At 36.4% G+C, this 57,671-nt stretch carries 61 protein-coding genes (1 of these 61 cut by a window edge); 14 read left to right on the forward strand and 47 right to left on the reverse strand.

The window, feature by feature from the left end; genetic code table 11:
• Positions 1-136 precede the first annotated feature (136 nt).
• From ACQKM9_RS10840 to ACQKM9_RS10855, 4 genes are all read left to right on the forward strand, one after another.
• Positions 137-652: a DUF1189 family protein gene (locus ACQKM9_RS10840; protein ID WP_427734370.1), complete on the forward strand. Its 516-nt coding sequence runs from the start codon at positions 137-139 to the stop codon at positions 650-652.
• 60 nt (positions 653-712) lie between these two features.
• Positions 713-1,057 (forward strand): hypothetical protein, encoded by a 345-nt coding sequence (locus tag ACQKM9_RS10845; RefSeq protein WP_427734371.1) that lies wholly within the window; start codon positions 713-715, stop codon positions 1,055-1,057.
• 96 nt (positions 1,058-1,153) lie between these two features.
• Positions 1,154-2,269, forward strand: coding sequence for a flavodoxin-dependent (E)-4-hydroxy-3-methylbut-2-enyl-diphosphate synthase (gene ispG / locus ACQKM9_RS10850; RefSeq protein ID WP_427734372.1), 1,116 nt, complete (start codon positions 1,154-1,156; stop codon positions 2,267-2,269).
• An 18-nt stretch (positions 2,270-2,287) separates the two neighbouring features.
• Positions 2,288-2,860, forward strand: a complete 573-nt coding sequence (locus ACQKM9_RS10855) for a 5' nucleotidase, NT5C type (RefSeq protein WP_427734373.1) — start codon at positions 2,288-2,290, stop codon at positions 2,858-2,860.
• 51 nt (positions 2,861-2,911) lie between these two features.
• Here the strand turns inward: ACQKM9_RS10855 and ACQKM9_RS10860 are convergent, their stop codons facing one another.
• Positions 2,912-3,391: a hypothetical protein gene (locus tag ACQKM9_RS10860; protein ID WP_427734374.1), complete on the reverse strand. Its 480-nt coding sequence runs from the start codon at positions 3,389-3,391 to the stop codon at positions 2,912-2,914.
• Positions 3,392-3,633: 242 nt separating this feature from the next.
• Between ACQKM9_RS10860 and ACQKM9_RS10865 the strand changes: the two genes are divergently transcribed.
• The gene (locus ACQKM9_RS10865; protein WP_427734375.1) at positions 3,634-4,830 is read left to right on the forward strand and encodes an FtsW/RodA/SpoVE family cell cycle protein; all 1,197 of its coding nucleotides are present in this window, start codon (positions 3,634-3,636) and stop codon (positions 4,828-4,830) included.
• 204 nt (positions 4,831-5,034) lie between these two features.
• Here ACQKM9_RS10865 and ACQKM9_RS10870 read toward each other — a convergent pair whose 3' ends face one another.
• The 11 genes from ACQKM9_RS10870 to ACQKM9_RS10920 all read right to left on the reverse strand — a co-directional run bounded on the left by ACQKM9_RS10870 (position 5,035) and on the right by ACQKM9_RS10920 (position 16,647).
• Positions 5,035-6,114: a toxic anion resistance protein gene (locus tag ACQKM9_RS10870; RefSeq protein WP_427734376.1), complete on the reverse strand. Its 1,080-nt coding sequence runs from the start codon at positions 6,112-6,114 to the stop codon at positions 5,035-5,037.
• Between the two features lie 22 nt (positions 6,115-6,136).
• The gene (locus tag ACQKM9_RS10875; RefSeq protein ID WP_427734377.1) at positions 6,137-7,759 is read right to left on the reverse strand and encodes a YceG family protein; all 1,623 of its coding nucleotides are present in this window, start codon (positions 7,757-7,759) and stop codon (positions 6,137-6,139) included.
• A 55-nt stretch (positions 7,760-7,814) separates the two neighbouring features.
• On the reverse strand, positions 7,815-8,627 hold the full coding sequence (locus ACQKM9_RS10880) for an HAD family hydrolase (protein WP_427734378.1): 813 nt from the start codon (positions 8,625-8,627) through the stop codon (positions 7,815-7,817).
• Between the two features lie 10 nt (positions 8,628-8,637).
• Positions 8,638-9,747 carry a cysteine protease StiP family protein gene (locus ACQKM9_RS10885; RefSeq protein WP_427734379.1) on the reverse strand — a complete coding sequence of 370 codons (1,110 nt, stop codon included), beginning with the start codon at positions 9,745-9,747 and terminating at the stop codon, positions 8,638-8,640.
• A complete protein-coding gene (locus tag ACQKM9_RS10890; RefSeq protein ID WP_427734380.1) occupies positions 9,744-11,123 on the reverse strand; it encodes a phosphoribosyltransferase family protein in 1,380 nt (459 codons plus the stop codon). The genes ACQKM9_RS10885 and ACQKM9_RS10890 overlap by 4 nt, the downstream gene beginning before the upstream one ends.
• Positions 11,113-12,279 (reverse strand): HpcH/HpaI aldolase/citrate lyase family protein, encoded by a 1,167-nt coding sequence (locus ACQKM9_RS10895; RefSeq protein WP_427734381.1) that lies wholly within the window; start codon positions 12,277-12,279, stop codon positions 11,113-11,115. The genes ACQKM9_RS10890 and ACQKM9_RS10895 overlap by 11 nt, the downstream gene beginning before the upstream one ends.
• Before the next feature lie 102 nt (positions 12,280-12,381).
• Positions 12,382-13,134, reverse strand: a complete 753-nt coding sequence (locus tag ACQKM9_RS10900) for a TerC family protein (protein ID WP_427734382.1) — start codon at positions 13,132-13,134, stop codon at positions 12,382-12,384.
• Positions 13,135-13,184: 50 nt separating this feature from the next.
• Positions 13,185-13,760, reverse strand: coding sequence for a TerD family protein (locus ACQKM9_RS10905; RefSeq protein WP_427734383.1), 576 nt, complete (start codon positions 13,758-13,760; stop codon positions 13,185-13,187).
• A 37-nt stretch (positions 13,761-13,797) separates the two neighbouring features.
• Positions 13,798-14,382 carry a TerD family protein gene (locus ACQKM9_RS10910; RefSeq protein WP_427734384.1) on the reverse strand — a complete coding sequence of 195 codons (585 nt, stop codon included), beginning with the start codon at positions 14,380-14,382 and terminating at the stop codon, positions 13,798-13,800.
• Positions 14,383-14,414: 32 nt separating this feature from the next.
• A complete protein-coding gene (locus tag ACQKM9_RS10915; RefSeq protein WP_427734385.1) occupies positions 14,415-15,026 on the reverse strand; it encodes a TerD family protein in 612 nt (203 codons plus the stop codon).
• A 385-nt stretch (positions 15,027-15,411) separates the two neighbouring features.
• On the reverse strand, positions 15,412-16,647 hold the full coding sequence (locus ACQKM9_RS10920; protein ID WP_427734386.1) for a transglutaminase domain-containing protein: 1,236 nt from the start codon (positions 16,645-16,647) through the stop codon (positions 15,412-15,414).
• 448 nt (positions 16,648-17,095) lie between these two features.
• Between ACQKM9_RS10920 and ACQKM9_RS10925 the strand changes: the two genes are divergently transcribed.
• The gene (locus ACQKM9_RS10925) at positions 17,096-17,878 is read left to right on the forward strand and encodes a TrmB family transcriptional regulator (protein WP_427734387.1); all 783 of its coding nucleotides are present in this window, start codon (positions 17,096-17,098) and stop codon (positions 17,876-17,878) included.
• 42 nt (positions 17,879-17,920) lie between these two features.
• On the opposite strand, the gene ACQKM9_RS10930 is transcribed toward ACQKM9_RS10925, so the two are convergent.
• Positions 17,921-18,691, reverse strand: coding sequence for a sulfite exporter TauE/SafE family protein (locus ACQKM9_RS10930; RefSeq protein ID WP_427734388.1), 771 nt, complete (start codon positions 18,689-18,691; stop codon positions 17,921-17,923).
• A 163-nt stretch (positions 18,692-18,854) separates the two neighbouring features.
• Between ACQKM9_RS10930 and ACQKM9_RS10935 the strand changes: the two genes are divergently transcribed.
• Positions 18,855-19,070, forward strand: a complete 216-nt coding sequence (locus ACQKM9_RS10935) for a DUF5316 family protein (protein ID WP_427734389.1) — start codon at positions 18,855-18,857, stop codon at positions 19,068-19,070.
• A gap of 34 nt (positions 19,071-19,104) precedes the next feature.
• On the opposite strand, the gene ACQKM9_RS10940 is transcribed toward ACQKM9_RS10935, so the two are convergent.
• Positions 19,105-20,007 carry a TetR/AcrR family transcriptional regulator gene (locus ACQKM9_RS10940; protein WP_427734390.1) on the reverse strand — a complete coding sequence of 301 codons (903 nt, stop codon included), beginning with the start codon at positions 20,005-20,007 and terminating at the stop codon, positions 19,105-19,107.
• A 204-nt stretch (positions 20,008-20,211) separates the two neighbouring features.
• Between ACQKM9_RS10940 and ACQKM9_RS10945 the strand changes: the two genes are divergently transcribed.
• Positions 20,212-21,726, forward strand: a complete 1,515-nt coding sequence (locus ACQKM9_RS10945) for a DHA2 family efflux MFS transporter permease subunit (protein WP_427734391.1) — start codon at positions 20,212-20,214, stop codon at positions 21,724-21,726.
• 357 nt (positions 21,727-22,083) lie between these two features.
• Here ACQKM9_RS10945 and ACQKM9_RS10950 read toward each other — a convergent pair whose 3' ends face one another.
• On the reverse strand, positions 22,084-22,461 hold the full coding sequence (locus tag ACQKM9_RS10950) for a hypothetical protein (protein WP_427734392.1): 378 nt from the start codon (positions 22,459-22,461) through the stop codon (positions 22,084-22,086).
• A gap of 158 nt (positions 22,462-22,619) precedes the next feature.
• Here ACQKM9_RS10950 and ACQKM9_RS10955 point away from each other — a divergent pair, with 158 nt between their 5' ends.
• Complete coding sequence (locus ACQKM9_RS10955; RefSeq protein WP_427734393.1) at positions 22,620-22,880, forward strand: excalibur calcium-binding domain-containing protein; 261 nt, start codon at positions 22,620-22,622, stop codon at positions 22,878-22,880.
• A gap of 51 nt (positions 22,881-22,931) precedes the next feature.
• On the opposite strand, the gene ACQKM9_RS10960 is transcribed toward ACQKM9_RS10955, so the two are convergent.
• Genes ACQKM9_RS10960 through ACQKM9_RS10970 form a run of 3 tightly spaced genes read right to left on the reverse strand, consistent with a single transcriptional unit; the run spans position 22,932 to position 25,006 of the window.
• Positions 22,932-23,372 carry a Fur family transcriptional regulator gene (locus ACQKM9_RS10960; protein ID WP_427734394.1) on the reverse strand — a complete coding sequence of 147 codons (441 nt, stop codon included), beginning with the start codon at positions 23,370-23,372 and terminating at the stop codon, positions 22,932-22,934.
• 21 nt (positions 23,373-23,393) lie between these two features.
• The gene (locus ACQKM9_RS10965; RefSeq protein ID WP_427734395.1) at positions 23,394-24,236 is read right to left on the reverse strand and encodes a metal ABC transporter permease; all 843 of its coding nucleotides are present in this window, start codon (positions 24,234-24,236) and stop codon (positions 23,394-23,396) included.
• Positions 24,233-25,006: a metal ABC transporter ATP-binding protein gene (locus ACQKM9_RS10970; protein WP_427734396.1), complete on the reverse strand. Its 774-nt coding sequence runs from the start codon at positions 25,004-25,006 to the stop codon at positions 24,233-24,235. Before ACQKM9_RS10970 ends, ACQKM9_RS10965 begins: the two co-directional genes overlap by 4 nt.
• Positions 25,007-25,118: 112 nt before the next feature.
• Between ACQKM9_RS10970 and ACQKM9_RS10975 the strand changes: the two genes are divergently transcribed.
• Complete coding sequence (locus ACQKM9_RS10975; RefSeq protein WP_193740480.1) at positions 25,119-25,349, forward strand: hypothetical protein; 231 nt, start codon at positions 25,119-25,121, stop codon at positions 25,347-25,349.
• Positions 25,350-25,424: 75 nt separating this feature from the next.
• Here the strand turns inward: ACQKM9_RS10975 and ACQKM9_RS10980 are convergent, their stop codons facing one another.
• Positions 25,425-26,315, reverse strand: a complete 891-nt coding sequence (locus tag ACQKM9_RS10980; RefSeq protein ID WP_427734397.1) for a deoxyribonuclease IV — start codon at positions 26,313-26,315, stop codon at positions 25,425-25,427.
• Between the two features lie 18 nt (positions 26,316-26,333).
• The gene (locus ACQKM9_RS10985) at positions 26,334-27,632 is read right to left on the reverse strand and encodes a DEAD/DEAH box helicase (RefSeq protein WP_427734398.1); all 1,299 of its coding nucleotides are present in this window, start codon (positions 27,630-27,632) and stop codon (positions 26,334-26,336) included.
• Positions 27,633-27,808: 176 nt separating this feature from the next.
• On the opposite strand from ACQKM9_RS10985, the gene ACQKM9_RS10990 reads away from it, so the two are divergent.
• Positions 27,809-28,573, forward strand: coding sequence for a hypothetical protein (locus ACQKM9_RS10990; protein WP_427734399.1), 765 nt, complete (start codon positions 27,809-27,811; stop codon positions 28,571-28,573).
• 77 nt (positions 28,574-28,650) lie between these two features.
• Positions 28,651-29,631: a 4-hydroxy-3-methylbut-2-enyl diphosphate reductase gene (locus tag ACQKM9_RS10995; RefSeq protein ID WP_427734400.1), complete on the forward strand. Its 981-nt coding sequence runs from the start codon at positions 28,651-28,653 to the stop codon at positions 29,629-29,631.
• Between the two features lie 525 nt (positions 29,632-30,156).
• Here ACQKM9_RS10995 and ACQKM9_RS11000 read toward each other — a convergent pair.
• From ACQKM9_RS11000 to ACQKM9_RS11040, 9 genes are all read right to left on the reverse strand, one after another.
• Positions 30,157-31,278 carry a Nif3-like dinuclear metal center hexameric protein gene (locus ACQKM9_RS11000; protein WP_427734401.1) on the reverse strand — a complete coding sequence of 374 codons (1,122 nt, stop codon included), beginning with the start codon at positions 31,276-31,278 and terminating at the stop codon, positions 30,157-30,159.
• Positions 31,275-31,973 carry a tRNA (adenine(22)-N(1))-methyltransferase gene (locus ACQKM9_RS11005; protein WP_427734402.1) on the reverse strand — a complete coding sequence of 233 codons (699 nt, stop codon included), beginning with the start codon at positions 31,971-31,973 and terminating at the stop codon, positions 31,275-31,277. The genes ACQKM9_RS11000 and ACQKM9_RS11005 overlap by 4 nt, the downstream gene beginning before the upstream one ends.
• Positions 31,974-32,081: 108 nt before the next feature.
• Complete coding sequence (gene cccA / locus ACQKM9_RS11010; RefSeq protein ID WP_427734403.1) at positions 32,082-32,453, reverse strand: cytochrome c550; 372 nt, start codon at positions 32,451-32,453, stop codon at positions 32,082-32,084.
• A 146-nt stretch (positions 32,454-32,599) separates the two neighbouring features.
• On the reverse strand, positions 32,600-33,739 hold the full coding sequence (locus ACQKM9_RS11015) for an acyl-CoA dehydrogenase family protein (protein WP_038186966.1): 1,140 nt from the start codon (positions 33,737-33,739) through the stop codon (positions 32,600-32,602).
• 101 nt (positions 33,740-33,840) lie between these two features.
• Positions 33,841-34,404: a hypothetical protein gene (locus ACQKM9_RS11020; RefSeq protein WP_427734404.1), complete on the reverse strand. Its 564-nt coding sequence runs from the start codon at positions 34,402-34,404 to the stop codon at positions 33,841-33,843.
• A 91-nt stretch (positions 34,405-34,495) separates the two neighbouring features.
• A complete protein-coding gene (gene rpoD / locus ACQKM9_RS11025; RefSeq protein ID WP_193740488.1) occupies positions 34,496-35,629 on the reverse strand; it encodes an RNA polymerase sigma factor RpoD in 1,134 nt (377 codons plus the stop codon).
• A gap of 32 nt (positions 35,630-35,661) precedes the next feature.
• Positions 35,662-37,479, reverse strand: a complete 1,818-nt coding sequence (gene dnaG / locus ACQKM9_RS11030; RefSeq protein WP_427734405.1) for a DNA primase — start codon at positions 37,477-37,479, stop codon at positions 35,662-35,664.
• A 226-nt stretch (positions 37,480-37,705) separates the two neighbouring features.
• Positions 37,706-38,521: a pyruvate, water dikinase regulatory protein gene (locus tag ACQKM9_RS11035; protein WP_427734406.1), complete on the reverse strand. Its 816-nt coding sequence runs from the start codon at positions 38,519-38,521 to the stop codon at positions 37,706-37,708.
• 13 nt (positions 38,522-38,534) lie between these two features.
• Positions 38,535-39,173, reverse strand: a complete 639-nt coding sequence (locus ACQKM9_RS11040; RefSeq protein WP_427734488.1) for a helix-turn-helix transcriptional regulator — start codon at positions 39,171-39,173, stop codon at positions 38,535-38,537.
• A gap of 326 nt (positions 39,174-39,499) precedes the next feature.
• Between ACQKM9_RS11040 and ACQKM9_RS11045 the strand changes: the two genes are divergently transcribed.
• Positions 39,500-40,882, forward strand: a complete 1,383-nt coding sequence (locus ACQKM9_RS11045) for a glycine--tRNA ligase (protein ID WP_427734407.1) — start codon at positions 39,500-39,502, stop codon at positions 40,880-40,882.
• A gap of 329 nt (positions 40,883-41,211) precedes the next feature.
• Here ACQKM9_RS11045 and ACQKM9_RS11050 read toward each other — a convergent pair whose 3' ends face one another.
• The 6 genes from ACQKM9_RS11050 to ACQKM9_RS11075 all read right to left on the reverse strand — a co-directional run bounded on the left by ACQKM9_RS11050 (position 41,212) and on the right by ACQKM9_RS11075 (position 46,437).
• Positions 41,212-42,516, reverse strand: a complete 1,305-nt coding sequence (locus ACQKM9_RS11050; RefSeq protein WP_427734408.1) for an MFS transporter — start codon at positions 42,514-42,516, stop codon at positions 41,212-41,214.
• 16 nt (positions 42,517-42,532) lie between these two features.
• Entirely contained in the window at positions 42,533-43,717 is a 1,185-nt protein-coding gene (locus tag ACQKM9_RS11055) for an acetyl-CoA C-acetyltransferase (protein ID WP_427734409.1), read from the reverse strand.
• Between the two features lie 27 nt (positions 43,718-43,744).
• A complete protein-coding gene (locus ACQKM9_RS11060) occupies positions 43,745-44,488 on the reverse strand; it encodes a 3-hydroxybutyrate dehydrogenase (protein ID WP_427734410.1) in 744 nt (247 codons plus the stop codon).
• Positions 44,488-44,778 carry a hypothetical protein gene (locus tag ACQKM9_RS11065; protein WP_427734411.1) on the reverse strand — a complete coding sequence of 97 codons (291 nt, stop codon included), beginning with the start codon at positions 44,776-44,778 and terminating at the stop codon, positions 44,488-44,490. Before ACQKM9_RS11065 ends, ACQKM9_RS11060 begins: the two co-directional genes overlap by 1 nt.
• A gap of 338 nt (positions 44,779-45,116) precedes the next feature.
• On the reverse strand, positions 45,117-45,764 hold the full coding sequence (locus ACQKM9_RS11070; protein ID WP_427734412.1) for a CoA-transferase: 648 nt from the start codon (positions 45,762-45,764) through the stop codon (positions 45,117-45,119).
• Positions 45,751-46,437, reverse strand: coding sequence for a CoA transferase subunit A (locus ACQKM9_RS11075; RefSeq protein WP_427734413.1), 687 nt, complete (start codon positions 46,435-46,437; stop codon positions 45,751-45,753). The genes ACQKM9_RS11070 and ACQKM9_RS11075 overlap by 14 nt, the downstream gene beginning before the upstream one ends.
• A gap of 122 nt (positions 46,438-46,559) precedes the next feature.
• Here ACQKM9_RS11075 and ACQKM9_RS11080 point away from each other — a divergent pair, with 122 nt between their 5' ends.
• Positions 46,560-47,201: a TetR/AcrR family transcriptional regulator gene (locus ACQKM9_RS11080; protein WP_427734414.1), complete on the forward strand. Its 642-nt coding sequence runs from the start codon at positions 46,560-46,562 to the stop codon at positions 47,199-47,201.
• A gap of 155 nt (positions 47,202-47,356) precedes the next feature.
• Here ACQKM9_RS11080 and recO read toward each other — a convergent pair whose 3' ends face one another.
• The 12 genes from recO to ACQKM9_RS11140 all read right to left on the reverse strand — a co-directional run.
• The gene (recO, locus tag ACQKM9_RS11085) at positions 47,357-48,175 is read right to left on the reverse strand and encodes a DNA repair protein RecO (RefSeq protein WP_427734415.1); all 819 of its coding nucleotides are present in this window, start codon (positions 48,173-48,175) and stop codon (positions 47,357-47,359) included.
• Positions 48,176-48,194: 19 nt separating this feature from the next.
• Positions 48,195-49,106, reverse strand: a complete 912-nt coding sequence (era, locus tag ACQKM9_RS11090) for a GTPase Era (RefSeq protein WP_427734416.1) — start codon at positions 49,104-49,106, stop codon at positions 48,195-48,197.
• Positions 49,093-49,500, reverse strand: a complete 408-nt coding sequence (locus ACQKM9_RS11095) for a cytidine deaminase (protein ID WP_427734417.1) — start codon at positions 49,498-49,500, stop codon at positions 49,093-49,095. The genes era and ACQKM9_RS11095 overlap by 14 nt, the downstream gene beginning before the upstream one ends.
• Before the next feature lie 10 nt (positions 49,501-49,510).
• Positions 49,511-49,873, reverse strand: coding sequence for a diacylglycerol kinase family protein (locus tag ACQKM9_RS11100; RefSeq protein WP_427734418.1), 363 nt, complete (start codon positions 49,871-49,873; stop codon positions 49,511-49,513).
• Positions 49,860-50,348: an rRNA maturation RNase YbeY gene (gene ybeY, locus ACQKM9_RS11105; RefSeq protein ID WP_427734419.1), complete on the reverse strand. Its 489-nt coding sequence runs from the start codon at positions 50,346-50,348 to the stop codon at positions 49,860-49,862. Before ybeY ends, ACQKM9_RS11100 begins: the two co-directional genes overlap by 14 nt.
• Positions 50,349-50,365: 17 nt before the next feature.
• Positions 50,366-52,495 carry an HD family phosphohydrolase gene (locus tag ACQKM9_RS11110; RefSeq protein ID WP_427734420.1) on the reverse strand — a complete coding sequence of 710 codons (2,130 nt, stop codon included), beginning with the start codon at positions 52,493-52,495 and terminating at the stop codon, positions 50,366-50,368.
• 191 nt (positions 52,496-52,686) lie between these two features.
• Complete coding sequence (locus ACQKM9_RS11115; protein ID WP_427734421.1) at positions 52,687-53,643, reverse strand: PhoH family protein; 957 nt, start codon at positions 53,641-53,643, stop codon at positions 52,687-52,689.
• A gap of 2 nt (positions 53,644-53,645) precedes the next feature.
• Entirely contained in the window at positions 53,646-54,770 is a 1,125-nt protein-coding gene (locus tag ACQKM9_RS11120) for a sporulation protein YqfD (RefSeq protein WP_427734422.1), read from the reverse strand.
• A gap of 1 nt (position 54,771) precedes the next feature.
• Positions 54,772-55,014, reverse strand: coding sequence for a hypothetical protein (locus tag ACQKM9_RS11125; protein ID WP_427734423.1), 243 nt, complete (start codon positions 55,012-55,014; stop codon positions 54,772-54,774).
• Between the two features lie 50 nt (positions 55,015-55,064).
• A complete protein-coding gene (locus ACQKM9_RS11130) occupies positions 55,065-55,544 on the reverse strand; it encodes a hypothetical protein (RefSeq protein ID WP_427734424.1) in 480 nt (159 codons plus the stop codon).
• Between the two features lie 34 nt (positions 55,545-55,578).
• Positions 55,579-56,583 carry a flotillin-like protein FloA gene (gene floA, locus ACQKM9_RS11135; protein WP_427734425.1) on the reverse strand — a complete coding sequence of 335 codons (1,005 nt, stop codon included), beginning with the start codon at positions 56,581-56,583 and terminating at the stop codon, positions 55,579-55,581.
• Between the two features lie 20 nt (positions 56,584-56,603).
• Positions 56,604-57,671: the 3' portion of an NfeD family protein gene (locus ACQKM9_RS11140; protein ID WP_427734426.1), read on the reverse strand. 246 nt of this gene lie beyond the right edge of the window; only the last 1,068 of its 1,314 coding nucleotides appear in the window; the start codon falls outside the window, past its right edge; it ends in the stop codon at positions 56,604-56,606.

Genomic DNA, 57,671 nt, shown 5'->3' on the forward strand with positions numbered 1-57,671 from the left:
AATTGTAAGTTATTCTATAAAAAATTTACAATCGCTTAATATTGTTACTTCAATATAGTGTAATTGTTCACAATGCCGACATTTACTAAGTGTTACTAACTCATGGTAAAATAACATAGAAGGAGCATAGCATATTATGAAAATTAAACACTATCAATTATTTCTAGACAGTATATTTCATCCCAAAAAACTAGCTGCATATCGGATGCTGCCGATCGGTAAATTGATTCAATATGTCTTTATATTAATCACATTTATCACTGTGGTTTCTTTTATCCAATTCCTAACGGGTGTCGGCTCAAGCGTTGACACGTCACAGCTTGAAGGTCTAAAAGAATACTTAGATGATATTAAATGGTTAATTTATCCGTTTGCTTTCGTCTTCTTATTCACCATCTCTACTTTTTTAACTTTTCTACGAATAAGTATTTATGGCTTTATAGGATCTATATTATTGAAGATGATGGGACATCGAGGTGAATATCGTCATATTTGGCGTACAACTGCACTCGCTACAACTCTTTCTACTATTCTAACAACTTTCCTATCTTTCACTTCTTTAAAGGGCACAGTTATGACCATCATTTCTATGGTGATTACCGTAGCCTATATCGGTAGTGCGATAACGAAATACCCAAAAATAAAAAAATAATAGAATTGATACGAATGAATCTCTCTCTTGTTCATATATTGAACGAAGGGGGAGATTTTTTTGAAATTATTCTTTTCTGCACTTGGTATTCTATTTATTGCTTTTATCCTGAAAATCGATCTTCTAGAGGGTACAATCCCGCTAGCAGCTTTTTATAAAGAGCCGGTTGTTGAAGAAACATGCGTTGATGTTCCAGATATTAAAACAATCACGGTTCGTACGATACCCGGTGATAACCTACAATCATTGTTTGCTCTTTACCCATCTGAAAGTTCGATGAGCTTCTCCGAACGCTTGGAGCTTTTTTATGAACTAAATCCACATTTACTAAAACAATCATTTAAGCCTGGTGAATCGATTCAACTACCATTCAGTATAAAAAATGCTCATTCATGTACAAATTAAACAATTAATGTTTCTTCCTTGTCATTTTCTTTCGAACACTGCTAAAATAGTGTACAGTGAAGGCTTTATTTTGAGCCTATGAAGGAGAGAGTTTTCATGAATGAAATCGTTCACCGTTCTAACACGCGTAAAGTTCGCGTAGGTGACTTAACAATTGGCGGAAGCAATGAAGTAATTATACAAAGTATGACAACTACAAAAACACATGATGTGGAAGCAACTGTGGCAGAAATTCTTCGTTTAGAAGAAGCTGGCTGTCAAATCGTTCGTGTCGCTTGCCCAGATGAACGAGCAGCTGATGCATTGGCTGAAATCAAGAAACGAATCCATATCCCACTAGTAGCTGATATTCACTTTGACTACAAATTAGCCTTAAAAGCAATCGACGCTGGTGTTGATAAAATTCGTATTAATCCTGGTAACATTGGTCGTAAAGAAAAAGTTGAAGCTGTTGTAAATGCAGCTAAAGCAAAAGGTGTACCAATTCGTATCGGTGTAAACGCTGGTTCATTAGAACGTAAAATCCTTGAAAAATATGGCTACCCTACTGCAGATGGTATGGTTGAAAGTGCCTTACACCATATTAAAATCTTAGAAGACTTAGATTTCCATGATATTATCGTTTCTATGAAAGCATCTGATGTAAACCTAGCTATTGAAGCATATGAAAAAGCATCTCGTGCATTTGACTATCCACTTCACTTAGGTATTACTGAATCAGGTACATTATTCTCTGGTACGATTAAATCAGCAGCTGGTTTAGGCGCAATATTAAGCATGGGTATTGGGAATACAATGCGTATTTCATTAAGCGCTGATCCTGTTGAAGAAATAAAAGTAGCACGTGAACTATTAAAAACATTCGGTTTAGCTTCTGACATTCCGACACTTATTTCATGCCCAACTTGTGGTCGTATTGAAATTGACTTAATTTCAATTGCTAACGAAGTAGAAGAATATCTTCAAACAATTAAAGCACCACTTAAAGTTTCTGTTCTAGGTTGCGCAGTAAATGGCCCTGGTGAAGCTCGTGAAGCCGATATCGGTATCGCTGGTGCTCGCGGAGAAGGTTTACTATTTATGAAAGGTAAAACTGTTCGTAAAGTACCTGAAGAAACGATGGTTGAAGAGCTGAAAATCGAAATCGATAAACTAGCTGAAGAATATTATAAAAAAAGAGATGCTGAAAAAGCTGAGAACACAAAAGCATAGTATACAGGGGGCAATGAAATGAAGAAAAACTATCGTTTTGGTATCGATATTGACGGTACTGTTACGACTCCAGAATCACTTCTGCCTCATATCAACAAAGCCTTTAATGTCAATTTAGCCTTATCAGATATAACGCAATATGACTTAACTGCTGCATTCCCTGTTGATAGCGATGCATTTTTCAAGTGGTTTAGAGAAAATGAGCCTGAAATTTATATGGCTTCACCTATTCAACAGGATGCACAAGCGATTTTATCTGCTTGGCAAAAAGATGTTGAGCTTTATTACATTACAGCTCGCGAGGATAATTCAACAGATGTCACTTATGAATGGTTTAAACAATTCAATGTACCATATGACAAAATTGATATCGTTGGACCTGTCAATAAAGCAATTAAAGCTCGTGAATACGATGTACATGCCTTTTTCGAGGACAAGCATGCAAATGCCGTTCAACTTCACGAGGAATTAGATATCCCAGTGTTATTATTTGATGCTCCTTATAACCGCGAACCCATTCCAAACGGTGTGATTCGTGTAAGTAACTGGCAAGAAGCAAATCACTGGATTAAAAAAGAATTCGGTATTTAAAGACTAAAAGCTAGTACGTATTTTGCGTACTAGCTTTTTTGGTTCCTATTATTAAAAGTCAATAGCTAATAATTCTTTCACTTCTTTATAGAGTGCAGTGTTTTTCTTTGCAGACATATAAGTCATTTCTTTTTTAACAGGATCTTGAAAAAACACAGTTCCATCCTTTAATACATATAATTTATACGTTTTCCCACTCAAATCTGTTGATTTAGAAAGTGCAATAATATAGTTCCCTTGGTTTTGAAGTTCTTTTACATTTGCCGTATCCTCTTCTAATTTCGGCACAATTACTTCCATTAGATTTACTTTTTCTATAAATAATTTTATTATTTTCTTGTCTGTAATCATTTTTCTTGTAGAATCTGTACCGACTCCCTCTTCATTTACACCTTGAACATATAGTGACTGATAATCTTCAGTATCTGGAATCTTTATTTCCTTATTTTCAATTGCCTTATCTTCTTTGCCACAAGCACTTACAACTACTATAGTCATCAATAATAATAATACTATCTTCCATGTCTTCAAGTAGTTTCTCCTCCTCTAGTTGCAATAATATCCTACGATTCTATTTCCATTATTATACTATGGATAGGAAGTGATGTCTTAAAGTCGCGGAAGTTGTAACAAGATTGGCAAACGTTTCTCTATTAATGTTAAATGAGAAATTGTTAAATATATCACCTACTACCTATAATGGTAATTTTAAGGAACTTTTTAACTTAGTAACCGTTCTAAATTCTACACAATAAGGAAAATAGGAGGGCGAAATGAAAAATCAAATGGATTGGCACTTAAATATATATATATTAATACTAGCGATTATTAGTTGTTTATTTATCTACTCAAGTAATACTAATTTCGGCCAATATAGTGGTTCATTTATAGTTAAACAAATTGTTTTCTTTTGTATTGGCTTTGCAATCATGTACATAATTGCTAGTTTAGATTTCGAACAATTAAGCAAAATTTCTTGGTATTTTTATGCGTTGATTGTACTTTTATTAATTGTGTTAATTTTCGCACCTGATAGTATAGCTGCACCTATTAATAATGCAAAATCATGGTATCAAATAAAATTTATCGGTACTTTTCAACCTTCTGAGTTTTTAAAATTTGCATTTTTACTTGTCGTCGCTCAAATCATAGAAATACATAACACAAAGACATTTAAACAAACATACATAACTGACCTATGGCTGTTGGTCAAAATCGGCATTGTCGTCATACCACCCATGCTAATCGTTTATAAACAGCCCGATACAGGCATGATTATGCTTTATATGGCCATGCTTATTCCGATGATTTATTTTTCGGGTATTAAAAGACAACTGTTAGTAGTCATTACATTGATTCCTACTATTATTATTAGTGCTCTAGTAATTATTTACTTTCAATTTAATAGCTTCTATACAGAGAAAATCTTAGGTAACTTGTCACCTCACCAAGTTTCTCGGATTAACGGCTGGCTTCATCCATTTGAATATAGTGATTCTGCCTTTCAAACAAAACAGGGATTATTAGCGATCGGCTCTGGACTATTTGGTGGAAAAGGATACCTAGAGAATAATGTCTACGTACCTGAAAAACATACAGATTTTATATTCTCTACAATTGCTGAAGAATTGGGTTTTATCGGAGGATCCATTGTAATTGTATTGTTTTTTTTATTAATTTATCGAATGGTTTTTCATGCTTTACATGCTAAAAAGCAATATACCTTTCTACTAGCTTCCGGTATCATCGGCTTATTCTCGTTTCAAGTATTTCAAAATATCGGAATGACAATTGGTTTGTTACCAGTGACAGGTGTAACACTACCTTTCCTTAGTTATGGTGGTAGTTCATTATTATCGAATATGATGCTAATTGGTCTAATTCACGTTATAAAAAAATCTTATAGCGGCTATTTGTTCCAAAATACAAATGAAGTGAGAGTGCAATTTGATGCAAAATTCTCCAGATAAAAGGATACTTGTACTATTTAGTTTAGTAAGTTTCTTTTTTATACTATTATTTATTCGATTAACCTATATAATGATTTTCTAACATATAAAAGAGCTATTATTAAAATGTTGACGAATATCGTACTGAATATTTCCCAGAAAATAAAAAAGCATTTCCACTGAGATTTTGGTCTCTTCGGAAATGCTTTTTGTCATTTTTTACTTTTAACTGTTAGATAGAACGCGTTTAGCATCTTCACGAATAGTTTCTAGACGTTTTTTATCTTCTACTCGCTGAACTGCTTGTTCTTGTTTAACTGCTTTGTATTCGTCGATACCTGTTACAATGGTATCCCACATGTTCTCAATCGTTTCCATTTTAATGCTTGAGCTACCAGAACGGCGAGCGATATCTACGCTTTGTTGCATGATGTCACTTGTTACATCTTGTAGCATTTGGTTTGCACGATCTTCAAATGCATTTAAAGAGTCTGCATGTAACTTTTGACGACGTGCATTGACTGCATTAATAATACCCATTTTGAAAACTGGAATTGTTGTTACAAAAGCACTGTTAATCTTAGCAATTAAGTCATTGTTTCCGCGTTGCATTGTTTTGATTTGTGGTGCTGCGATCACCGCTACCATACGCGCTTTTTCAAGGTCATCTACTTTGCGTTCTAATAACTCCTGTACTGTTCTTAAGTTTTCAAGCTCAATACGCGCCATTTGGTTTCCACCACTTACACGTGCTTCACATTCAGGAATGAACGACGTTTTTACTTCATCTAGCTTCATTTCTGCTGCGACAATGTACTTCTCTAACTCGAAGTAATATTCTATATCCTCTTGATATAGCCCTTCCAAATCACGGTTATTACTTTTCAATTCTTCTTCAATAATCATAAACTGCGCATGGATTTTTTCAATTTCTTTACCAAGCGTATTGTACTTACTAAAAAGAGCGTCTACTTTTTGCTTAGCACGTTTGAAAATTTTATCTAACATGCCTGGCTCTTTTGTTAACTCATTTTTGTCGAATTTATTCATTAACTTTTCTAATTGGTTCAACAATTCACTTGATTGATCGAGTTTAGATACGGTCATTGTATCTAGAATTCGGTCAGAGAAACGTGACAGTTTGATTGCAGGTTCTTTACCTAATGATAGTAAATCGATTTGATTTTTAATGTCTATCATCTTCACGATTTTTTGGACTTCAGGTTCTTGACGTAATTGCAATTTCATCTCATTTGCTGTTTGTTCATTTAAACCATCTTTTTCAATAGCAACTAAATCAGTCATTTGTACTCTCCCTACTCACAAGCTATAAAAACTTATGGATGAATTTTTTTATTATTGAATTTGGTTTTACTTTTGGCTCTTGATAAGGTTGGTCAAAAACCATGTGTTCTAGTAAGTGAACGTCAAATATATCTTTTTCCATATACAATTCTATATCTAATTTACCGGTCGGATTATATAAAATGATATCTACACCAAATCGGTTTAAAAAGGCTAGTAATGCCGCGTCTTCTCGAGATAGTTCCCCGTCCATTTGAGAATGGTATAAAACGAGTCGAGGAATTTCCTGTGAATAATCAAAGTTCTGCAGTAAACGTAACAGTTCAATTGGAATCATTGTTGCTGTTTTAAACATAAATAACTGTAAATCTATCGCTTTCTCATGTGCAAGCGGAAGAAGCGAAGAATTTTCACAGCAATCTTTGATAGTATGTGCAATAGCCAGCTGAATGGATTCCTGTAATTGACCATATTGCCACCAATCACTCGCCATCATTTTCACTGGTGATAATTCATTATTCTCCAAACAATGATTGTAATGGAATTGAAAATTTGCTTTACTGCTTTTCATATATGGGAATGCTCTAACAAATTGGCTATTCGAACCTTGTATAAGCTTGTGCATATTCTCCCAATATTCTTCACGATCCACTGAAATACCAGCAATTTTCGCAAAAATAACCGGAATATATATTTGTTCTCCTACAACTTTGAACTCTGGACGCACCATCGCTTTTTCATTGCCATAAATGAAAATATCATCATATGTCGTACGCAATGTAATAGAACGTGGTAAGTGTTCTTTAAACTGCCATGGTTTAAAAACACCCGATTGTTGGTCATGCATTAACTTATCAAAATGTTTACTTGAGCGGTACCCTACAGTTGCTTGTCGTTCACGTAATTTCTCTGGAAAAGGTTGTAATGTTGTCGTCGTTGCATATCGATAGACAACAGACAGCTTCTCCTCAGGATCTAATGCAGAGAACTCATCTGTCCCAGTAGGAGAAAAGATTAAAACATCACACCCAAGCTCCATTAATAATAATAAAAAGTAGCGCTGGCTAATAGTCGACTCCCCGTACCAAACCACTTTAGGAAATTCATCTCCGATATCTAATGACTGTGACCATTTTGCCCAATGGTTTTTAAGCCATTTGATCATATCGATTAAGAACCGTCTAAATTCATTTGATAGTAACCCCGCTGCTTGCTGTTCTTTGAATAATTCGATGATGTTAATCATGGTTAACTGTAAATGCTTATTTATAAAAGTATTTGGATGTTGTGGGATTAATTGATGCCCATACATCATCGCTACCAAACGATTAATAGACAAACCTTTAGGCGTCTCCTGATGAGCCTTTAAGATTGCTTGCACAGCTTGAAAGTCCTTTGGATCAATGTATTTATCTAATTCTTCGCTTAACACATAAATTGAGTCATTTTTCGCCATATCAAATAGTGTATTAAAATAATCATCTTCCTCTACAGGAACACCCAATACACGTACAGCAATTCGACTAAAACGAAACTTAGTATCATCCAATTCATATAGCGATCTATCTTTGCTAGACGTCAAAAACTGCGCTTGCCAATCTGTTGTATCCTTATGTAATATAGGCTCAATTTGCATATTACGCATACAAACTCCTCCTTCCTTAAAGAGTGTGTTTGAACTTATAGCATTTCATTTTCTCTTATAGTGTAACACGATTCACATGCTCTAGAACATCTTGTAATAGCTCTTTCGTGAAGGCTGTACCATTTTCGTTTGAATAGTGGGTTTGCGTTAGTTTTTTTGGCTCCTTATCTTTCATATCACCATGAAGAGGTGTATAAGAGCGGTCTGCCATTGCTAACATATTATAGTCCAATATAGAGTCGCCCGCTGCAAAATGATAGTCAAAGCTATATTTATTCTTGATATACGTAACAGCTGCTTCTTTCGTTAGTACATTAGGAAGCATATAGAGTTTTTTCTTTTGTAACAGTAAATGCCACCCAAGTTCATGTAATTCCTCTTTTAGTTGTTGCAAAGCATCCGCTTGGACATTTTCTAGATGAACGTGATTGACATAAAATAAATCATCAATATATAAAGATCGCTCCATCCAATCGGCATACTTTAAATCTTTCATAATCCGTAGCATTTGTTCATCAGGCACCGAAGAGTCTTCAATGGATTGCCTTAACTGCTTTGCCCATACGAGATCCGGTTTACCATTCTCTAATATTGTCCCCCCATTGCTTGTTATCGCAACAAGCGGGTGTAATTCTTGTATGGAATGAATCCGTTCAAATTGATGTCTTGCACGAGTAGTAACTGGAACAAATAAGGTCTTTTCTCTTACTTCTTTTAGTAACTCCATCGTTTCGTCACACATCCAACTAGTATCTACATCACCTTTACGTTCTATTGCAGTTTTCGATTTGGTAGTAGGATAAAGTGACATCATATGATTTGAATAAATGAGTGTACGATCTAAATCAGATGTAAATAGTATCTTCATATTAACTCCTCTATACTCTTTTAATGAGTCCACAACAAGAATAGGACATATTAGGGTATTCTGCAATTGGAATGCTTTTGTCTTTTGCTAATAATAATACATGTTCTAAATCATCAATACATGTGGGATTAATCAGAATTTTCCACGGCACACGACGCAATAATACTCTAGTTGTTTCTCCGATTCCAGGCTTTATGAGATTGGCATCAGGTATTTCCATTTCTTTTTGAATAGCTTCAACAGCTTTCATCCCAAGCCATGTAGGCGTTGTATCTTCCAACAGACGCTCTACCAGAATACTTCGTACTTCATCGGCTATACGCTGAAAATATACCGATATTTTATCAACATATAAATTGGAAACATCGTCGTTTCTTAACTCTTGGTAGAATTTCGCCCCATGAAAATCCCCTTTTGCCAAAAGATTTGCATTTAGAATAGTACGGCTAACCAGCCCTGAAACCGTAGAATTTAAACAAGCAGATGGAATTAAAAAGTCCTCTCTTGTCCCGTATAATGAAGAACAATGACCTGGATCTGCTAGAACCGCTAAGTCGCTGTCAATTTGAGTACCATGCTTTTCATTAAAAATCACACATGATCGATTTAGCTCTTTTGTGATTGCCCCTTTACCTGTCCAACCATCGATAAACTGAATATTAGCATCAAGATGCTTTTCTAAAATATAGCTGATGGCTGTCTCATCGAAACCTTTCCCACGAATAATTGAAATCGAATAGTGTGGGATATTCTCGTTATAGTGTTCTTGCAAGTAACGCTTAATTAATACACCTATAGGAGTACCCGCTCTCGCTAAACTAACAAGTACTAAATTCTTAAGGCCTTTTTTCATATTTATTTGCTCTGCTACAACACCTACTGCAATAGCAATACGCTTTGCATATACAGCTAACGTTTGATGAAATAAGTTTAAATACTCTTCAGAAGGCTGATATTCAATAGGTAACATTTCCGAATAGTGTGTCCCGGATTGAATTAGTCGTTCACGCTCCTCATTACGCATTTCAAGTGATTGCGTACTTAAATCACGTAATAAAAAGACACAGTCATCCGGTTGATAGCTGCCCATTGGATCTGGTATATATTTTAGGTTACTCATTCAGTTCCCTCCCCATAGTTCATCACGAGGATATATATGTGCTTAATATTCACGGTTTCCAGTTGCTCTATTAGCTCTGTTAAAGCAGCTTTATTAGCTATCCTTTCAACTACTAGGAAAAGTTCAGTATATGGATAGGTATCTAAATTATATAAGAAGTTTACAACGCCATTATTCTCTGGACTATCAAATGCCCATTTTTGCGAAATTGTATAACCTTCATCTAGGGAATGGTAAATAGGGCTACGTGTCGATGATTGGAAATAAACGTCTGACCCCATAAATGATGCTATTCGCATTGGGATATACATAAATTCTCCGGTTCCTACTACAAGAGCTGGACCTGTAGTTCGTAATGAAGTGAGTTGTTCTGCCATTTGTAGTAATTGGACATCAAGTTCATGATGCATATCAGCAGTTAAGCTAAATCGACCTGTACCTTGTAAATAAGGCGCATTATTCACTCTTTGTCGCTCGTCTGTAGATGTATATGAAAGGATATTATTTGATTTGGTATCTAGTACTTGAATACGTGCTTTATTTTCTTTAACATTTTCTAGCTTTTGTTCCACTAATTTTGGTGCACCATGTAACTCAAAATGACCTTGCACAATGGATATAAACTGTATAGTGATGCCCCACTCTTGCTCTAACTGATTAAAAATGTCCTGTTTTTCCTGTGGACGCCAATCTAAAATAGACATAACCGTGTAATGCTGAATATGTGGAAAACGATCATTTAACGTCTTAATAATATTAATCACGGTATTACCTGTCGTCATTTCATCATCCACTAAAACGATACGTTGTGCTTGCTCAAAAACCGCTTCATTTGTTGAATAAACACGGTGACTTGTTGCATGTGAGTGTTCTTCTTCAAAACAGATAATCGGATCAAGCTCATTAATCAATTCTCGTGTCGTATGAATATAAGTAGCATTTGAATTAAAGTTACGGAAAACGGCATGTCCTAAAGCCGTAGCAGTTTCAGCAAAACCGATAAAAAGTGTCTGATGTTGTAAGTTTACCGGCATTTTTGTCACTTGCTCAAGCGTTTCTTGTACATCTACTTCACGCCGTAATGCACGAACTACTAGATTTTCTAACTCATGCATTTCTCCATAAGTCTCTTCCATATAACGCATACTTAGTAATGTTCCTACTAATAGCGGCATTTGAGGTTCAACTGCCAAATGTTTCCCAAGTACTTTACTGACAAAAAGAAAGCCTCTCTTTTTATTAATACGCGTTGCCATTTGAAATAAATCCTCTATGTTGAAATGATATGGATTGTTATCTAATGTTACGGTAATTTCATAGTCACCTAAAATAGGTAGTCTTTGTTCATATTGATCCTTTATCAATTCATTCACCATCCATACTTAATAAAAACGTTGCAAAATCAGCTGATTCATTTAAAACGCCAAAGAATTTTGCTCTCATAAGAATTTCTTCTGCCCAAAAACTATGAGGTTTCATCTCGTTCATCTTATTAGCATATTGACTCTTCAGTACTCCTTTAGAACCGTCATTATGCTTCTTTATACTAAGTGCATCCATATATTCTTCATGTGTAACAGCATAGAGCGCATGGACATATCGAATATGTGATGGATGGATAATCGTCTTTCCTACTATTCCATTTTGTTTATCTAACAATACCTCTTTTACTAAACCATCTATATATTTATCTAAAATTGCCTGACGCTCACTAACAGCACCGTTTTTGATAAATGGGGTTTGTCTTAATGATGGTTTTAATACCCGCTCGTGACTAAAGTATTCCCATACAGGTCCAGAAATTACATAGGCATCGGGTTGTCTCTTAAAAACATTGACGATGTCAGCCATACAATCTCTTATTATTGAAACATCATAAATTGTCGAATCTGCACTACGACGAATACCATATATACCACAGAAATCTGTTGCGCCAATACGTACGTTTAAAACGAACTCTCGATACTGATCTAATAACTGTTTAATTGCTAGCAATTTTTCTATTCGATGTTCCTTGTAAATAATATCCGGTGTTTCTAATATTGGCATACCATAAATTTCCAGATTGAATAACTGCTTAGCTTCAGCTAATAAAGAAAAAAATTCTTGTCCTACTTCGACAGTAAACTTAGGGAAAACATACCCCATTAATACCACTTGTCTATGGCCCATTGCTTGCATTAAGCGACGCAATTGCTTAGGATCTCTTACTCTAATGAAAATAAGAGGGATATTCTCTAGTATAGAACTATCTTGTACATACTTTTCATGAAGTCTATCCATAGCCATCACAACTAATTTTTCAGCTTCTTCAACATCATGATCACCAACAGCATCCTCTAAATCTATTACGAGAGAGGTTAAATCATTGTATTTACGATTTTGAATTACCTCGTCTAACTTTGGTAATGTACCGGGCATATATAAGGTTGCACCTAATGAATAAGCTAACTCTTGTGGATTGTCCCATTTCGTAAAATGTTCTGGTGCTCTATAGAAAATTGTATCTAACATATTTTCAAAATGTCTCATATTGTTCTCTCCAACGCTTTAAAATGGCCTTACAAATTAATAGAAAAAGGCATTCTATGAGTCTAAAATTAGTCGACTAATAGAACGCCTTCATGCTTAGTGTTACATATTTCCAAGCTTTTTCTTATTTCTGAAATGTACAATGAATGTACCTAAGAAAGCAACAATTAAGATAAGGAAGAAAGTTGTATTCTCCATGTGGAAACCGAATACACCTGCAAACATTTTAATCGCAATAATAGCGATTAATACAAAGGCTGTCGTCTCCATCTCAGGAACTTTTTCGATTAATGTAAGGAATACACCAGCAATTGTTCTCATCATTATTATTCCCAGAATACCGCCTAGTAATAGGACCCATACTTGGTCAGAAATCGCAAAAGCAGCTAAAATAGAGTCAATAGAAAATGCAATATCCATTAACTCTACTGAAATGACCGTTGCCCAGAATAACCCAAACACACGTACAGTCCAGCTTTCCTTTTTAAACTCTTTCGCTTCGTCATCTTCTCCACCTTTATTTTTGAAGTGAGAATAGACGATCCATCCTAAATACATGGCACCTAGAACTTTAACAATTGAGAATTTAACAAGGTAAACACCAATTCCTATAAATAAAAATCGGAAAATATAAGCACCGAACATTCCATAAAGAAGTGCTTTTTTTCTTTGTTCTGGAGGCAAATGCTTTACTAGTACAGCTAATACAAGTGCATTATCTGCGGATAATAAGCCCTCCATGACAACTAGAGAGCCGATTAACCCCCATGCTTCAGGGCTTTTTAATACTTCCCCCCACATTTCCCAATCGAAGAATTGAGCGTATGTACCCATTATTTCATTGATTATTTCCAAGTGACTTCCTCCGTTAAAAACATATTAAATTGTATGTCGATTAGCAGAACTTATTGTAGTCCATATACGTTTACTAAAGCTCCTAAGCCACCTTGGTAACCTGAACCTACTGCTGCAAATTTCCAATCATTATTGTGACGGTATAACTCACAGAATACTACAGCTGTTTCAATGCTGAAGTCTTCACCTAAATCATATCGCAGTACTTCACTTTGTGAATCTTCATTTAATAAACGTACATAAGCATTTAATACTTGTCCAAAGTTTTGACGACGAGTGTCTGCTTCATGAATTGTAACAGTTACTACGATTTTGTCGATTTGAGGTGAAATTTTGCTTAAATCCACCAGTATTTTCTCATCGTCACCATCACCTGCACCAGTACGGTTATCTCCTGTATGTGTTACGGATTGATCTGCACTAACTAGGTTGTTATAAAAGATAAAATCTTGTTCGTTACGGCATTTGCCAGATGCATCTAATAAAAACACAGATGCATCTAGGTCAAAATCTTGTCCGCCATCAAATTGCTTTACATCCCAACCTAATCCGATTCCTATATTTTTTAAACTAGGATCATTTTTTGTTAAATCAATTCGTTGTCCTTTACTTAGTTGAATAGCCATTCACTAGACACCCTTTCTAAGTTAAATTCATAGAAGTTTAGTTCACATCTAAACCGTAATCATTACAAAGTGCTGTTAATCCACCTTGGTATCCTGCACCAATCGCATTAAATTTCCACTCTGCACCGTGACGATAGATTTCACCAACAACAACCGCTGTTTCTATACTAAAATCTTCACCTAAATCATAACGTACGATTTCTTCATTTGTATCGGCATTCACTACACGAATAAACGCATTTGATACCATACCAAAGTTTTGACGACGAGCTTCAGCATCGTGAATTGTAACTGTAAACGCAACTCTTTCGATAGATGCTGGAATTTGGTTTAATAATACTTTTGACGTTTCATCATCGCCATCTCCCGCACCAGTTAAGTTATCTCCAGAATGCTCAACAGCACCGCCAGCACCTTTAGTATTGTTATAGAAGACAAAATCTTCTGGAGCAGTCACTTTGCCATTAGCACCTAATAAAAATACTGAAGAATCTAAGTCAAAATCTCCGCCACCATCATACTTGTTTGTATCCCATCCTAATCCAACGATTAGATTAGATAAACCAGGGTTTGTTTTTGTTAAATCTACTTTTTGTCCTTTTTGTAACGAAATTGAAGCCATTTGAAATTCCTCCTAAGTTTTAATATTTTATATTACTGAAATCGATTACAAACTTCGCCTAATTTAGCCTCTGTTGTACCATCACCAATGGCACCAAATTTCCACTCACCGTTATGGCGGTAAATCTCACCTGTTATTAGAGTTGTTAAATCAGCATAGTTATCAGATAAATTATATCGAATCAATTCATTCCTAGTATTAGGTTCAAACACACGAATATATGCATTTTGAATCAAACCAAAATGTTGTTTACGTTTTACACAATCATAAATATTAACAACAAACACAAGTTTATCGTAATCTGCTGGCACAGCTTTTAAATCGATTGTAATGACTTCATCATCGCCGTCGCCATCACCTGTTAAATTATCTCCAGAGTGTTGAACAGATCCACATTTACTTTTTAATTTGCCGAAATAAACGACATCTTGACCATCTTTTAAATGACCGTCTTTTAACATTAATACAGAGGCATCACAGTCAACATTACTACCGCTACCTCCGCCACCAAATAGTCCACCTAATAGACCGCCGCTTTTCCCTTGGCTAACTGGGTCCCAGCCTAAACCAACCATTACTCGATTTAAATCCGCTTTACCCTTTGTTAAATCGACTCTTTGACCTTTTTGTAAATTAATGCCCATAGTCATTCACTCCCTATTTTTAAAAAATCCTCACATATTGCAACCTTAATTTGAAAAGAAAATCATTATAAAATCTAAACTCCTTGTATTTGTAATTATATAACAAATATCAAGAATATTAGTAATAATTTCTTTGAATCAAATTAAATTGTATCCCCAGTAATAGATTTACTATTGGGCTATTGCTTCTGTCACAAATTCACCTTGTTATGTAAAGTATTACTCCGTATAGCAATCATCTTATACGACTTAATACTATATACGATTATAACATTAAATGGTTTCATTTTATTTTTCAAATCCTAGATAAATAAAAAGGAAGATTTCTTAATCTGCTGTCGATTAAGAAATCTTCCTTTTTTTATTATTTCATCATTATTTCGTATTATTCGTGCAATTTCCCAGGAAATAGTTGAAAGAAAAATTGTTCAATATAAGAAAATAGATTGCCGGAATCCTTTTTCTGATCTTCTTCTACAATTTCATTCAAATTAAGAGTTTGCTCTTTCCCATTAGCTGTATAATAGAGTATTTGATCAAGTACTTTTAAATTACTCGACTCTTGCTCATTAATCTTCATTTGTTTTGAACCATCTTTATTAATTTTAGTTAAATACCCCTTTTGATCTTTGTTACTAAAATACAACCAATCTTCAGCTTTCACTAAGTATTTTGCATTTGTATTTGTTATTTTATTTTCGTTACCTGTCTTTGTATCTCTAATATAAATACCTCTGCTACCATCTGACTTAGTATAGTAAACCTTGTCTCCAGACTTCACAAAATCTTCGGTATCTCTTATAAAATTATATGTTGTATCCGAAGCCTTTTGATAATCTTCTGTCACCCATCTGTGATCTTCCGCCAATGCTGAATCAGATAACAAGAAATATTTGCTACTTACTTTACCTGCACGATCTGGTGTAGGGTCATTAAAAGTAGAATCAATATGATACCACTTGCCATCTACTTTCACTAAATTCCATGAATGCGCAACTTGATCGACATACCCTACAACATATCTCACATCGATTCCTGCTGCTTGATATAATTTATAAGCCGCTAATGTATAGCCTTGGCAAACCGCTTTTCCTTCTTTAAAAACAGCATAAGCTGAGTGAGCGCTTGCATGAGTATCCGACCCGTACTTTGTATTTAACACAATATAATTATTAATCGCTTTTACTTTGTCAAAATCACTCATCTTTTCAGATATCTCTTCTTTAATGAAACGTTTTACTTGTGCATCTACATACTGCTCTTGACTCTTTGACGTATGATAAGAAAACGTATAGTTTATAATAGCTGAACTTGAATTATATTGATAATGAATATTACTCTCTTTAAAACTACCTGAGAGATAATCATCAGCAGCTAAAAGTTGTTCCACGACTCCATTTATTTGATCCATTTTTTGCGTAATATTGCCCTTATAAGAGATGGTTAACTTCCCGTCATAATTGTGCATAGCCCTAGACACGGCTGTTTTAAGACCTTTAACAGAGGAAACAGTGACTGCGTCTTTTGCAGCAGATACTTCCAAAACCCTATCACTACTACTTGTTAAGGCCAATATCAATATTAAACTAAAAATCGATAGGTACCAATTTACCTTTCTCAAGTCATCATCACATCCTCTACTTCATAAGTCTACAGTCAATGAATATAATCTTCAATTTTTTAATCGAAAAAATTAAAAGAAGGTCATTACAGAAAGTCCTCATTCCCTATTATATTTTAACCATGTTGAAGTATTCCGGAAAAAGAATGCTAAACAGACTATTTTAATTTTGTATTAAATCAACCTGCATTCATTATTATTTCATATTCACCAATCTCAATGACTAATTTATTTTTTCACCATAACTCTGAAATGATAGGTTAATCTGCATTTAAAAGACTTATTGTTTTACTTAGAAAATATCTATAGAAATAGCACTATATAGTTGGGTACTAAATTTTTATTTCATTCCCTCAATTGTAATACCCCCTATTCATGTTAGGACAAGCAAGTCTACGGACTATTTGATATGATAGTAGCAGAATGACGAATGTACTGAGGTGGTCTTGTGCAAGACATAATACAAAAAATGCAATCGCTTGGCTTTAACCAATATGAAGCCAAAGCATATTTGGCATTAGTGCGACTTGGCTCTGCGAGTGCTTATCAAGTAAGTAAGGACTCCGGTATACCACGTGCACGCATATATGAAATTTTAAACGGACTTGAAAAACAAGGACTTGTCTTAAAAGAAGAAATTAATGAAGCTGCGCAATATTCACCGCTTCCTGTTGATGTTTTTTTAGAATCGATGCAGTCGAATTGGCGCACTAATTTTGAATCTATTAGCGAGTCGTTAAAAGAACTTGAAAAAACAGAACCGACACCGGATAATCGTGTAGCAACATTAAAAGGTGCCGAGCATATTCTTTCCTTCTGTCGTACTTTGCTGAAAAAAGCAGAGAAAAAAGCGGTGATTTCTTTTTGGGGAGATATGTATGAAGAGCTACTAGCTGATTTACAAGCAACTTCAGAGAAATGCGGACTAAAAGGCATTGTTTTTGAAATTGAACAGCCCTTACCAGGTTTAGATTATCACCGCATAACTTCTTATACGGAGAATATCGGTCATCAAAAGTGGTTTATCTTATCTATTGATGGTAAAGAAATGATTTACGGTCCATCGATTTTAGAAAGAGATACTGCCTTTTATACCGACGACCCCGTCCATATTTATTTGTTAGAAAACTATATATGGCATGATATTCTCGTCAATCGTCTAGTCAAAAAACAAAACGATGCAGTAGAGAATTGGATTGCAACTGAGAGAGAACAATTTTTTTCAATGTAAACAGAAAGTGACCTTCGCATTTTATTTTGCGAAGGTCATTTTTTATAAAATATGTAAGTAATCTAATACGTTTTTAAGGATTAGAATAACCGTAACAAAAATGAATAATACACGTACATAACTTGCACCTTTTTTAATAGCAAATTTCGAGCCAACAATTGCTCCAACAATCATCGCCAGCCCCATCGGAATGCCGTAAGAAAAATTAACGGCTCCTAGAAATAAGAACATACTAAGTGCCGCAATATTACTAGCAAAATTCAAAAACTTCGCACTGCCTGCAGCTTGTAAAAAATCAAAACCAATCATTAAAAATGCAAAAATAAAAAAAGAACCGGTCCCGGGCCCTAAAAAGCCATCATAAAAACCAATTATTGTCATTACAACCGTAAATATTAGCGCCTTCTTCTTATCTAATTTCGCATAAGTCGACTTTTGACCCCAGTTTTTTTTGAAGATGGTATATGTTGCTACAGCAATTAAGAGTATTAACACAAGTGGTTTCAGCACTTCTGGTGAAATAAAGTGTACAAACCATGCACCTAACATCGAGCCAAAGAAAACAAGTGGGAAGTATTTACCGACTATTTTAAAATCGATTTTTCCAGAACGAAAAAATGAAATAGTACTAGTAAGGGACCCCATAGACCCTGCTAGCTTATTCGTTGCAATGGCTGTAGACGGTGATAATCCAGTAAACATTAGAGCAGGAATAGAAATCAAACCGCCTCCACCAACAACCGAATCAATAAATGCTGCTAAAAAACCAAATGCAACCAACAATAAAAGTGTATACAAGTCCAAATCCATCATGTAAACCATCTCCCTAACTTTCTCCTACAAGATAATTAACGTTACTACTTTAATAGTAACTACACTTCACTACTTTGTAAATAGAGAATAGACTATGATTCTAAACTATTTAAACAACTCTTCAATAAGTTTCGTATACTAAGTTATGGAGAGGAATGATTTAATGATTAACACCTTTTTCACTATCGGGGTTATAGCCATTCTCATTGCTGGTCTTGTGATAGGTGCATGGCAATCGGGAGAAAGGGACCGACGATCCGTTCAAAACATTACACCAGAAGACCGTGCTCTAAGGATGAAAATAAGTACATATAGTTTAGCAGTTGGCGTAATTTGTTTCATAATCGTTTGGGTACTTTGGTATTTTGACATTAAATAAGGTAGTAAGAGCAGCCGCTTTTACTACCTTTTTTTTATTCAATTACTTTGAAATCCATTTTAATTAATACTCCAAAATATTTTGTAAAATGAGGTGTTGAATTAATTTCAGCGCAATTATTTAAAGTAGATAATGCACTTTCAATTAGGAATGCCCGAGGCTCTTCTTTATTCATCAATTCTTCTTGTATAAAATACAGAAGTTTTAAGTACGTTTCTCGTTTAGATTCATCGTTAACGAATATTTTTTCAATTTCTTTCCTTAACCCGAGTGTTGTGAAGGACAATTCATTATCGAAAGAGTCCTCATTATCTCCTTCTGGAAATAGATTATTTACATGCTCCGGAGTGAATAAACGAATTCCTTCTCTACTTATATCTTCTAAAATATTCATCATACGGTCCATACCATACTTAGCAATTTGCTTATCTTGAATTCTCTCACCCAACATTTTACTTGTCTGACGGAAGTTTTGAATTATCCCCATATAAATAATGGCACAGTCAAATGAGTACGCTTGCTTTTCCTCTGGGAGTATATTTAGGAAACGTCCATGTATCCATTTTAAGAACATAAATTTGAAATTCTTAATATATTTTATTAATTCAGGATCATTCGAAACAATTACATCATCTAAAAGTTGTTGTAATTTATTTTGTCGATTGGCCCCAATCATTAAAACTACTTGTTCTACAAATACATCAACATCAGAGATATCTTCACCAATCATTAATTTATCCATGTTCTCTTTTATTTCAGCTATGACTAGTTTAAATACAGCTTTAAAAAGATCGGCTTTCGAAGGGAAATAATTGTAAAAAGATCCTTTAGAAATACCACTGTGATCTAATATTTCTTGTATTGAAGTAGCATGATAACCCTTTTCTATAAATAATTCATGTGTTTTTTCTATAACATGCTTTTTTCGTTTATTCATATATATACTCCTTTAAAATCAACCTTTTATTCCTCATAACTATATCTTAACACAATAAACCATATGTATATTTTTGGACCGACGGTATACTTTTATCTTGATTAATAATAGCAATGGATGTATTATAAATACTTAAAAACTATTAGTTCATTTTTGTACTAATGGTACAAAACGTATTTACGCTTAAAGGGAGATGTTTTCAACATGCAAGAAACACAAACAAAACCTTCGTATGGCCTGTTAATTATTTTAATGACAGGTGCATTCGTAGCTTTACTGAGTAACACATTATTAAATATTGCATTGCCTTCGATTATGAAAGATTTTGACGTAAGCGCAGCAACTGTTCAATGGTTATCAACAGGGTACATGTTAGTGAATGGGATTATGGTTCCTACTACAGCCTTTTTAATAAAAAAATATACCGCTAGAAGATTATTCTTAATAGCAATAGCCTTATTCTCAATTGGTACTCTCATTGGTGGGTTTGCTCCTGCATTCCCTGTTTTATTAACAGCAAGAATGATCCAAGCTTCAGGGGCAGCAATTATGATGCCACTTTTAATGAATGTTATGTTTACAACATTTCCTCCTGAAAAACGTGGTACAGCAATGGGTATGTTCGGGTTAGTAATGATTTTTGCACCAGCAATCGGTCCTACTTTGTCGGGGTGGATTATTCAACATTATGAATGGCCTACGCTATTCTTCTTCATCGCTCCTATTTCAATTTTAGTATTTATTTTAGCATTCTTCAAATTACATGATACAAAAGAGAAAGTAACTGCGACATTAGACTTTTTATCTCTTATTTTCTCTACATTAGGATTTGGTGGTATTTTATACGGCTTCAGTTCAGCTGGTAATAAAGGTTGGGATGATTCATTCGTAATAATCTCACTTGCAATTGGCGTCATTTCACTTATTTGCTTTATTTACCGCCAATTCAAATTAAGCGAACCTATGCTTGATTTAAGAGTTTATAAATATCCTATGTTTGCACTTTCGTCCCTCATTTCTTTCACACTAAATATGGCTATGTTCTCAGCTATGTTGTTAATGCCTATCTATCTACAAAATATTCGTGGCATTTCTCCATTGGATTCAGGTTTACTAATGTTACCTGGCGCAATTGTGATGGGGATTATGTCTCCTATTACTGGTAGATTATTCGATAAATTCGGAGCAAAAATGTTAGCAATCGTTGGTTTAACTATTACAGTTGTTACTACTTTCTTCTTTAGCCAGTTGACTGCTACAACTGAATATTCGCATTTAGTTCTTTTATATACTGTGCGTATGTTTGGGATTTCAATGGTAATGATGCCAGTAATGACAAATGGTTTAAATCAGTTACCTGCAAAATTTACGCCTCATGGTACAGCTATGAATAGTACATTACAACAAGTTTCTGGCGCTGTAGGTGGTTCTCTACTAGTAACAATTATGTCCAACCGCTCGGTTACTCATGGTAAAGAACTATTAGATGTAGCAATCAGTAAATTATCTGCTCCTCCAACAAATGAGGTATTAGCACAGATGAAACAACAGATTATGGCACAAGCAACCATTGAAGGTATTAATGATGCATTTTTAGTATCTGCAGGTGTTGCGATAATAGCAGTCATTCTAGCTTTCTTTATTAAAAGAACGAGTTCAATAGAGAAGACTGAGAAAGTCCCTGTTAAAGAACCTAAAAAGACTGAACCTGTAGGTTAAATTTAATAACTTCTTTTAAGTTGAAAGTTGGAGGAGAGGGGTACATTGTCTGATTGGCAAAGTAATATCAATACGTTTACAAATATTTTTATTTTCTTATTTTTGATTCAATATGTAATCAGCTTTTTTAAGCAAAAACATATACTTACTAATAGAAAAATTCTTGCAAACTGTACGATACTTTCACTTTTAGTCATTTTTTCGTTACCTCTATTAGATTTAGCAGAAATAGAACTTGATTTTATTATAGATTTTCCATTCAGAAATCGATGATAGATAGAATTAAAAGCCCTCTACCTTTACTAGTATTAATTAGTAGATGGTAAAGGGCTTTTTTGTTTAGATCGCCACTCAAGTTTATTCTTCTTTTTTTGGTTTCCAAAGTAATACTTGGTCTTCTTTTTTAGCTCCTTGCAAATAGAGTGCTTTTACATTCGCTAAATTTGAATCTTTTATTTCAAAGTCAAAACCATCCGATTTACCACCTAACAACACGGTTTTCATTCTCAAATAAAATTTATCTTCAATAATATCAAAAGTATAACCCGCATACTTTTTTTGGCTATCTGTAAAGTCTCCTTTTATATGCAAAGTTTGTCCATCAAATACTTCCACTTCGTCAATTTGAATAGCTGATGTATCTGTTATTTTGGCAATGAGTGTATAAATAGCAAAGCTGAAAATTGCTAAAACTAAAACAGACGCTACTAATCCTACTACCGTACTTTTTTTCATCTTGAATCACCCGTTCATTCTGTCATCATTCCATTATATTACAACCTTACCCAAGCTACTATTTTCAAGTCTTATTAATTTTATAGTTTTTTCTATGGAAATATATGATAAGGTTAGTACTGTTATATTTACAACATTTACACTATGGAGGTAATGTAATGAAAAAAATCATTTTTGCAACATTCGCATCAACACTACTACTTGGATTATCTGTTCCCCCTTTAGAAACAGACGCCGCTGCTAAAACATATAAAAACTGCACTGAACTTAACAAAGCGTACAAGGGTGGCATAGCCAAAAATAGTAAAGTGAAAAATATAGGCGGTAAAACTAAATATAAACCAACAGTTTCCTCTAAACTTTATGTTGCCAATAAATCCAAAGACCGTGATAAAGATGGCATTGCATGTGAAAGATAAGCCCTCTTCATAACAAAACAAGCATCTTCCCTTTGTGAAAGATGCTTGTTTTTATTTACTTATACTTTTCGATTGCTCACATTTTTTGCAGTCTGGACATTTGCCGTAGATTTCAAATTTGTGATCATCAATTTCGTATGATGGTAGTTGCTCTTGCAGGAGGTCCATTGGGCAGAGATGAATTTCTTTAATATTGCCACACTCCATACAAATGAAATGGTGATGATGATGTTCCGTTTCACATTGCATGCGGAAGTGACGTTCGCTGGAAAGTTCAGTTTCTTCAAGAATACCTAACTGGACAAATGTAGCAAGATTACGATAGATTGTGTCGTAACTCATACCCGGATAATCTTTTTTCATAACAAGCAGTAGGTCCCGTGCGGTTAAATATTTTTCAGTAGCCGCGAACATATCTAAAATTTGCTCTCGTTTGTCCGTTTTTTTATAGCCATTCTCTTTTAAAATTTCCCATGCTCTAGAAATATTCATACCCGAACTCCTCCTTGTAAATTAAGCGCGTACGCTCATTGCAATCTTCTTACCTAGAATGACGACTAATAAAATCAAAATAGAGATTACAACTATTGTTCCGCCAGGTGCTAGGTCTAAGTAAAAAGCAGATACAAGACCCGCTATTACAGCCGCTTCGCCAAAAATAATCGCATATAATATCGTTTGTTTAAAGCCCTTCGCAATGCGAATACTTGCGGCTACTGGTAACGTCATTAATGATGAAACTAGTAAAATTCCAACAATTCGCATACTAGCAGCAATAACTAGAGCTGTCACAATCATAAATAATAAGTGAATCCATTTCGCAGGCAACCCACTCGCTTTTGCATATTCATCATCAAATGATAAAACGAATAATTCTTTATAAAATAAATAAATAAACGCTATCACTAGCAAAGCTATTACTACAACAATAAATAAATCCTGTCTGCTAACAGCTGATACCGAACCAAATAAATAGCTAAATAAATCGGTACTAAAGCCTTTTGCAAGGGAGATAAAAATCGCACTAATCCCTATGCCACCAGACATAATAATGGGAATTGCTAGCTCCTCATAATGCTTATATAAGCGACGTAATCGTTCAATAAGTATTGAGCCACTGACAGATGCTACAATCCCAAAATAAAGCGGATTAAGTAATGCTAGCCCTGTAAAAGTTTGGCTTAAATATAGGCTACCCGCTATCCCTGCAAGGGTTACATGGCTTAGTGCATCCGCAATTAACGATAATCTTCTAACAACGATGAAAACGCCAAGTAACGGAGCAATTATTCCTATAATAATTCCGGATAAGAATGCATTTTGTAAAAATTCATAATGTAGTATAGATGAAATCATTGCGTCTTCTCCTCTTTGGTATGGTGAATTTTACGGACTGCGTGACCATACCAAGCATTCAATTGATCATCTGATAAAGAATCATAATCGTTCTTGAAGCCATGGAAATGGATTGTTTGATTTAAACAAGCAACATGACTTATGCGATTCGAAACAGTGTCGACATCATGTGTAACTAAAATCATTGTCATTTTATGGTGCTCATTTAAATTTGCGAGCATATCATAAAATGACTGCACATTTTCGTGGTCAATCCCGACCGTCGGCTCATCCAAGATTAATAACTTCGGCTCTGCGACAAGCGCTCTCGCTATAAAGACACGCTGCTGTTGCCCGCCTGACAACTCACCGATATTCCTATTCGCAAAGCCATCCATGCCGACATCTCGTAATGCTTGCATCACTTTATCATTCTGATCAGCTAAGTGGCGCTTAAAAAGACCAATTTTCTTTGTTAAACCACTTGCAACAACTTCCTTAACTGTTGCTGGGAAACCAGAGTTAAATGAGTTTGATTTTTGTGAAACATAACCAATCAACTCGCGTTTTTTAAATGTGTTTGCCGGCTGTCCAAATAATTCAATTTGACCGGAAGTTGGTTTCATCAATCCTAAGATTAGTTTTAACATTGTTGATTTCCCCGAGCCATTTGGTCCGAGTAATGCGAGAAAATCGCCTTGCTCCACTTTTAAAGAAATATTTGATAACACCTGCGTATAGTCATATTGAAATGAAACATTTTTAAGTTCGATTAAAGGCAATTGCGCCATATTCTTCGCTTCTTTCTAATTCAGAATCATTACGATTTACAAAGAATTAGTATAAGTGAAAGATAGAACTTTGTAAAGAACGAATACTTGAAAGGGTGAAAGTATGGATTATATGTCATTAATACAGGAATTCCAAGGCAAATCGGATGAGGAGCTCGCCCTCTATGCAAAAAATTACAAGATTCCATTATCGAAAAAAGAAATTCAAAAGTTGCGCCCACTATTATCGTCCTTTTCCATTCAATGGGTGCTAATGGGGATACCTGATCAAGTAATGCGGGATATCGAAAAAGCCATTGGCAAACAAAAAACAGCAGATTTACTAAAACAGTTTGGTCGCTAAAAATTTGACATCTTCATAATAACAACACAAAAAAGACTTCTCACCTTTTTTGGCGAGAAGTCTTCATCATTTAAATTATTCCCCTCTTAATGCGTCGATTTTTTCGGGCATAAAAGTTTGGTTACGGAACATTTCGATTTCATATTTGTATGGTGCTTTTTTATTTTTTGCATCTGTACCTACAAATGGTGTTTCTAAAATTTTCGGTACATCTTGGAATGCTTCATGATGGACAATGCGGTTTAAGGCATCAAAACCAATATGACCAAAGCCAATATTTTCATGACGGTCCTTTGCTGCACCGCAAACATTTTTACTATCATTGATATGGAGCACTTTGATACGATCGATACCAATCGTTTTATCAAAGTTTTCAAGAACTCCATCAAAATCATTAATAATATCATAGCCTGCATCGTGTGTATGACATGTGTCAAAACATACAGACAGACGTTCGTTGTTTTTTACACCATCGAAAATCTGAGCAAGTTCTTCAAAAGTGCGACCACATTCAGAGCCTTTACCAGCCATCGTTTCAAGAGCGATTTGTACTGGATAATCTTGTGATAGAACTTCATTAAGTCCTTCAATGATTCTTGCTATACCAATTTCAGTACCTGCACCAACATGAGCCCCTGGGTGTAAAACAATTTGTTTTGCACCGATAGCAGCTGTTCGTTCAATCTCTTTTTGTAAGAAGTCGACACCCAGTGCAAACACTTCTGGTTTTGTTGTATTGGCAATATTGATAATATATGGTGCATGGACAACAATATTCGAAAGTCCATGTTCCTTCATGTGCAATAATCCTGCATCAATATTCAACTCTTCAATTGGTTTTCTACGTGTGTTTTGAGGAGCGCCAGTATAGATCATGAAAGTGGATGCCCCGTAGGATGCTGCTTCTTCACTTGAAGCTAGCAGCATTTTTTTGCCGCTCATAGATACGTGTGAGCCAATAAGCATGGTCTGTGGTCCTCCTTACTATTTCTGACGGTTTTTCAAACGACGTTCACGTTTTTTAACCTTATCCATTTCCCATTTCATATTACGTTTATAGCCAGGTTTAACCTTCTTAGGTTTACGTACAAGAGCTTTCGCTTTTTTGTCAATTTCGTTTTCTTTTTTCTCACGATTTTGACGTGCATGACGTTCTTTCATGTCAATCAGTTCGCCGTTTTTAATGTCTTTTGGTTGGAATGGAATACCCATCTTCTCAACGCGTGCAATTGCATCTTCTTCTGATGGTTCGAAAATTGTGATAGCCGTTCCTTTGTTACCAGCACGAGCTGTACGACCTACACGGTGAATGAAGAATTCTAAATCCGTAGGTAATTCGTAGTTAATAACATGGCTGACTCCAGGAATATCGATTCCACGTGCAGCAAGGTCTGTTGCAACGATGTATTGGAATTCCAATTCACGTACTTGTTTCATTACTTTTTTACGGTCACGTGGTGACAGGTCCCCGTGAATACGTCCAGCTTTGACGCCATTATTTGCTAAGAAATCCGCTACATAATTCGCTTGTGAACGCGTGTTAGTGAATATAATAGCTAAATACGGATTGATTGTTTTCATCACTTCAAGTAAACGGCTATTTTTTGATTTACTACGAGTTGATACTAAATAAAAATCTAAATTTTCTGCTACAGGTCGTTTATCATCCATTTTAATATGGACTGGTGAAGACATATATTTTTTCAAAAATGGTTGTAATTTCTCAGGAACTGTTGCTGAGAATACGAACATTTCAAGTGTTTCAGGCATTTGAGAAGCGAATTTATCGATATCCTCGATGAAGCCCATGTCGAATGCAAGGTCTGCTTCATCTACCACAAGCATTGGCGCCGTATATACTAACAAAGCTTTTTCATCAACTAAATCACGGATTCGTCCTGGTGTACCGACAACAATTTGCGGTTGTGTTTTTAGTTTATCGATTGAGCGTTGTTTGTCTGTACCCCCGATGAACAGTTTGGCTTGGATCGATGTTTCTTCGATTAGTTTCTGCAACTCTGCATAAATTTGAGTTGCAAGCTCACGAGTTGGTGCAGCAATTACCGCTTGCACTTCCTCTTTATCTGCACGGATTCGCTCTACGATTGGAATAAGGAAACTATGTGTTTTCCCTGTACCTGTATGCGCTTGACCGATAGCACTCTTTCCTTTTAACACCAAAGGAATTATTTCCTTTTGGATAGGTGTTGGTTCTGTGAAACCTAGTTTCTTAATTGCATCTTGCAAAAAAGGCTGAAAATTGTAATCTGTATATTTGGACATAATTGTCCCTCCTAACTTACTTACCTTATTGTAACATGATTCGTACATTTAGTAGACCATTTGCATATGATATCTATTAATAGTACGTACGTCAATTCAAGGTGACCATTATTTTTAAAATATAATGGTCGTTCTTGACAAAAATGTGCAAATTCCAAGGAGAAAGGAGATCATTAATGCGCTATTCATCATTTTATCCATTTGCGCAAGGTTTATCGCAATCTGGGGGTGCATTAGGTAGCGTAGCCCAGGGCGCTGCTAACATGTTTGGTGGGGGCGCTGCTAACATGTTTGGCGGGGGTGCTGCTAACATGTTTGGTGGGGGTGCTGCGGCTGGACCTGAAGCTGCTGGCATGTTCGGTAGGGCTGCGTCATCTGCTGGACCTGAAGCTGCTGGCATGTTCGGTAGGGCTGCGTCATCTGCTGGACCTGGGGCTGCTGGCATGTTCGGTAGGGCTGCGTCATCTGCTGGACCTGGAGCTGCTGGTATGTTTGGTAGGGGTGCGGCTGGACCTGGGGCTGCTGGCATGTTCGGTAGGGCCGCTGCTGCGGCTGGGCCTGGGGCTTCCGGTGTTGCTAACGCAGCTGGAGCTGTTGGCGGTTTAGCGAAAATGGATCAATATTTAGCCACTGCTGATAAATTTATGTCTACCGCACAACAATTCACTCCAATTTTTAAACAAATGTCACCCATGTTCCAAAACTTACCTGCACTTTATAGATTATACAAAGGTTTTCAATCAATTCCTTCATCTGATGCAGCCGGAGTCGGGGCTGCTGCTGCATCTGCTAGTACAGGAGGGGCTACCAATCGACGGGAATCACGCTCTCCAGATAATGACTTAGATCTTGATGGCGATACGCCAGAACCAAGAACATCCATCCCTAGAACACCTAGACCTTCCACTCCCCGTATATTCCAACCACCATTTATACCATAAATCGTAACCGATTCTTTGAATAAAGGTGGGCTGTCCGTTATAATGGTATTTAACGAGCAATGAAGGGAGTTCGGATCATGCAAGTAACTAAAATCACGCCACGAGGATACTGCTATGGTGTTGTTGATGCCATGGTCATCGCGCGCAACGCTGCATTAGACAAAACATTACCTAGACCTATCTATATTCTTGGAATGATCGTTCATAATAAACATGTAACGGACGCATTTGAACAAGATGGAATTATTACTCTTGATGGTGAAAACCGTAAAGACATTTTAGAAAAAGTAGATAAAGGAACAGTCATTTTCACAGCTCACGGCGTATCGCCTGAAATTCGTGAAATTGCACGTCAAAAAGGCTTAGTGTCAATTGATGCTACATGCCCTGACGTAACTGTAACCCATGACTTAATAGCCGAAAAATCACAAGAAGGCTATGACATTATCTATATTGGAAAAAAAGGACATCCAGAGCCAGAAGGTGCCATTGGTGTTGCTCCTGATCATGTACATTTAGTGCAATCTATTGAAGATATTGACCAATTACAATTAAATCGCGAAAAATTACTTGTAACAAACCAAACGACAATGAGTCAATGGGATGTTGCGCATTTAATGAAGCGTTTGGAAGAAAAATTCCCAAATATCGAAGTGCACAAAGAAATTTGCTTAGCAACTCAAGTTCGCCAAGAAGCTGTTGCTAAACAAGCTGGTGCAACAGATTTATTGATTGTAGTTGGAGATCCAAAAAGTAATAACTCGAACCGTCTAACTCAAGTTTCTGAGGAAATTGCACATACAAGATCTTATCGTATCGCTGACCTTTCTGAATTGAAATTAGAGTGGTTAGAAGGTGTTAAAACTGTAGGTGTCACAGCTGGTGCCTCTACACCAACACCAATCGTTAAGGAAGTAATCAATTTCTTAGACAAATATGACCCTGCGGATCCAGAGACTCATAATATGGAACGCTCTGTCACACTTGATAGAATCTTACCTAAAATTAAAACGCCAAAGCCGGTTGTTAAAATCAATCCATATCCAGCTTCGGAATAATTATGAAAAACCCCTGATGTTGAAAGATTGCATCAGGGGTTTTTTATCGGGTGGGTCGTGTGTGGTTAGTGTTACTTGCGTGGATTTTAGCTCTACTCTCTTCAGCTTTAGCGCTACTCACTCGGCTTTTGGCTCTACTCACTTCAACTTTAGCGCTACTCGCTCGGCTTTTGGCTCTACTCTCTTCAGCTTTAGCGCTACTCACTCGGCTTTTGGCTCTACTCACTTCAACTTTAGCGCTACTCACTCGGCTTTTAGCTCTACTCACTTCAACTTTAGCGATACTCACTCGGCTTTTAGCTCTACTCACTTCAACTTTGGCGCTACTCACTCGGCTTTTAGCTCTACTCACTTCGACTTTGGTGCTACTCACTCGGCTTTTAGCTCTACTCACTTCGACTTTGGCACTACTGGCGTTCTCCAAGTAATTTTTAGCTCTACTCTCCCTCTCTTAATCCCACGTAATAAAAAAACTCCTGCCAAATCTATTTTTGGCAGGAGTTACTATTCATTTATTACTTTAAATCAAACGAATTGGAATGGTTCTGTTGAGATTTTAGATGGGATAAATTCACAATTTAGTTTTTGTAGTTGGCATAGGTTTTGCATTTTATTAGCTACGCCTACCTTCATAATGCTTTCGACATGATGGCCGGGGTCTACAATTTGAAGCCCTATTGCTTCTGCATCTTGTGCGACGTGGAAATACATGTCACCCGTTACATAAACATCTGCTCCAGCACGTTTAGCTGCATGAATGTATTTATTACCATCTCCACCAAGCACGGCTATTTTCGAAACAGTTGATGTAAGATTTCCTACTACTCGAACAGCAGGAACTTGTAAGGATACTTTCACATGCTCAGCAAATTGTTTAAGTGTCATAGATGATGGTAGTTTACCAATACGACCAAGTCCCATTTCTTTCGCTGCTGTCTCTAGTGGAATAACATCATAGGCTGGTTCTTCATATGGATGGCTATTTAGCATTGCTCGAAGTACTTTGTTTTTGATAGACTTAGGCACAACGACTTCGATTTTCACTTCTTGTTCGACGTGTAATTCTCCTACTTCACCCGTGAAGGGTGTTGCTCCTGCAAGCGCTCTGAAACGTCCTTCTCCTTGCATTGTGTAGCTACATGAGTCGTAGTTTCCAATTTGTCCTGCTCCAGCTTTAGCAAGTGTCTCTCGAAGTTGATCTGCATGTTCGACTGGTACAAAGATAGCTAGTTTAATCATTTGTTCACTATATGTTGGTACTAGTACCTCATAATTTTGTAAGCCCAGTGCTTCAGCAAGTAAATCGTTTACACCGCCTTCAGCAACATCCAAATTTGTGTGGGCAGCATAAACTGCAATATCATTTTTGATTAATTTTTCGAAAAGCTGTCCTTGTGGTGTGTCTGTTCGAAGAGTTGAGAGCTTTCGGAAAATAGGTGGGTGATGAGCAATGATAAGTTCACAGCCAGCTGAAATAGCTTCATCTACAACTACTTCGTTGACATCAAGAGTTACTAATACTTTTGTGACAGGTTTGTTAAGGTTACCGACGTGAAGACCTATTGGATCATTGTCCATTGCAGCTAATTTTTTTGGAGACCAACTTTCGAACAGCTGAATGATTTCTTGACCATTGGTTTTTTTCATCGCTTCAGTACCTCCCTAACTGCTTCAATTAAATGTGCTAGCTCAGCTGATTTTGCTAAGATTTCTGGTGTTTGCTCAGCTTTTTGTAAGGCTTCTCGAACGTGTCCCCATTGTTCAACTTCTCTTGTCCATTTACCATGGAAGACGTCAGAGCTCTGTTGTTTCAATACTGGACCTAATAGCTTTTCAAGTTCACTTAAATTCATCTCTCCTCGTTCTAATACAAGGATTTCATAAATTTTCTCGTCCTCTAATAGGATTACCTCATCGATAATTTTCCAACTATTTTGTAATGCCCATTCACGGATGACTTTTGCGTGTATATTTGGCTGTAGAATTAGGCGCTCGGCCCCCTCTAATGCCTGGGGATGCTTTTCTAAAATAGACGTGATTAGTGGCCCGCCCATACCTGCAATTGTAATGGCAGTAACGCCATCCCCTGGTTCGATAGCTGCAAGACCGTCTGCAAGTCTTACAGTAATTTTATTTGTTAATTGTTCTTTTTGGACTTCGTGGCATGCTGAATCATAAGGCCCATTTACTACTTCGCCAGCAATAGCGCTCTTTGCGATATTGTTATGTACGAGATAGCAAGGTAAATATGCATGATCACTACCAATATCTGCTACAATAGCGTCTTGTGGAACGAATTTTGCAACGGTTTCTAGTCGTTTTGATAGTTTTTGTGCGTTCATGGCAGAAGCCTCCTTTCATGTTGTATTGTAACGAAAATATGCATTTTTGCATAGAAAAACCCTTATCCTCTAAGGAGAATAAGGGCCCTTTCATATATAGTGATTTAATTATTTCAAATCAGCGATATATTTAGCCATAGCGTCAAGATTATCTGCTGGTACTAAACCAGCAGGCATGCCGCCTTTACCGTTTTGAAGAATATCTTTAACCTCATCAGCTGCTAAACCAGTACCATGTAGGTTTGGTCCCATGCTACCTTCTAGGTTTTCACCGTGGCAAGAGATACATTTGCTAGCCGCGAATGCTTCAGGATCAAATTCACCTGCTGCTTCTTCACCTTTAGCAGATTCTTCAGTTTTAGTTTCATCGCCTTTTGCGATTTCTTCTTTTTTGTCTGCTCCATCAAGAGACATGAAGAAAATCAAACCGATACCAAAAGCCATAATTAGGATATACGGAATAATCGGATTCTTTTTCATCAATTAACACTCCTCATAAGTTCAGTCTTATTTCTAAATAAATAGAATCAGTCAACACTTAATATTGTACTTCATTCTATTGAAAACGAAAAGACTTATTGGGGAGTTTTTCGGCGGAATGTGTCAAATTTGCCATATTCGTCACATTAACATCCAATTTGACGAGCAATTACCATTCTTTGTACTTCAGAGGTTCCTTCTCCAATTTCTAGCAATTTTGCATCTCTCATATAGCGTTCCACTTCATACTCTTTCATGTAACCGTAGCCACCGTGAATTTGAATGGCTTGATCAGCAATTTCCATAGCTATTTCTGACGCATATAATTTTGCCATTGCTGCTTCTTTTGTAAAAGGTTTACCTTCGTCTTTTAACCAAGATGCTTTGTAAACCATATTTCTTGCCAATTCTATTTTCATTGCCATATCTGCTAGTTTAAATTGTGTTACTTGGAAAGATGATAATGTTTGGCCGAATTGCTTGCGTTCTTTTGAGTAACTGAGCGCTCGCTCGAAAGCAGCCTGTGCAATACCGACAGCCATAGCTGCAATACCGATTCGTCCACCATCTAGTGTGACAAGGAATTGACGGAAGCCATTTCCCTTTTTTCCAAGTAAGTTTTCTTGTGGCACACGTACATTTTCAAGAATTAGTTCTGTTGTATTGGATGCATTTAAGCCCATTTTTTCGTAACGATCTAAAACTGTAAAACCTTCTGCATCAGTCGGAACAATAATGGCGCTAATTTCTTTTTTTCCATCTTTTATATCTGTAATAGCTGTTAATGCTAGATGTTTGGCATAGCTAGCATTTGTAATATACACTTTGCTACCATTAATCACGAAATCTTGCCCATCTTCTTTTGCTTGTGTTTCGGTACCCCCAGCATCAGATCCAGCGTTTGGTTCTGTTAATCCAAATGCCCCAAATGATTCACCAGTACAAATAGGTGTTAAATATTTTTCCTTTTGTTCTTTAGTACCAAATAAGTGCAGTGGAGCTCCCCCTAGTGAAATATGAGCGGAATATGTAATACCTGTTGAGGCACATGCTCGGCTCAATTCTTCAGTCACAATAGCAAAACTCGTTGTGTCTGCACCTGCTCCTCCGTACTCTTCTTCAAACGGCAAGCCCATCATCCCCATGTCGGCAAGCTGTTTGAAAATCTCCTTTGGAAAAGCTTTCGTGCGATCGCGTTCAATTGCTCCTGGTGCTACAACTTCATCAGCAAACTCCTTCATTGTTTTTCGAATCATTTGCTGTTCTGATGTAAGATCAAAATTCATACAATCACTCCCCTTTGTGAATACGCTTACACCTTAGATTATACAGAAACAAATTGTATATTCATAGAATAAAATGCATTAAACGAGAAAATATGAAGATATTAGAAGAAAAGTATGTAAGCGAAAATAATTAATAATCCACCCGCTCCTGAAATCATAAAGTAGATGAGTTTCATCCATATACCTGAAACTAACCATAAGACGCAATTCGCTATAATTGCAAGGTGCATCGCTAGTGAATTATCAGGTAAATAGACTTCCATAACTCTTACAGAAATTCCTAGTAATAGGAGGGCAGCCGCAGTATATGCAAGTGTGGTTAAAATATCTTTTTGTGTTGCAAATTTAAAAACATAGAATAGTAAACAAACGATTGTAATTGATACGACAATAATAGGAAAAACGACAAATTTCACGCTTATTAGAAATAAAAATACAAGAAGGGAGATTGTACTTACACCTAATAAGGTCATTATCCATTGTTTCTTTGAGTGTTCTTTTGAAAGAATAGCATTTTTCGAGCTAATTTCGAGTTCAGTTGTAGCTAGCTCTTCCCCTTCTGCATATAAGGTGGTTAAAAAATCACAATAATGCTCTGGTAATAAGTTATTTTCTTTCCAAAATAAGATTTCATTCAGGATTGTTTCTTTTCGTTGATTCTTCATCTAGTAGTCTCCTAACTAAAAAACCAATTTCATCCATAATTTTACCTTATTTATATCAAAAAGGCACCCCTGTAAAGGAGTGCCTTAAGGACTATTCTAAGAAGTCTTTTAAACGTTTGCTTCGAGATGGATGGCGCAATTTTCTTAGTGCCTTCGCTTCGATTTGACGAATACGCTCACGTGTAACGCCAAATACTTTCCCTACTTCTTCAAGCGTACGCGTACGTCCATCGTCTAAACCAAAACGTAAACGTAACACATTTTCTTCACGATCAGTTAATGTATCAAGTACATCTTCTAATTGTTCTTTTAGTAATTCATACGCTGCATGATCAGATGGTGATTGTGCTTCTGAGTCTTCGATAAAGTCTCCTAAGTGTGAATCATCTTCTTCACCAATTGGCGTTTCTAGAGAAACTGGTTCTTGTGCGATTTTCAAGATTTCACGAACTTTTTCAGGAGTTAAATCCATTTCTTCTCCGATTTCTTCAGGAGACGGTTCACGACCTAAATCTTGTAAAAGTTGACGTTGTACACGAATTAATTTATTAATTGTTTCAACCATGTGTACTGGAATACGAATTGTTCTTGCTTGGTCAGCAATTGCACGTGTAATGGCTTGGCGAATCCACCAAGTTGCATACGTACTAAATTTGAATCCTTTGCGATAATCAAATTTTTCAACTGCTTTAATAAGCCCCATATTACCTTCTTGTATTAAATCCAGGAATAGCATACCACGACCAACATAACGTTTCGCGATACTTACTACAAGTCGTAAGTTGGCTTCAGCTAATCTCTTACGCGCTTCGTCATCACCTTGCTCAATACGTTCAGCAAGCGCGATTTCTTCTTTTGCACTTAATAAATCTACACGACCAATTTCTTTTAGGTACATTCTTACAGGGTCATTAATTTTAACACCTGGAGGCACGCTTAAATCATTTAAATCAAACGTCTCTTCAGCTGCACTACCTTTTAATAGACGATCAAGATTTTCCTCATCACCATCTTTACCACCAAGTTCAATACCTTTAGATTCTAATTGCTCGATAAATTCTTCTACTTGGTCTGCTTCCATTTCGTAAGATTGTAGTTTGTCTGCAATCTCTAAGTAAGTTAATTCACCATTCTTTTTACCTGAATCTACTAAATGTTTTTTTGCTTCTTCTAGAGTATGTTCATGTTCAACAACTGGTTTAATATTTTTAGACTTGTCTGCCATAGGTGTTTCCTCCTTCAACAACCGAATCCGCATCACATTGCCGATAACGATTTTCTTAAATCAATTACTTCTTGTGAAAGCTTTAATGCACTTCCAAAATCATGCATTTTCTCCGCTTCTTTTAATGCGTGATTCTTATCTTGAATTTGCTGCTCAATTTTATACTTTTGAACTTGTTTCAAGCAATCCGCGATCTCTTCTTCGAGATGCTCTGGATCACGATCCGCTAAAGCTGCTTCCATTGCAATTTTTCGTAATTCACTATCTTCTAGAACTTCAGCGAATCGCTGATAATCTGCTTTCTGATGGTTTTCATAGAAACCTATGAGATGTACATAGACCGCTAAATAGTCATCTCTAACAAATGGTTCTTGCTCCGCTAAACGTACACGATCAACAACGTCAATGTTATGTAACATGTGTGCTAGAAGTAATCTTTCAGCACGATCTATCGCTGTGATTTTCTTTTTAGGGAGCCTCATTTGCGGCGGAGGGATTTGTTGCTGCTGCTCTTGTCTTTTTGAGTTTTGGGCAAGCTGTCCTTCCTTTTGACGCAGTTGCATATTTAGCGTGTCTTCTGAAATATTCGTTTCTGTTGATATTTGCTTTACATATAATTCTTTCTCAATTGGTGAGATTCCTCCAACTAAATAGTTCAAGGCTTCATCCACATACTGCAATATATCATTATTAAATTGGAAGTTTTTATTTCTGCGTGCAAACATTAGCATAAATGCTATATAACTTAGTGGTTCTTCAATAATCTTAGACTTAAAAGATTCTTCTCCAAACTGCTTTATATAGTCATCCGGATCAAGTCCTGTTGGGAGTACTGCCACATCTACTTTCATCTTTTCTGCGTGTAACATTTCCGCAGCTCGCTTTGCAGCCTCCCAGCCGGCTTTATCTCCGTCATAACAAACAATGATACGTTCAGCTAGACGTTTTATCTTGTTCAAATGTTGCATCGTAAGTGCTGTTCCCATTGTAGCAACAGAATTATGAACATTTGCCTTTTTACCTGACAGAACATCCATAAAGCCTTCAAATAATACAATCTTTCTCTCTTTACGAATAACAGGTCGAGCTTGATCCAAATTATAGAGGACTTGCCCTTTATGGAAAATTGGTGATTCTGGACTATTCAAATACTTGGCGTCTTCTCCAGTATTGTCAATTATCCGACCTGAGAAAGCGATTATTCTCCCACCTTCATCTTTGATAGGAAACATTATTCTTTCCCGAAAGCGGTCAAACCATCCTGAGCCATCTTCCTTTTGAATAATGAGCCCACATTGTTCCATTTCTGCTAATTCGAAACCTTTTCTTTTTAACAGTTGAGTCAGTGAATCCCAATGTGGTAAGGACCAGCCAATGCCATAAGATTCGATAAGTTCCTTCGTAAATCCTCTTTGTTGCAAATATATAAGAGCTTTTTCTCCTTCCTCCGTATTAAGGAGGAGATGCTGATAATATTCAGCAGCAAAAGCATGAGCTTCTTTCATCCGCCCTTCTTCTTTAGAAATAGGGTGCGTTTGTTCCTCAGAAGTTGATACCTCTACATGAACGCCCACACGATCACCTAGCTTAGCGACCGCCTCTTGGAATGGAATATGATCTATATCCATCAAGAATGTAATAGCGTTCCCTCCAGCTCCGCAACCAAAGCAATGGAATATTTGTTTATCTGTAGATACAGAAAAAGAAGGTGTCGATTCACCATGAAATGGACATAAACCAAACCAGTTTCTGCCTCGCTTCGTCAATTGCACATAATCATTGATGACATCAACTATATCTGCCTGAGAACGAATTTGTTCAATAATTTCTTCAGGTATTCTTTGAGCCATTCCATCACCATCTTTACTTGCTAATAACTGAATTCGAGATAATCATATAAAAGTCCTGCATATTTCGACATAAAAATTTATATTTTATTATGGAAAGGTAAAAATACTTATATACATTTTTACCACAATTTTTTATTATAAAACATTTTGTCTGAAAAATCTATCACTTTTTTTGTAAAACACACAAAAAAACCTCCCCAGGAACGAGGCGGCTAGCATACTTATATCATTGTCTCGATAATTGAATGCGATGCAGTATATCATTTGCAGTTTCTTCTACTGCACGGTTCGTCACATCAATGACATGACAACCGATACGATCGACAACTTTTCGGAAATGTACGATTTCTTCATTGATTCGATCAAGTTTTGCGTAATTCGCACCGTCGTTTAATCCAAGTGCAATCAAACGCTCTTTTCTTATATTATTTAACTTTTCAGGTGAAATTACAAGCCCAAAGCATTTTTGAGAATCCACTAAAAATAATTCTTCTGGTGGTTCCACTTCTGGAACAAGTGGTACGTTTGCAACTTTAAAACGTTTATGCGCTAAATATTGCGATAATGGTGTTTTTGAAGTACGTGAAACTCCTACTAACACGATATCTGCTAGTAATAAGCCTCTAGGGTCTCGACCATCATCGTATTTAACTGCAAATTCAATTGCTTCAATCTTTTTAAAATAATCATCATCTAATTTTCTTACTAACCCAGGCTCTTCTACAGGCTCTATTTTTAAAGTTTCTTCCAATTTCCCCATTAGTGGTCCCATCAAATCAATTGCTGGAACAATCATATTGTCGCTTAAGTGTTGTATATAAGCACGCATTTCTTCTTTTACTAGTGTATAGACAATTATGGCACCTTGTTCAGTAGCTAAATGAACGATTTCATTTAACTGTTCCAAACTCTCTACATGAGGGAATCGCTTCAAAAATGTATCTTGCATACCTGGTCTGAATTGACTAATTGCAGCTTTCGTGACAAGTTCTCCTGTCTCTCCTACTGAATCAGAAACGATAAATACGGCTAATTTATTCATTGAATGCATCACCTCACAAATCATGGTTATCTGCAAGCGATAAAAATGCTCGCGTAATATTTGTTTTTGTTAGCCGACCTATGACTTCGTAGCCATCAGGATGTTCAAGGACGACAGGTAGCGCATCAATTTGTCTTTCAATAAGCTTATGGGCAGCTTGAATCAATCCATCTGACTTCATACAAAATGCAATATTAGGCATTCTAGTCATTATAATATGCACTGGGATATGATTTAAGTCCTGATTTCCAATACTTGTGCGAAGCAAATCTTTCCTTGATAGGACACCTGTCAAGTATGCGTTTTTGTCTACAACAAAAAGAGTTCCAACGTCTTCTAAAAACATCTGACAGATGGCATCATATACTGAAATATTCTCAGATACCACAACCGGAATTGATTGAAAATCTTTCACTTTCATATTCATCATGCTATCTATAACAGCTTGACCTGTCTTTTTACCAGAATAAAAATAACCAACACGTGGTCTAGCATCTAAATAACCTGCCATTGTAAGTATGGCTAGATCTGGTCTTAGTGTTGCTCTAGTCAGTGAAAGACGCTCAGCAATTTGTTCTCCCGTTATAGGACCGTTACCCTTAACAATTTCTAAGATCTCTTCCTGACGTTTGTTGAGTTCTATTGGACTCACCGCCTCAAAAAGTGTTATACTCAATACCTAATAATTATATACTATTTCACTGTATATTGCTAAGAAAAGAAACGCGTGTTACAATGTGTTCAAATCATATAGGCGATGAACGGAAAATAAGTATCATTTCAAAACATAGCGAGTAGGGAAAGTGAAAGCCTGCAGGAAATGAGAAACGGCAACCGGGAGCTAATTTTTTCAAAGAGGACTAAGTTTGTTCTTAGTCAATCGGGGTGGAACCGCGGGTCATTACGCACTCGTCCCCGGGCATTAGTGCCCGGAGACGGGTGCTTTCTTATTTTCAATTACTTTTTGGAGGGATTTTCATGGCAAAATCAATGGAAAATATCGTCAGCTTAGCAAAACATCGTGGATTCGTATTCCCAGGATCTGAAATCTACGGAGGATTAGCAAACACTTGGGATTACGGCCCACTTGGTGTAGAACTAAAAAACAACGTAAAAAAAGCATGGTGGAAAAAATTCGTTCAAGAATCACAATATAATGTTGGTCTTGATGCAGCAATTCTAATGAATCCAAAAACTTGGGTAGCTTCTGGTCACGTTGGTAACTTCAATGACCCAATGGTGGACTGTAAAAAATGTAAATCACGTCACCGTGCAGATAAATTAATCGAAGATGCAGCATTAGCACAAGGTCAAGAAATTATCGTAGATGGTTTACCATTAGATAAAATGGCTGAAGTAATGAGTGAATATGACGTAAAATGCCCAGATTGCGGCGAGCAAGATTTCACAGAAATCCGCCAATTCAACTTAATGTTTAAAACTTTCCAAGGCGTAACCGAATCTTCAACAAATGAAATTTTCCTACGTCCTGAAACGGCGCAGGGTATTTTCGTAAACTTCAAAAACGTTCAACGTTCAATGCGTAAACGTACACCATTTGGTATCGCACAAGTTGGTAAATCTTTCCGTAACGAAATCACTCCAGGGAATTTCACTTTCCGTACACGTGAATTCGAACAAATGGAACTTGAATTCTTCTGTAAACCAGGTACTGAATTAGAGTGGCATGCTTATTGGAAAGACTTCTGTAAAAACTGGTTATTAAACTTAAGTATGTCTGAAAGCAGCATGCGCCTACGTGATCACGCAGACGATGAACTTTCTCACTACTCAAATGCTACAACTGATATCGAATTCCAATTCCCATTCGGTTGGGGCGAACTTTGGGGCGTAGCATCTCGTACAGACTTCGATTTAAAACGTCATATGGAACATTCAGGTGAAGATTTCACATATATCGATCCAGTGACAAATGAACGCTATGTACCCTATTGCATCGAACCATCATTAGGAGCAGACCGTGTAACTCTAGCATTCTTATGTGATGCATATGATGAGGAAGAATTAGAAAACGACGACAAACGTACGGTTCTTCGCTTCCACCCTGCTTTAGCACCTTTCAAAGCAGCTGTATTACCACTTTCAAAAAAATTAGCAGAGCAAGCGAATGACGTTTGGGCGGATCTTCGTAAAGAATTCCCAGTGGATTATGACGAATCTCAATCAATCGGTAAACGCTACCGTCGCCAAGATGAAATTGGTACACCATTCTGTATCACTTACGACTTTGACTCAGTAGAAGATGGCCAAGTAACAGTACGTCACCGCGACTCAATGGAACAAGTTCGTATGCCGATTGCAGATGTTAAAGGTTATATTGCTAAACACCTTGAATTCTAATAGCAAAACTATCCTTAATAGACATTAACATTAAACATTATTAAATCAATAAGAGCCGTGATGAGATATACTTTCACGGCTCTTTTTTCTATCAACTTATAAATATTCCACTTCAGCAATTTCACCTTGAATAATAAAAATTTCTACATAATAAAAAGCAAACCACATATACTTCTGTCATTTGTAGTTGTAATCGTTTTTCTTCCATTAAAATAACCAAAGTGATTAATCGAAAATAGTGCTGAAGTTAATAATAATAACAGAGGAGAAGTAATTTAAAATCAATCTACTGACTATATATTTATTTCAGTAGTCATTTTCTAATCCCCCTACTCTATCTCTAATGCTCTCATTTCAACAACTGAATTATCTCTAACTTGTTTTAAAGTAAGTAAAGTTAATAAGCCTGTAAAGAGTAAGGCTGCAATGAGTAGCATACCTGAAGTTAATGTTAAAGATCCAAGAATCATCGGGCCAACGAAGCCACCTAAAGCCGCAAATGAGTTTACAAGTGCAATTCCAACAGGAGCTGTTGATTCAGTGAAAAAGAATGTCATATAAGCAAAGAAACACCCGGTAAATCCATATAATCCAGCAGATGTAATAGTAAGCATTGCAACCATAGATAAAGGTGATGTTACAAAACCACATCCTATGAATCCTAAAATCGCAATTACTAAGCAGACTATAAGATGCGATTTATAAGTGTTAGTTCGATCCGTATTCCAACCTGTAAAAATATTTGCCGGAATTCCTACTAAAGAAGGAATCATTGCAAGCCAACCGATTTGCATATTAGTTGTATCTACAACTGATAAATTTTTAATTATTGTTGGAATCCAGAAAGACAAACCATAGATGCCTGTATAACCAGCAAAATAAAAAAATGCTAGCTTCCAAACTTTAGAGTCTTTAAGCATCTCTTTCTTAGATACTTTGTTGACTTTTTCACTTGCTCTTCGTTCCTCTTTCAACTCACCCTCAAGCCAATCCTTCTCCTCAGTAGTTAACCACTTTGCCTCTTTAGGTCGATTTACTAAATAAAAAACAACTAACACACCTAAAATAATTGCTGGAATTCCCTCAAGAATAAACATCCAACGCCAACCTTCGAGACTAAACCAATTAACATTATCAATTATCCACGCCGACAGTGGCGCTCCTATTAAACCGCCAATAGGTAATGCTAATAATAAGACAGCAGTTGCTTTACCACGTTCTCTTGAGCGGAACCAGTAAGTCAGGTATAAAATAATACCTGGGAAGAATCCAGCTTCTGCTACCCCCAATAGGAATCTTAAAATATATAAATGGGTCGCACTCTGAACAAAACCAGTTAATATGACTAAAATCCCCCAGGAAATCATAATTCGAGCAATCCAAACTTTCGCACCAACTTTATGCATAATCATGTTACTTGGAACTTCAAAAAAGAAATAACCAATAAAAAAGATACCTGACAGCAATCCAAATACTTCAGCACTTAAAGCTAAGTCAGCATTCATTTCTAAAGCTGCAAAACCTAAGTTAACTCTATCTAAATAAGCAATTGTATATAAAATCAAAATGAAAGGCAAAATTCGAGTCATTGTTTTTTTAAGAGTAGTCTTTTCTATACGTGAAATATCATTCATAAATTAACCCCCATAATTAATAGTTTGGATTTTCCAAAATAATTGCAATGCCTTGCCCTCCACCAATGCATAAGCTCGCAACACCATATCGAACATTTCTTTTATTCATTTCAATTGCTAACGAGTAACTAATGCGCGCTCCGCTAGCTCCAACTGGATGGCCTAATGCTACAGCACCACCATTGACGTTCACCTTTTCTTCATCGATTTCAAGTTCTTTTACGACTGCTAAAGACTGTGCTGCAAATGCTTCGTTCAATTCAAACAAGTCAATTTGGTTAATTTCTAACTTTGCTTTTTGTAATGCTTTTTTAATTGCTGGTACTGGCCCAATTCCCATGTATTTAGGATCTACACCTGCTATCCCCCAAGAAACAATTTTCGCTAATGGTTGTAATTTATTCTTTTCTAAGTAATCCCTTGATACAACTAAAACAGAAGCAGCACCATCATTAATACCACTGGCATTTCCTGCTGTCACGGTTCCAGTTTCTTTAAAGGCTGGATTAAGTTTTCCTAATCTTTCAGCAGAAATGTCAGTACGAATATGCTCATCTTGATTAATAATAATTTCTTTGCCCTTTTTTCCTTTTAGCACAACTGGAACAATTTCTTCTGCAAAGCGGCCATTTTCACGAGCGATAGAAGCCTTTTTGTGTGAGTTCATAGAGAAAACATCTTGTTCTTTTCTAGTAATTTCGTACTTATCTGCTAAATTTTCAGCCGTCATCCCCATGCCACAGCTTGCATATTGATCGTATAAAGTCTCCCAAAGCATGTCGTCAATTTTAGGTGCTTTGTTAGGAGAACCAAAACGTGTACCCCGTAATACATGAGGTGCTAAACTCATATTTTCAGTACCACCTGCAATTGCTACATCGGTTTCGCCTAAAATAATATTTTGCGCAGCAGAAACTATTGCCTGTAGTCCCGACCCACATAGACGATTAACTGTCAATGCAGTTGAAGATTCCTTCATCCCGCTCCTTAACCCAATATGTCTTGCTAAATATGCGGAATTACTTGTTGTATGAATAATATTGCCAAAAATAATTTCGTCAATAGACTCTATCTCTACACCACCACGTTTTATCGTTTCTTTAACTGTTGCTACCGCTAAGTCTATATCACTAGTATCTTTAAATGAGCCTCCAAATGTTCCAAATGCTGTTCTAGAACCGTTTAAAATATATGCTTCCATTTTCATCACTCCCCATATCGTTTACATTTACATACCACCAGAAATATTTAAGTTTTCCCCTGTAATACCTGATGCTTCATTAGATGTTAAAAAATAAACACCATTGGCAATTTCTTCTGCGCTAATAAAGCGGTTCATCGCTTGTTTCGGATACATAATTTCAGCCAATGCTTCAGCTTCAGTCATCCCTTTTTCTTCTAAATCTTGTATTTGTTTTACTAGCAATGGCGTTTTTACCGGACCAGGTAAAACAGCATTGGCTGTAACACCAAATTGAGCACCTTCTAATGCGGTTACTCTTGTCAGACCAATCACACCGTGTTTTGCTGCAACATAAGCAACTTTTTCAGGTGTAGCCATTTCTCCATGAACAGAGGAAATATTCACAATACGTCCATACTGTTGCGCTTTCATATACGGCATAGCATGCTTAGTCATAAGGAAAGGTCCAGTAAGCATGACGTTAATTAATAAATCCCACTGTTCTGTTGGGAAGTCTTCGATTTTTTCACGGTATTGTAATCCTGCATTATTTACGAGGACATCTACATTCCCACTAGTAGCGACTTGCTTTAATGCTTCGCGAACTGAATCTTCATTTGTCACATCAAGTACTATCGCTTTCACTTGATCACTGTATTGTTTTTCTAATTCTAGTACTCTATCTAAATGGAGATCTGCTGCAAATACAAAATCTCCTTGGTCAACAAATTTTTTCACCATTGCTTGTCCTAGTCCACCTGCAGCTCCAGTAATAATAATATTTCTCATTAATTTACCTCCAATGATTTAGTGTCCAAATGAGGGTTTGTATTTAATAAATGTCGCACTAAAGATTCATCTCGCTCCACTACATAGCTATCGATACCTTTTCCAGGATACTTAAAAAAACCATTTCCTGACTTCACACCTATATTCCCTGCTTGTACACGATCCTTAATGACACTGAAATCTCGTACAAAAGATTCGACTTCCGGTTGTAATTGATCCAACACTATATTCCAAATATCTAATCCACCAAAATCGACAAATTTTAATAACCCACTTATGCGGTAAACCACCAGACGCAATTGCTACAATTCGGTGTATTACTTCAGGGTTAACGCCCAGATTTAGATAAACTTTTGATAGCGCTTCCATTCCGCCTCCGTGAAGAAGGCAAAGCCCGATGTTACAGCTACAACTGCACCATAACCGACAATTGCACTCGCGTTAATAATCGGTATTACAGCTAATGTTGACCAAGAATTAGAGCATCTCGTTTCATATCAATATATTTCAAAAATAAAAAAAGAAGTTACTACAGCAATCATTAATGTGTATACAATTTAATAAGCATTAATAATGAATACTATCAGTGAAACAATGCTAGTGATTAAAGTCCACATTTAAAAATCACTTATTTAACTATCTCGACATCATACAATAATGGTAGACCAATCTTTTCAATTAACTCCTCAATAGTTAAGTCTCCGTATAAATCAATAACTTTTACACCTTCCGAAGTAAACATAAATGTTGCATACTCCGATACAAATAAATCTACTTTTCTTTCACCGCTAGATTCATAAGTAAGTTGATCTACTAATTTTGAAGAGCCGTCCTTTGCAAATAAAGTTGATGCAACTATTACTTTTTTAGCACCTGCAACCAAATCCATTGCACCTCCAACACCCAAGATTGGTTGGTTTGGAACTGCCCAGTTAGCAATTTCTCCACTCTTATCTATTTGTAATATTCCTAATATTGCGACATTTAAATGCCCACCTCTAATCATTCCAAATGAATCTGCACTACCAAAAAATGCAGCTCCTTTTGTAATTGATACAGGTGTCTTACCGGCATCGATTAGATCAATATCTACGGCATTCTCTTCAGGAGGAGGCCCCATTCCAATAAGCCCATTCTCTGATTGTAGATATACATTCTTTCCTCCTAAAAATGAGGCGACTAAAGTCGGAATACCTACTCCGAGGTTTACTACATCACCTTCTTCAAGCTCTTGAGCTATACGTTTTGCAATAATTTCTCGTTTATTTAACTTCAACGTACTGACTCCCTTCTTTTATGTAAGTACTTTGAACAACATAATCAACATAGAGATGTGGTGTAACAATATGTTCGGGGTCTAACTCACCAACTTCTACAATTTCATCTACCTCTGCAATTACAATATCAGCTGCAGTTGCCATCACTGGATTAAAATTACGTGCAGTTGTATGATAGATCAAATTTCCAAGTCTATCGGCTTTGGCTGCTTTAATGAGGGCTACATCTCCTCTAATTCCTTTTTCAAATACATAACGTTGCCCATCAATTTCACGAATTTCTTTATCTTTTGTTAATGCTGTACCAACTGCTGTTTTTGTATAAAAACCACCAATCCCTGCACCACCACAACGGATTGCCTCGGCTAAGGTTCCCTGTGGTAAAAGTTCTATTTCTAGTTCTCCTCTAGACCAAGCCATCACAGCTTCTTTATTTATGGTAAAGAAAGAGCCAATCACTTTTTTAATTTTTCCTTCCATAAAAATCTTATGAAGTCCCATGCCATTATCTCCAAGATTATTACTGACTATTTCTAAGTTCTCAATGTCAGTATGCAAAACTTGATCTAACACACTTAATGGTGTTCCAGAAATACCAAATCCGCCTACAAGAATTCTCATATCACTCTTCAAAATATGACGTATTTCCTCTAATGAAACTATTGTTCCCATCATTCACACTCCTTTTATAGTAATAATTATATCTAGTTTATTTTATTGGAATAAAATACTAGACTGTGGTCTAATATTAATACATAGAATTTTCATAGTCAATCTAGAAAAGGAGATAAAAAGTGAATAAACGAGAGAATAAGCAACTCAGAGGAGTAATAACGAGGGATAAAATTTTAGCGACGGCATTGGGATTATTTAACGAAAGAGGATACAATAAGGTAACTGTTGATGAAATTATTCTAGCAAGCGGAACTTCAAAAGGTTCTTTTTATCAACATTTCCCTTCTAAAGCTTCTATTTTTTTATATCAATTTTCAAAAGCGGATGAATATCATACTAAAATATCAAAGGACATTCCAAGTAATCTTTTGGAACTAACTAAGCTTGAACATTTTTCTCTGGAGGTATTAGATTTTTTAGATAAAGAAATGGGGAAAGAAATGGGGAAAGTCATATACAGTTCAGCGATTGGATCCAATGAACATACTTACTTTATTAATGCAAATCGACCGTTATTTAAGATAATAAGAACATATATTGAAAAAGCATTCTCCAACAATGAAATTAAAAATGGTTATTCTCTAGACGAAGTATATACTAGTTTAATTCAAGGAATTCTGGGTATTATTTATTATTGGGCTATAAATGATAATATTACTTCTTTAAAACAAGTCGGACAACCATTGCTTTCTGCTATAATAATTGGTTTCAAAACACATTATAATGAAATTACTTCTAAAGAAGAAAACCTTTCTTACTAATAAGTCTTTGGATTGCGTTGAGTTTTCTTGTCAAGGTAAGTCTTTTGTTAAGTTAAAATATCACTAGTATGAATATTTTATATCTCGTTATCTCTTAACATAAGACAGGGGACGAAATTATTATTATTTAAGTAAAATAAAAACCCACAAACTGACTAATTTTCGTCAGCTTGTGGGTTTTCTGTTTCTCCGGATGCTTCTTTTTTAGATTCGAAATTAGCTCCGAATAATTGAGGTGCTCTTTCAAGTTGCTCAATAAATGATTTTGACTTTAAGCGCATGCCTGTTTGTTCTTCATAAATAGTTGTACTAATTTTCTTTATAAACTTTTTTGTTTCTTTTTTTAGTGTCAGTTTCCCTATTTTTTCAATAGGTACACTATAAAACATTCGGATAAGTTTTAACTGAGTTGGTGTTAGGCGTATGATATACGGATCTTGGTGGAAACATCTATGACAAAGGAAGCCACCTTGTGTAAATGAAAAAGCAAATTCTCCATCAACAGCACTACAACTTGCACATTCATGCAATATTGGCTGCACACCAGTAAAAGGTAGCATTTTCCATTCCACAAACAATGCAATGGCTTCAGGGTCGTAACCTTCTTCAATGGCACGTAATGCTTGCACTAACACTTCAAAAGCATAAGGCTCTGCTTTTTCCGATTCAATTAAACGATCGACAAGTTCAACTGCATAACTTGCATACGCGGTCGCTACAATATCTTCACGAATATGACGCATCGATTCTAGAGGTTCGCCTTGTTGCACAGTGCCCATACCACGACCTTGTTGTATTAAATAGGAACCATATGTGAATGGTTGCGTAACCGAGGCTAAACGACTAGATGGTTTTTTCGCACCGCGAGCCATTGCCGTTACCTTTCCAGCTTCTCGCGTCATAAACGTGACAATTTTATTGGTCTCGCCATATGGTTGTGTTTTTAAGACAATGCCTTCCCATTTATTCAGCAATTGTCTTCACATCCCTAACTTAATATTCGTCTTCTCTGAAACCAAAGTCACGTAATTGAGAAGATTTATTACGCCAGTCTTTTTGTACTTTGACCCAAAGTTCTAAGTACACTTTACTGCCTAAAAGCATCTCAATGTCTTTACGTGCGCGGATTCCAACTTCTTTCAATAGGGCACCTCGTTTACCGATGACAATCCCTTTTTGTGAATCACGTTCTACAATAATAGTAGCCATTACACGAATCATATCTTTGTCTTCATCTTTTGCAATTTTGTCCACTTGTACTGCGATTGAATGTGGAATCTCTTCACGTGTTAAATGCAACACTTTTTCACGTACTAATTCAGAAATAATGAAACGCTCAGGGTGGTCTGTTACTTGGTCAGCTGGATAATATTGAGGTCCTTCAGGTAAATAATTTTCGATTGTTTCTAGCAAACGATCAACATTATTACCATCAAGAGCAGAAATTGGAATAATCTCAGCAAAATCATATTCAGCTTTATAATCTTCAATTGTGTGCAATAAGTTATCTGGGTGCACTTGGTCAATTTTATTGATTACTAAGAAGACAGGTGTATCATTGCCTTCAAGCATTTCTAAAATGAACTGATCCCCTTTGCCTAACTTTTGAGTTGCGTTGACCATGAACATAATGACATCAACTTCTCGCAAAGTGTTTTTAGACACTTTTAACATGAATTCTCCCAATTTATGTTTTGGTTTATGAATACCTGGTGTATCGATGAAAACCATTTGGCTAGCATCTTGTGTTAAAACACCTTGTACTTTGTTTCGTGTTGTTTGTGGTTTATCACTCATAATGGCGATTTTCTGACCGATAACACGATTTAGAAACGTTGATTTCCCTACGTTTGGTCTACCAATAATTGAAATAAAGCCTGATTTGAATTGATTATTTTCCTGCATTCCTTAAATCCTCCGGTGTAAAGGCACCTGGTAAAAGTTCACGAACTGTTGTCTCTTGAACATCGCCTTTTAAATTTGTTAAGTAAACTGGCATATCTGGTGCGCAAAATTCAGCAATAACTTGGCGACATGCTCCACATGGTGAACATGGCCCTTCTGTATCCGCAACAACAGCTAGCGCAATAAATTCTTTTTCGCCTTCTGAAACAGCCTTGAAAATGGCAGTACGCTCTGCACAGTTCGTCATACTGTAACTCGCATTTTCAATATTGCATCCACGGTAAACTTTACCATCTTTTGTTAGTAGAGATGCACCGACTTTAAATTTTGAATAAGGGACATGGGCATTTTCGCGTCCTAGTTTTGACTCTTCCATTAATTGATGTTTGTCCATTAGAATCACCTCATATAAATAAATTCATCCACTTAGGCAAAAAGATGAGTATCCCGATTATAGCACTTGCACAAGCAAATACAAGTACAGCACCTGCTGCCAAATCTTTTGATTGTTTGGCAAGAGGGTGTATCTCTGACGTAGTAAGGTCCACTACTCTCTCAATTGCCGTGTTAATCATTTCAAGGGTTATCATTATAGCAATGACAATAATAATTACTAGCCACTCCGTTTGCGATAATCCAGTGAGTAAACCCGCACAAATAACTATAATTGCCGCTAACAAATGGAAACGGAAGTTCTGTTCTCTAAATGCATACAATACCCCTTGAAACGCATATTGAAATGATTTCAAAAATTTACTGACGTTCATTAGCATCACGGCTTAGGCCGTAAGATTCAAGAATTGTATCTTGTTTGCCAAACATTACTTTTTCATCTTCGGGCACCATATGGTCATAGCCCAGTAAATGTAAAAAGCCATGTACAGCTAAAAAGCCTAATTCTCGTTCAAATGAATGCCCGTATTCATCCGCTTGTTCTTTTGTACGATCGATTGAAATGATAATATCACCTAAAATACGTGGCATACCTTCAGCAATAATTTCCACTTCTCCTTCTCCCATTTCTTCAAGGGCAAAGGAAATGACATCTGTTGGTGCATCTTTTTGGCGATATTGACGGTTAATTTCATGTATCGCTTCATTCGTCACAAACGTCACAGATAATTCTGTTTCATCTTCGATATTTTCAACTGTCGCAGCGTGTTGTAGTAATTTTTCTACTAGCTCAATATCAGAATCCTTTACTTTTGATGTTTCATCTAAAAAATCAATGTTTAAACTCATATAGTTGCCTCCTAGGCTTATTTTGGCTTCGGATATTCGATACGTGAATGGAAGATACCATTTAGCGTTTCACAAAAAACTGCTTCAATCTTTTTTAATTCCCGGACGGAAAGATCGCATTCATCAAATTGTCCATCCTGTAATTTGTCTTGTGCAATGGCATGAACCAGCTTTTGAATTTTCTCAGCATTTGGTTCTTTCATCGAACGAACAGCAGCCTCTACACTGTCCGCTACACTTATTATAGCAACTTCTTTCGTTTGTGGCTTAGGCCCAGGGTAACGATAATCAGATTCAACTACAGCTGGATTTTTTTCCTTTTCTTTATAATAAAAGAATTTCAAAAGACTTGTCCCATGATGTTGTCTTGCAATGTCTATAATTTCTTTTGGCATTTTATGAGCTTCTAACATCTTAGCCCCATCTTCAGCATGCGCGATAATAATATCTCGACTCGTTTCTGCTGGCAAGCTATCATGAGGATTGATGGCTCCCATTTGATTTTCAACGAAAAACCCAGGCCTTTTTGTCTTTCCAATATCATGATAATAGCAACCTACTCTTGCAAGCAAGCCATCTGCTCCTACAGCTTCACAGGCAGCATCAGCAAGGTTTGCCACCATTACACTGTGATGATAAGTACCAGGTGTTTCTACTAAAATCTTTTTTAATAATGGATGATTGGGACTTGATAACTCTATCAATCTAAAGGATGACAGAATTCCGAATGCCGATTCAATAAACGGTAATATCCCTAATGTAAGTGCTCCTGACAGTAAGGCAGAAACTATGGATGCGACTAAATAATACGCGAGCTCGGTCATACCATATGTAGATTGAGTCAATAGTAAATAAAAGCCAATAAAAGTTGCATTTACTAAAGCAATAACCATACTTGTTTGTAAAATACTCGAACGTTTTTCAATCCCTTTATTGAAAAATAAACTACTTAATCCACCGAAAATAATATATAAAGATACTTCCATTTGAATTACAGTAGCGTAACCCTCTTGGAAAATGACACCTGCTGCAACCCCTGTCATAATCGTTATGATGATTGCGATTCGCTCATTAACTAGTAATCTAATAAGCATAGGTGCCATCGCTACAGGGTAAAGAAACCCTATCATGACTTCGAATTCGTTCTTAATCAGACTCAGCAATTCCATCACGACAATAGATAGTAAATAAATCGTTACTGTGATGATTAAATCACGGACTTTTGTTTTTTCATCGGTTTTCCAGTTTCGGAAAAGAGCAAAGAAGAAAGCCATTTGTAATGTAATGAGTAAAAATAAACCCATTATCGGTTTAGTCGAAGTATGATCCGCAAGCATCCCTGTTAACTCTAATTCTCGGTAGACATCACGATCGATCACTTGTCCTTCTTGTACAATAATTTGACCTTGCAATATACGTGTTGGATCCACATTTGCCTTAGCTTGTTCAATTTGTTCTTTTGTTAAATCCGGATTTTCAGTTTCCGTTTCTGTAATCGAGAAACGTCCAATTGATACAAGTGTTGCTCGAATTTCTTCTGGAAATTCAGGTTTTTCTCTAATTTCTTTATCAATTTTCGCCTTTATCTCTGCAACATGATCAGTTCGAATAGGTTCAGATAGCTGCTTTTTCACAAGTTCCGTTAACTCATCACGTGTTACCCGTAAAGAGTCATTATCTTGTTCGATCAGTGCCATCAATTCTTGATCAGTAAACCGGAGTCCTTGACCATCTGTGTTTAATGCGATTAATTTTTTTCGTAGTTCTGCTACACGATCTTGCATAACAGTTTCTTTTTCTTTTTTAGTTTTTCCGTCCTCAATCGACGTTTTCACTTCTAAAACATAGTCAAAAATGGACTTAATCATTGATGCACGGTTTTTCGCAATTTCTTCAGAATACTGAAAGACAGGCTTTACACTGCTAGCTGCTTGCTCTCTATCTTCCTCAGTTTTTACCGTGTCTTCTACTGTCTTCATCGAACGAATCGTATCCGGCGATAATTGAAAAAGTTTTAAGTCGAAATGTTCGCCCCTCACATTCCCAAGCATCAGTGAAAATTGCAAGATGCCCGTGACAGTTAATATGACGGCAATTAATACCGGAAAACGAAAGTACTGCATTAGCTTTTTTAAAAAAGCATCCATACAGCCACCTCCTATCTATAGACTATCATATCAACAATTGACATTTTTTTCACAAAAAACATAACGGATTTCGCTATAAATAATAATAAATTTATAAATAATTAATAATACCAACACAAAATCGACACGAAACTATTTATACAAAAATAAAACGCAACACCCATAAAATGAGTATTGCGTCATCTAATACACTATTGCTCTTCTTCATATGCTTGTATAATTTTTGCTACAAGTGGATGACGAACCACATCCGCTTGTTCGAGAATTTGAAAATGGATATCCTTCACATTCTGTAACGTATGTTCAGCATTTGTTAGCCCTGATATTGCACCTTTTGGTAGGTCAATTTGGGTTTTATCGCCTGTTATAACCATTTTCGATCCAAAGCCAAGACGTGTTAAGAACATCTTCATTTGTGCTTTAGTTGTATTTTGAGCTTCGTCTAAAATAACGAAGGCATCATCTAACGTACGTCCACGCATATAAGCAAGTGGCGCAATTTCAATCGTTCCCCGGTCAATTAGTCGTGTCGTTTGTTCAGTGCCCAAAATATCATGCAGTGCATCATATAAAGGACGTAAATATGGGTCGACCTTTTCCTTTAAATCTCCTGGTAAGAAACCTAGACTTTCTCCAGCTTCTACTGCAGGACGTGTTAAAATAATTCGTTTTACATTGCCATTTTTTAGTGCTTGTGTTGCCATTACTACAGCTAAGTACGTTTTCCCAGTTCCTGCTGGCCCAATACAAAAAGTTAAATCACGATGTCTAATTGCTTGAATATATTCACGTTGACCAATCGTTTTGGCCCGAATCATTTTACCTTTAGTATTACGGGCTATGACTTCATCATAGAGCTCTGCAAAATACTCGATTGTACCGTTTTTAGCCATTTCAACTGCTGTAGCAACATCACGTTGATTAATATTAATTCCCTTACGAATAACTTTTAATAATTGTTCTAATAATTTCGTTGCATCGTCTTTTTGGCTTTCATTACCGACAATATGAATTGTTTCGCCACGCGTAATGATTTGCACATTAAAAGCCGTTTCAATCAATTTCATATTTACATCTGATATACCTAAAAGCATTACCGCTTCGTTAGGATCTTGCACGTTTAATTGGGTTGGTTGTTGTTCTAGCATGCTCAATCTCCTTGATAAATCGCTTGTTTAACTGCAATGTTTTCATTTACCAAAAACAATACTTTCCCTTTTACTGTATCATTATCAATAGCAACCTGCAAAAGTTTTTCCCGTTTCATAACTGTTTTAGATGGCAATTCATTGACATATTTTTGATGAAGCAGTGGTAACAGTACCTTTTCAACCGATTGCTCATCTAATACAAGCTCTCTTGTTATACCTTGCTGTGTGACAGATAAGTCAACATACTTGGCTAACCATTTAGGTAGTTTTACTGTTTGCCAGTCACCGTCCTTTTTTTTCTTGTCTTTTTTCCACTGCAACTCATAATGTCGTTCACCTGGTACTTCATATTCAATCTTTCTAGGTAGTGAGAACGACGCCTCAATCCAGTAGTCCGCAAATACCTCTCCTTCAGCCCCGTAGACGATTTCTTTCTCACCTTGTTTCAATATACCGGTGACGAGCAAATCACCCGTATAAACGGCCTTATTTTCCTCTACAACGCGTTCACCTTTCGTTAAATTAAAATGCGTTATAACACCACTTTTTTTAGCAATTAAGTGGCTCGGTTGTTCTTTTTTTTCAATTTCAGTATCTAACTTTGGCGAAGGAATTGGTGAAAAGGTGAGATGACTTCCTTGCTGATTAATATGCACCCAAGATAATTCTCGCTGATCTTGTAAAATTTGCTGTCTAATAACTGTTTCATCAGGTAACTTACGCTTTAAAAATGGCGGTGAAATTTGCAATATATATAAACTCTTTTGCAGCTCTTCCTCCTGCTCTGGAGTGGATGCATCGATATCGACAGACCAAATAAATTGTGAAGCGCATAATGGGACGAGAAATAACAATAATAATCCTATATGCACGATCCACTCATTACGTAAAATAACTTCCTCGTCAAGCCAGCTTATTGTAATTCTCATATGGTACTTGCGTCTGAGTTTACGAATCATCGGTAAATGCTTACGAGTTGTTTGGAATGTTACATAATTTTTTGTCGTTTTCACTTTCTTAAGAGGAATGTTCGCCTTTGCTAATGCCCTTAAAAATCCAGGTAGGCGATCATTTTGCGTCACTTCTAACTCCAATTTACGATTATTCCATCCATGCCTTTGCAAGTTAACTCTCCTGCCATTTTTCAATTGTCATTTTTTCTAATTGATTCAATTTCAAAGCTACCAGCTCGTCCTTTAGCACTTGGATTTGCAGCTCTTTCGCTTTGATATGAATGATAAACTCTTCGTGCAAAAATTCCACTTGCTTCTCAGAAATCTTTTGAATTGTAATTTTCCCTCTTAACTGGATCGTTTGGAAGTTTTCAATTTCGATAAGAGGCAGTAGCTGAAATAGCCGTTTCGACATACAAAAACCCCCTTCTCTATAGCATATGCAAAGAGAGCGGGGGTCATGTATTAGCGTTTCGATTTTGGTGGACCTAATATTTCTGCCATCATAATTGATTGCGCTAATTGATTTTTTGTTTGTGGAAAATTGAACGTTTTATTATCAGTTTGCTTCACTTTTTTCTGAATTTCTGCTCCACGAGACATAGCAGGACGGGTCGATCTTGAGTTTTCAAAACTACGTGTACCCTCTGAAGCACTGCTTCGCTCTAATATAGGTGCAGCTTTTTCTTCGATCATTTCTTTCGCTTTTTCAACTTCAGCTTTCGGTTGTTCACCAAATTTGTTTTCAAGATCACGGAAAACTTCTTTCGCATAATCTTCTAAACTACGCGTTTGCCCTGTTTTTTGCGGCATCGGTTTACTATGTTCAGAACTTTGCGGTTTTTGCACAGGACCCTTATTTGGCGCTTGCTTATTCTTTGACTTTTTGTCCTTGAAAAAAGCACTTATGATAGCTGATATTATGAACAGGATGATTACTTCCAATGGAAGTGCCTCCCTCCTAATGGTTGACGATTACTTATTGATTGTCATTGGTGTTATCATGTGAGTCTTGATTAATTTTACTAATTGAATCACGCATGCTTGTATCAGCCTGCACGTTTTTGTAGTTCATATAATCCATAATACCTATATTACCACTACGAAGAGCTTCTGCCATAGCTAAAGGAACCTCAGCTTCTGCTTCTACTACTTTCGCTTTCATCTCTTGCACTTTTGCGACCATTTCTTGTTCGTTGGCTACAGCCATTGCACGACGTTCTTCAGCTTTTGCTTGTGCGATATTTTTGTCAGCTTGCGCTTGCTCAATTTGAAGTTCTGCCCCAATATTTTTGCCGACATCAACGTCTGCAATATCAATCGATAGAATTTCAAATGCTGTACCAGAATCTAATCCTTTTGATAATACGGTTTGAGAAATTGAATCTGGATTCTCTAATACTGTTGAATGGTTTTTAGAGCTACCGATTGTACTAACAATACCCTCACCTACACGGGCAACGATTGTTTCTTCACCGGCACCACCAACAAGTCGTTCGATATTCGCACGAACTGTAATACGCGCTTTCGCTTTAACTTCAATACCATTCATTGCTACACCCGCGATAAATGGTGTTTCAATTACTTTCGGGTTAACCGACATTTGAACAGCTTCTAACACGTCACGACCCGCAAGATCGATTGCTGCACAGCGTTCAAAAGTTAACTCGATATTCGCACGATGAGCTGCGATTAACGCATTGACAACACGGTCTACGTTACCACCTGCAAGATAATGACTTTCTAATTGATTAATCGTTACTGGTAACCCTGCTTTATGTGCTTTAATTAATGGATTGACGATACGTGATGGAATAACTCGACGTAAACGCATACCAATTAATGTGAAAATACTAACTTTAACCCCAGCTGCCAATGCAGAAATCCACAATGCCACAGGGACAAATGTAAATAGAACTGCTAATGCTATAAATACTACTACAATAGCAATAATAGCTGTAATTGCACTACCTGTTAATGCCATTTAAAACATCCTCCTTTAGTTTAGAGCACCTCTCTGACAACGATACGAGGCCCTTCAACTTTAATAATTATAACCGTTCTTCTTGCATCAATGTAACCGCCTTCAGAGACTACATCGATTCTTTCACCATCTAGCATAATCGCGCCAGCAGGTCTTAAAGGTGTTGAAGTTATAGCCTCTTTTCCAAGAAGCTCTAGACGATTCTTATTTGATACATAACCGCTCTCTGTATCTGTAGCGTCTTTTAACACGATTTTGTTAAGCATTGTCATTTTTTTACCGAAAAATTTCATTATAATCACCATTCCTATTACTGCTACTAACAGAGCCGTAAGAATTGAATAAGCCATGTACGTCACATTAGCACCAGCTAATAATAGACTTAAAACAATTGCGCCAAATCCAATAATACCACTAATACCACCAGGCAAGAAAAACTCAGCCACTACTAGTATAATCCCAACAATCACTAATATGATGGATTCATATCCTGCAAATCCAGCAACTAGATGACCAAAGAAAAATAGAATGATGGCTATTATACTCATAGTTCCCGCTACACCAAAGCCAGGTGAATATAACTCTATTACTAATCCTAAACTAGCGATTGATAAAAGTATAGGGACAATAATGGGATTAGTAATAAACCGTGCGATTTGCTCTGCAAAGGATTCATTTACATTCACAATCTCAGCACCATCTAAATCTGTTTTCTCAAGAAGTTCTTGAAACGACAAAACAGTTCCTTCAGAATACCCAACTTTTAACGCTTCATTAGCAGTTAGTGTTAGTAAATTCCCTTCTGCCGCTCTAAACTCTGGTAAAGCATAGGATAAATCTGCCATTGCTAGTGCATATTTAGGGTTTCGATTTGAGGTTTCTGCCGCTGCTTGCATTTGCGCTAGCCACGCACTATTGGCTTTTTGACCGGCCATATTACCATCAGAATCAATAACTGCCGCAGCCCCTATTGTTCCATTAGGCACCATATAAATTTCATCGGCATGCAATGCTATAAATGCGCCTGCTGAATGGGCATCTTTATTTATAAATGCAATTGTTCTAACTGGTGATTCATCCATGAGCTT

The sequence above is a fragment of the Viridibacillus sp. NPDC093762 genome (genome assembly GCF_050279675.1).
Lineage (GTDB): Bacteria > Bacillota > Bacilli > Bacillales_A > Planococcaceae > Viridibacillus.

Coding starts and splice junctions, on each gene's coding strand:
- ACQKM9_RS10840 (WP_427734370.1), top strand. CDS start 137: ATGAAAATTAAACACTATCAATTATTTCTAGACAGTATATTTCATCCC.
- ispG (WP_427734372.1), top strand. CDS start 1,154: ATGAATGAAATCGTTCACCGTTCTAACACGCGTAAAGTTCGCGTAGGT.
- ACQKM9_RS10855 (WP_427734373.1), top strand. CDS start 2,288: ATGAAGAAAAACTATCGTTTTGGTATCGATATTGACGGTACTGTTACG.
- ACQKM9_RS10865 (WP_427734375.1), top strand. CDS start 3,634: ATGAAAAATCAAATGGATTGGCACTTAAATATATATATATTAATACTA.
- ACQKM9_RS10870 (WP_427734376.1), bottom strand. CDS start 6,114: ATGACTGATTTAGTTGCTATTGAAAAAGATGGTTTAAATGAACAAACA.
- ACQKM9_RS10875 (WP_427734377.1), bottom strand. CDS start 7,759: ATGCGTAATATGCAAATTGAGCCTATATTACATAAGGATACAACAGAT.
- ACQKM9_RS10880 (WP_427734378.1), bottom strand. CDS start 8,627: ATGAAGATACTATTTACATCTGATTTAGATCGTACACTCATTTATTCA.
- ACQKM9_RS10885 (WP_427734379.1), bottom strand. CDS start 9,747: ATGAGTAACCTAAAATATATACCAGATCCAATGGGCAGCTATCAACCG.
- ACQKM9_RS10890 (WP_427734380.1), bottom strand. CDS start 11,123: ATGGTGAATGAATTGATAAAGGATCAATATGAACAAAGACTACCTATT.
- ACQKM9_RS10895 (WP_427734381.1), bottom strand. CDS start 12,279: ATGAGACATTTTGAAAATATGTTAGATACAATTTTCTATAGAGCACCA.
- ACQKM9_RS10905 (WP_427734383.1), bottom strand. CDS start 13,760: ATGGCTATTCAACTAAGTAAAGGACAACGAATTGATTTAACAAAAAAT.
- ACQKM9_RS10910 (WP_427734384.1), bottom strand. CDS start 14,382: ATGGCTTCAATTTCGTTACAAAAAGGACAAAAAGTAGATTTAACAAAA.
- ACQKM9_RS10915 (WP_427734385.1), bottom strand. CDS start 15,026: ATGGGCATTAATTTACAAAAAGGTCAAAGAGTCGATTTAACAAAGGGT.
- ACQKM9_RS10930 (WP_427734388.1), bottom strand. CDS start 18,691: ATGATGGATTTGGACTTGTATACACTTTTATTGTTGGTTGCATTTGGT.
- ACQKM9_RS10935 (WP_427734389.1), top strand. CDS start 18,855: ATGATTAACACCTTTTTCACTATCGGGGTTATAGCCATTCTCATTGCT.
- ACQKM9_RS10940 (WP_427734390.1), bottom strand. CDS start 20,007: ATGAATAAACGAAAAAAGCATGTTATAGAAAAAACACATGAATTATTT.
- ACQKM9_RS10945 (WP_427734391.1), top strand. CDS start 20,212: ATGCAAGAAACACAAACAAAACCTTCGTATGGCCTGTTAATTATTTTA.
- ACQKM9_RS10950 (WP_427734392.1), bottom strand. CDS start 22,461: ATGAAAAAAAGTACGGTAGTAGGATTAGTAGCGTCTGTTTTAGTTTTA.
- ACQKM9_RS10955 (WP_427734393.1), top strand. CDS start 22,620: ATGAAAAAAATCATTTTTGCAACATTCGCATCAACACTACTACTTGGA.
- ACQKM9_RS10960 (WP_427734394.1), bottom strand. CDS start 23,372: ATGAATATTTCTAGAGCATGGGAAATTTTAAAAGAGAATGGCTATAAA.
- ACQKM9_RS10965 (WP_427734395.1), bottom strand. CDS start 24,236: ATGATTTCATCTATACTACATTATGAATTTTTACAAAATGCATTCTTA.
- ACQKM9_RS10970 (WP_427734396.1), bottom strand. CDS start 25,006: ATGGCGCAATTGCCTTTAATCGAACTTAAAAATGTTTCATTTCAATAT.
- ACQKM9_RS10975 (WP_193740480.1), top strand. CDS start 25,119: ATGTCATTAATACAGGAATTCCAAGGCAAATCGGATGAGGAGCTCGCC.
- ACQKM9_RS10980 (WP_427734397.1), bottom strand. CDS start 26,315: ATGCTTATTGGCTCACACGTATCTATGAGCGGCAAAAAAATGCTGCTA.
- ACQKM9_RS10985 (WP_427734398.1), bottom strand. CDS start 27,632: ATGTCCAAATATACAGATTACAATTTTCAGCCTTTTTTGCAAGATGCA.
- ACQKM9_RS10990 (WP_427734399.1), top strand. CDS start 27,809: ATGCGCTATTCATCATTTTATCCATTTGCGCAAGGTTTATCGCAATCT.
- ACQKM9_RS10995 (WP_427734400.1), top strand. CDS start 28,651: ATGCAAGTAACTAAAATCACGCCACGAGGATACTGCTATGGTGTTGTT.
- ACQKM9_RS11000 (WP_427734401.1), bottom strand. CDS start 31,278: ATGAAAAAAACCAATGGTCAAGAAATCATTCAGCTGTTCGAAAGTTGG.
- ACQKM9_RS11005 (WP_427734402.1), bottom strand. CDS start 31,973: ATGAACGCACAAAAACTATCAAAACGACTAGAAACCGTTGCAAAATTC.
- cccA (WP_427734403.1), bottom strand. CDS start 32,453: ATGAAAAAGAATCCGATTATTCCGTATATCCTAATTATGGCTTTTGGT.
- ACQKM9_RS11015 (WP_038186966.1), bottom strand. CDS start 33,739: ATGAATTTTGATCTTACATCAGAACAGCAAATGATTCGAAAAACAATG.
- ACQKM9_RS11020 (WP_427734404.1), bottom strand. CDS start 34,404: ATGAAGAATCAACGAAAAGAAACAATCCTGAATGAAATCTTATTTTGG.
- rpoD (WP_193740488.1), bottom strand. CDS start 35,629: ATGGCAGACAAGTCTAAAAATATTAAACCAGTTGTTGAACATGAACAT.
- dnaG (WP_427734405.1), bottom strand. CDS start 37,479: ATGGCTCAAAGAATACCTGAAGAAATTATTGAACAAATTCGTTCTCAG.
- ACQKM9_RS11035 (WP_427734406.1), bottom strand. CDS start 38,521: ATGAATAAATTAGCCGTATTTATCGTTTCTGATTCAGTAGGAGAGACA.
- ACQKM9_RS11045 (WP_427734407.1), top strand. CDS start 39,500: ATGGCAAAATCAATGGAAAATATCGTCAGCTTAGCAAAACATCGTGGA.
- ACQKM9_RS11050 (WP_427734408.1), bottom strand. CDS start 42,516: ATGAATGATATTTCACGTATAGAAAAGACTACTCTTAAAAAAACAATG.
- ACQKM9_RS11055 (WP_427734409.1), bottom strand. CDS start 43,717: ATGGAAGCATATATTTTAAACGGTTCTAGAACAGCATTTGGAACATTT.
- ACQKM9_RS11060 (WP_427734410.1), bottom strand. CDS start 44,488: ATGAGAAATATTATTATTACTGGAGCTGCAGGTGGACTAGGACAAGCA.
- ACQKM9_RS11075 (WP_427734413.1), bottom strand. CDS start 46,437: ATGGGAACAATAGTTTCATTAGAGGAAATACGTCATATTTTGAAGAGT.
- era (WP_427734416.1), bottom strand. CDS start 49,106: ATGCAGGAAAATAATCAATTCAAATCAGGCTTTATTTCAATTATTGGT.
- ACQKM9_RS11095 (WP_427734417.1), bottom strand. CDS start 49,500: ATGGACAAACATCAATTAATGGAAGAGTCAAAACTAGGACGCGAAAAT.
- ACQKM9_RS11100 (WP_427734418.1), bottom strand. CDS start 49,873: ATGAACGTCAGTAAATTTTTGAAATCATTTCAATATGCGTTTCAAGGG.
- ybeY (WP_427734419.1), bottom strand. CDS start 50,348: ATGAGTTTAAACATTGATTTTTTAGATGAAACATCAAAAGTAAAGGAT.
- ACQKM9_RS11110 (WP_427734420.1), bottom strand. CDS start 52,495: ATGGATGCTTTTTTAAAAAAGCTAATGCAGTACTTTCGTTTTCCGGTA.
- ACQKM9_RS11115 (WP_427734421.1), bottom strand. CDS start 53,643: ATGCTAGAACAACAACCAACCCAATTAAACGTGCAAGATCCTAACGAA.
- ACQKM9_RS11125 (WP_427734423.1), bottom strand. CDS start 55,014: ATGTCGAAACGGCTATTTCAGCTACTGCCTCTTATCGAAATTGAAAAC.
- floA (WP_427734425.1), bottom strand. CDS start 56,583: ATGGCATTAACAGGTAGTGCAATTACAGCTATTATTGCTATTGTAGTA.